Source organism: Aphanothece stagnina RSMan2012, assembly GCF_046764815.1.
In the GTDB taxonomy this organism is placed as follows: domain Bacteria; phylum Cyanobacteriota; class Cyanobacteriia; order PCC-6307; family Cyanobiaceae; genus NIES-981.
Window position 1 is genome coordinate 1 of sequence record NZ_JBKOUC010000020.1, and the last position, 56,046, is coordinate 56,046.

Annotated in this window: 45 protein-coding genes and 1 pseudogene; 20 read left to right on the top strand and 26 right to left on the bottom strand. The window is 61.3% G+C overall.

From position 1 onward, the window contains the following. Positions 1 to 61: 61 nt before the first annotated feature. From ACLNEE_RS12850 to ACLNEE_RS12870, 5 genes are all read right to left on the bottom strand, one after another. Complete coding sequence (locus ACLNEE_RS12850; protein ID WP_411424566.1) at positions 62 to 1,225, bottom strand: IS5 family transposase; 1,164 nt, start codon at positions 1,223 to 1,225, stop codon at positions 62 to 64. A gap of 56 nt (positions 1,226 to 1,281) precedes the next feature. Continuing rightward, a complete protein-coding gene (locus ACLNEE_RS12855) occupies positions 1,282 to 2,355 on the bottom strand; it encodes an IS630 family transposase (RefSeq protein ID WP_411424567.1) in 1,074 nt (357 codons plus the stop codon). A 129-nt stretch (positions 2,356 to 2,484) separates the two neighbouring features. Further along, the gene (locus ACLNEE_RS12860; protein WP_411424568.1) at positions 2,485 to 3,090 is read right to left on the bottom strand and encodes a hypothetical protein; all 606 of its coding nucleotides are present in this window, start codon (positions 3,088 to 3,090) and stop codon (positions 2,485 to 2,487) included. Positions 3,091 to 4,031: 941 nt separating this feature from the next. Continuing rightward, the gene (locus ACLNEE_RS12865; protein WP_411424571.1) at positions 4,032 to 4,352 is read right to left on the bottom strand and encodes a hypothetical protein; all 321 of its coding nucleotides are present in this window, start codon (positions 4,350 to 4,352) and stop codon (positions 4,032 to 4,034) included. Next, positions 4,349 to 4,600 carry a hypothetical protein gene (locus ACLNEE_RS12870; RefSeq protein ID WP_411424572.1) on the bottom strand — a complete coding sequence of 84 codons (252 nt, stop codon included), beginning with the start codon at positions 4,598 to 4,600 and terminating at the stop codon, positions 4,349 to 4,351. Before ACLNEE_RS12870 ends, ACLNEE_RS12865 begins: the two co-directional genes overlap by 4 nt. 399 nt (positions 4,601 to 4,999) lie before the next feature. Between ACLNEE_RS12870 and ACLNEE_RS12875 the strand changes: the two genes are divergently transcribed. From ACLNEE_RS12875 to ACLNEE_RS12910, 8 genes and pseudogenes are all read left to right on the top strand, one after another. Next, complete coding sequence (locus ACLNEE_RS12875) at positions 5,000 to 5,344, top strand: transposase (RefSeq protein ID WP_411424573.1); 345 nt, start codon at positions 5,000 to 5,002, stop codon at positions 5,342 to 5,344. After that, positions 5,304 to 6,221, top strand: a pseudogene (locus ACLNEE_RS12880) (IS3 family transposase); the annotation flags it as partial. The gene ACLNEE_RS12875 and the pseudogene ACLNEE_RS12880, both read left to right, overlap by 41 nt. Positions 6,222 to 6,451: 230 nt before the next feature. Next, the gene (locus ACLNEE_RS12885; RefSeq protein WP_412007201.1) at positions 6,452 to 9,178 is read left to right on the top strand and encodes a DEAD/DEAH box helicase; all 2,727 of its coding nucleotides are present in this window, start codon (positions 6,452 to 6,454) and stop codon (positions 9,176 to 9,178) included. Further along, positions 9,175 to 9,732 carry a DUF1997 domain-containing protein gene (locus ACLNEE_RS12890; protein ID WP_411422000.1) on the top strand — a complete coding sequence of 186 codons (558 nt, stop codon included), beginning with the start codon at positions 9,175 to 9,177 and terminating at the stop codon, positions 9,730 to 9,732. Before ACLNEE_RS12885 ends, ACLNEE_RS12890 begins: the two co-directional genes overlap by 4 nt. Positions 9,733 to 9,773: 41 nt before the next feature. Beyond that, a complete protein-coding gene (locus ACLNEE_RS12895; RefSeq protein ID WP_411421999.1) occupies positions 9,774 to 10,796 on the top strand; it encodes a hypothetical protein in 1,023 nt (340 codons plus the stop codon). Continuing rightward, positions 10,793 to 11,584, top strand: a complete 792-nt coding sequence (locus ACLNEE_RS12900) for an ABC transporter permease (protein ID WP_412007202.1) — start codon at positions 10,793 to 10,795, stop codon at positions 11,582 to 11,584. The genes ACLNEE_RS12895 and ACLNEE_RS12900 overlap by 4 nt, the downstream gene beginning before the upstream one ends. 229 nt (positions 11,585 to 11,813) lie before the next feature. Continuing rightward, entirely contained in the window at positions 11,814 to 13,058 is a 1,245-nt protein-coding gene (locus ACLNEE_RS12905) for a hypothetical protein (protein WP_411421997.1), read from the top strand. A gap of 138 nt (positions 13,059 to 13,196) precedes the next feature. Beyond that, positions 13,197 to 14,729 (top strand): glycosyltransferase, encoded by a 1,533-nt coding sequence (locus tag ACLNEE_RS12910; RefSeq protein WP_412007203.1) that lies wholly within the window; start codon positions 13,197 to 13,199, stop codon positions 14,727 to 14,729. On the opposite strand, the gene ACLNEE_RS12915 is transcribed toward ACLNEE_RS12910, so the two are convergent. Both ACLNEE_RS12915 and ACLNEE_RS12920 read right to left on the bottom strand, forming a co-directional pair. Further along, the gene (locus ACLNEE_RS12915) at positions 14,672 to 15,535 is read right to left on the bottom strand and encodes a glycosyltransferase family A protein (RefSeq protein ID WP_412007204.1); all 864 of its coding nucleotides are present in this window, start codon (positions 15,533 to 15,535) and stop codon (positions 14,672 to 14,674) included. The two genes, ACLNEE_RS12910 and ACLNEE_RS12915, sit on opposite strands and share 58 nt — an antisense overlap. A gap of 68 nt (positions 15,536 to 15,603) precedes the next feature. Further along, positions 15,604 to 17,895, bottom strand: coding sequence for a glycosyltransferase (locus ACLNEE_RS12920; RefSeq protein WP_412007205.1), 2,292 nt, complete (start codon positions 17,893 to 17,895; stop codon positions 15,604 to 15,606). Positions 17,896 to 18,089: 194 nt separating this feature from the next. Between ACLNEE_RS12920 and ACLNEE_RS12925 the strand changes: the two genes are divergently transcribed. Beyond that, positions 18,090 to 19,004 (top strand): glycosyltransferase family protein, encoded by a 915-nt coding sequence (locus tag ACLNEE_RS12925; RefSeq protein ID WP_411421993.1) that lies wholly within the window; start codon positions 18,090 to 18,092, stop codon positions 19,002 to 19,004. A gap of 9 nt (positions 19,005 to 19,013) precedes the next feature. On the opposite strand, the gene ACLNEE_RS12930 is transcribed toward ACLNEE_RS12925, so the two are convergent. Together ACLNEE_RS12930 and ACLNEE_RS12935 are read right to left on the bottom strand one after the other, a co-directional pair. Further along, complete coding sequence (locus ACLNEE_RS12930) at positions 19,014 to 19,388, bottom strand: hypothetical protein (protein WP_411421992.1); 375 nt, start codon at positions 19,386 to 19,388, stop codon at positions 19,014 to 19,016. 848 nt (positions 19,389 to 20,236) lie between these two features. After that, on the bottom strand, positions 20,237 to 20,980 hold the full coding sequence (locus ACLNEE_RS12935) for a heparin lyase I family protein (RefSeq protein WP_411421991.1): 744 nt from the start codon (positions 20,978 to 20,980) through the stop codon (positions 20,237 to 20,239). A gap of 708 nt (positions 20,981 to 21,688) precedes the next feature. Between ACLNEE_RS12935 and ACLNEE_RS12940 the strand changes: the two genes are divergently transcribed. The 3 genes from ACLNEE_RS12940 (at position 21,689) to ACLNEE_RS12950 (ending at position 25,472) form a co-directional block, all read left to right on the top strand. Then, positions 21,689 to 22,513, top strand: a complete 825-nt coding sequence (locus ACLNEE_RS12940) for a hypothetical protein (protein WP_411421990.1) — start codon at positions 21,689 to 21,691, stop codon at positions 22,511 to 22,513. 502 nt (positions 22,514 to 23,015) lie between these two features. Then, positions 23,016 to 23,786, top strand: coding sequence for a hypothetical protein (locus ACLNEE_RS12945; protein ID WP_411421989.1), 771 nt, complete (start codon positions 23,016 to 23,018; stop codon positions 23,784 to 23,786). 1,017 nt (positions 23,787 to 24,803) lie between these two features. After that, positions 24,804 to 25,472 carry a hypothetical protein gene (locus ACLNEE_RS12950; protein ID WP_411421987.1) on the top strand — a complete coding sequence of 223 codons (669 nt, stop codon included), beginning with the start codon at positions 24,804 to 24,806 and terminating at the stop codon, positions 25,470 to 25,472. Positions 25,473 to 25,650: 178 nt separating this feature from the next. Here the strand turns inward: ACLNEE_RS12950 and ACLNEE_RS12955 are convergent, their stop codons facing one another. Continuing rightward, complete coding sequence (locus ACLNEE_RS12955) at positions 25,651 to 26,592, bottom strand: hypothetical protein (protein ID WP_411421986.1); 942 nt, start codon at positions 26,590 to 26,592, stop codon at positions 25,651 to 25,653. A gap of 708 nt (positions 26,593 to 27,300) precedes the next feature. On the opposite strand from ACLNEE_RS12955, the gene ACLNEE_RS12960 reads away from it, so the two are divergent. Then, positions 27,301 to 28,224: a hypothetical protein gene (locus tag ACLNEE_RS12960; protein WP_411421984.1), complete on the top strand. Its 924-nt coding sequence runs from the start codon at positions 27,301 to 27,303 to the stop codon at positions 28,222 to 28,224. On the opposite strand, the gene ACLNEE_RS12965 is transcribed toward ACLNEE_RS12960, so the two are convergent. Further along, positions 28,181 to 29,785, bottom strand: a complete 1,605-nt coding sequence (locus ACLNEE_RS12965) for a glycosyltransferase family 2 protein (protein ID WP_412007206.1) — start codon at positions 29,783 to 29,785, stop codon at positions 28,181 to 28,183. The genes ACLNEE_RS12960 and ACLNEE_RS12965 overlap by 44 nt on opposite strands. Positions 29,786 to 29,881: 96 nt before the next feature. On the opposite strand from ACLNEE_RS12965, the gene rfbF reads away from it, so the two are divergent. From rfbF to ACLNEE_RS12980, 3 genes are read left to right on the top strand one after another with little or no spacing between them, the layout of a single operon-like run. Then, entirely contained in the window at positions 29,882 to 30,655 is a 774-nt protein-coding gene (gene rfbF, locus ACLNEE_RS12970) for a glucose-1-phosphate cytidylyltransferase (protein ID WP_411421982.1), read from the top strand. Next, positions 30,652 to 31,734 carry a CDP-glucose 4,6-dehydratase gene (gene rfbG, locus ACLNEE_RS12975; protein ID WP_411421981.1) on the top strand — a complete coding sequence of 361 codons (1,083 nt, stop codon included), beginning with the start codon at positions 30,652 to 30,654 and terminating at the stop codon, positions 31,732 to 31,734. The genes rfbF and rfbG overlap by 4 nt, the downstream gene beginning before the upstream one ends. 3 nt (positions 31,735 to 31,737) lie before the next feature. Then, a complete protein-coding gene (locus ACLNEE_RS12980; protein WP_411421980.1) occupies positions 31,738 to 32,799 on the top strand; it encodes a hypothetical protein in 1,062 nt (353 codons plus the stop codon). On the opposite strand, the gene ACLNEE_RS12985 is transcribed toward ACLNEE_RS12980, so the two are convergent. Then, entirely contained in the window at positions 32,700 to 33,707 is a 1,008-nt protein-coding gene (locus tag ACLNEE_RS12985) for a hypothetical protein (protein ID WP_412007207.1), read from the bottom strand. The two genes, ACLNEE_RS12980 and ACLNEE_RS12985, sit on opposite strands and share 100 nt — an antisense overlap. Positions 33,708 to 33,784: 77 nt before the next feature. On the opposite strand from ACLNEE_RS12985, the gene ACLNEE_RS12990 reads away from it, so the two are divergent. Both ACLNEE_RS12990 and ACLNEE_RS12995 read left to right on the top strand, forming a co-directional pair. Beyond that, on the top strand, positions 33,785 to 34,324 hold the full coding sequence (locus ACLNEE_RS12990) for a dTDP-4-dehydrorhamnose 3,5-epimerase family protein (RefSeq protein WP_412007208.1): 540 nt from the start codon (positions 33,785 to 33,787) through the stop codon (positions 34,322 to 34,324). A gap of 17 nt (positions 34,325 to 34,341) precedes the next feature. Beyond that, on the top strand, positions 34,342 to 35,580 hold the full coding sequence (locus ACLNEE_RS12995; protein WP_411421977.1) for a methyltransferase domain-containing protein: 1,239 nt from the start codon (positions 34,342 to 34,344) through the stop codon (positions 35,578 to 35,580). 8 nt (positions 35,581 to 35,588) lie between these two features. Here the strand turns inward: ACLNEE_RS12995 and ACLNEE_RS13000 are convergent, their stop codons facing one another. From ACLNEE_RS13000 to ACLNEE_RS13040, 9 genes are all read right to left on the bottom strand, one after another. Continuing rightward, complete coding sequence (locus ACLNEE_RS13000) at positions 35,589 to 36,329, bottom strand: sulfotransferase domain-containing protein (protein ID WP_411421976.1); 741 nt, start codon at positions 36,327 to 36,329, stop codon at positions 35,589 to 35,591. Between the two features lie 67 nt (positions 36,330 to 36,396). Then, positions 36,397 to 37,515, bottom strand: coding sequence for a glycosyltransferase 61 family protein (locus tag ACLNEE_RS13005; RefSeq protein ID WP_411421975.1), 1,119 nt, complete (start codon positions 37,513 to 37,515; stop codon positions 36,397 to 36,399). A 41-nt stretch (positions 37,516 to 37,556) separates the two neighbouring features. Continuing rightward, on the bottom strand, positions 37,557 to 38,444 hold the full coding sequence (locus ACLNEE_RS13010) for a sulfotransferase family protein (RefSeq protein WP_411421974.1): 888 nt from the start codon (positions 38,442 to 38,444) through the stop codon (positions 37,557 to 37,559). A gap of 1 nt (position 38,445) precedes the next feature. Further along, the gene (locus tag ACLNEE_RS13015) at positions 38,446 to 40,758 is read right to left on the bottom strand and encodes an N-acetylneuraminate synthase family protein (RefSeq protein WP_411421973.1); all 2,313 of its coding nucleotides are present in this window, start codon (positions 40,756 to 40,758) and stop codon (positions 38,446 to 38,448) included. Between the two features lie 79 nt (positions 40,759 to 40,837). Further along, complete coding sequence (locus ACLNEE_RS13020) at positions 40,838 to 42,184, bottom strand: DUF6716 putative glycosyltransferase (RefSeq protein WP_411421972.1); 1,347 nt, start codon at positions 42,182 to 42,184, stop codon at positions 40,838 to 40,840. Continuing rightward, complete coding sequence (locus ACLNEE_RS13025) at positions 42,181 to 43,224, bottom strand: DUF6716 putative glycosyltransferase (RefSeq protein ID WP_411421971.1); 1,044 nt, start codon at positions 43,222 to 43,224, stop codon at positions 42,181 to 42,183. The genes ACLNEE_RS13020 and ACLNEE_RS13025 overlap by 4 nt, the downstream gene beginning before the upstream one ends. Beyond that, positions 43,221 to 44,513, bottom strand: a complete 1,293-nt coding sequence (locus ACLNEE_RS13030) for a DUF6716 putative glycosyltransferase (protein ID WP_411421970.1) — start codon at positions 44,511 to 44,513, stop codon at positions 43,221 to 43,223. Before ACLNEE_RS13030 ends, ACLNEE_RS13025 begins: the two co-directional genes overlap by 4 nt. Further along, the gene (locus tag ACLNEE_RS13035; RefSeq protein WP_412007209.1) at positions 44,510 to 45,265 is read right to left on the bottom strand and encodes an acylneuraminate cytidylyltransferase family protein; all 756 of its coding nucleotides are present in this window, start codon (positions 45,263 to 45,265) and stop codon (positions 44,510 to 44,512) included. Before ACLNEE_RS13035 ends, ACLNEE_RS13030 begins: the two co-directional genes overlap by 4 nt. A gap of 65 nt (positions 45,266 to 45,330) precedes the next feature. Next, positions 45,331 to 47,466: a capsular polysaccharide biosynthesis protein gene (locus tag ACLNEE_RS13040; protein ID WP_411421968.1), complete on the bottom strand. Its 2,136-nt coding sequence runs from the start codon at positions 47,464 to 47,466 to the stop codon at positions 45,331 to 45,333. Positions 47,467 to 47,582: 116 nt separating this feature from the next. Between ACLNEE_RS13040 and ACLNEE_RS13045 the strand changes: the two genes are divergently transcribed. Next, entirely contained in the window at positions 47,583 to 49,607 is a 2,025-nt protein-coding gene (locus tag ACLNEE_RS13045; RefSeq protein WP_411421967.1) for a capsular polysaccharide export protein, LipB/KpsS family, read from the top strand. Here ACLNEE_RS13045 and ACLNEE_RS13050 read toward each other — a convergent pair whose 3' ends face one another. From ACLNEE_RS13050 to ACLNEE_RS13060, 3 genes are all read right to left on the bottom strand, one after another. After that, complete coding sequence (locus ACLNEE_RS13050) at positions 49,608 to 50,858, bottom strand: beta-ketoacyl-[acyl-carrier-protein] synthase family protein (RefSeq protein WP_411421966.1); 1,251 nt, start codon at positions 50,856 to 50,858, stop codon at positions 49,608 to 49,610. It lies immediately after the preceding gene. A gap of 233 nt (positions 50,859 to 51,091) precedes the next feature. Then, complete coding sequence (locus tag ACLNEE_RS13055; RefSeq protein ID WP_411421965.1) at positions 51,092 to 51,418, bottom strand: acyl carrier protein; 327 nt, start codon at positions 51,416 to 51,418, stop codon at positions 51,092 to 51,094. Between the two features lie 9 nt (positions 51,419 to 51,427). Next, on the bottom strand, positions 51,428 to 52,435 hold the full coding sequence (locus tag ACLNEE_RS13060; protein ID WP_411421964.1) for a GNAT family N-acetyltransferase: 1,008 nt from the start codon (positions 52,433 to 52,435) through the stop codon (positions 51,428 to 51,430). A gap of 655 nt (positions 52,436 to 53,090) precedes the next feature. Between ACLNEE_RS13060 and ACLNEE_RS13065 the strand changes: the two genes are divergently transcribed. After that, the gene (locus ACLNEE_RS13065; RefSeq protein WP_411421962.1) at positions 53,091 to 54,227 is read left to right on the top strand and encodes a polysaccharide biosynthesis/export family protein; all 1,137 of its coding nucleotides are present in this window, start codon (positions 53,091 to 53,093) and stop codon (positions 54,225 to 54,227) included. A gap of 222 nt (positions 54,228 to 54,449) precedes the next feature. Here ACLNEE_RS13065 and purB read toward each other — a convergent pair whose 3' ends face one another. Next, entirely contained in the window at positions 54,450 to 55,745 is a 1,296-nt protein-coding gene (gene purB, locus ACLNEE_RS13070; RefSeq protein WP_411421961.1) for an adenylosuccinate lyase, read from the bottom strand. Between the two features lie 91 nt (positions 55,746 to 55,836). Continuing rightward, a partial coding sequence (locus tag ACLNEE_RS13075; protein ID WP_412007210.1) for a hypothetical protein occupies positions 55,837 to 56,046 on the bottom strand: 210 nt, incomplete at its 5' end.

A 56,046-nucleotide genomic window follows, 5' to 3' on the forward strand; every position in this document is an offset into this window, starting at 1 on the left:
GTCACAGACCGGCCCACCCATTGCCCCGCAGGGAGTTTGAGGAGAAGACCGCCAGCACCGGCTACGCCGGTGCTGCTCCTCGGGATTTACACCACTTGGCGGGACGCCCCCTAAGCAGATTGCCCAGGCGGATCAGGTTGTAAGCGATCACATGCAGCCCGAATACGGCACTGGCATTGCCCTGACCGCGCAGCTTGAAGTGGCGCAGGCCGCCGAACTGCTTGATCCAACCGAACACCTTCTCGATGCCTCGGCGGGCGTTGATCGATTGGGCGTAGCCCTCATGGCAGGTGGTGCGGCCATCGATGGCGGAGCCACCGGAGCGGCCTGGGTTCTGGGCGACATGAGGAGTGACGCCGATCCGCCGGATCTCAGCTACGAATCCTCTGGTGTCGTAGTTCTTGTCGGCACCGATGGTCTTCTGGTGGCGACCGGGGAGATCGGCTGCCATCTCCTTGGCCGCATCCCGTTCGCCGTAGCCATCAGCCTGCGTCACCCGGCAATCCACCACCAGGGCATGGCGGTTGTCCATCAGGGCATGGCCCCGATAGCTGGGCAGGGCCGGGTGATCATTCGACTTGCGGGCCAGCAGAGCGTCGGGATCCGTGCCAGAGCGGTGGGTCTTGTTGCTGAGCCGGAGTCCGCGGAAGTCGCCCTTGGCCCGCTTCTTTTCACTCTTGGCCTCCCCGAATCCCTCACCAGGACCTGACGGCGGAGGCGGCGAGTCATCCTCTCCGTCGATCCGCTCCAGGGAGGCGTGAGAGGCCCAGGCCTGCAGCAGGGTCCCATCCACGGAGAAGTGCTCGTTGCTGAGCAGCGGTTTCACCTCGGGAGCCGCCATGACCTTCTCCAGGAACTTGCCCATCACCTGCTCGTTGAGCAGTCGCTGACGATTCTTGGTGAATGTGGTGGGATGCCAGATCGGATCATCAGGGCTCAGCCCCACAAACCAGCGAAACAACAGATTGTAGTCGAGTTGTTCAATCAGCATCCGCTCCGAGCGGATCCCGTAGAACGCCTGCAGTAACGAGGCCAGCAGAAGTTGTTCCGGCGGCACCGAGGGCCGGCCTTCTGCGGCGTACAGCTCACAGAAGGTGGGATTCAGTCGATCGAGAGCCTGATCCGCCAGTTTCCGGATCTGCCGCAGCGGATGACTGGCTGGAATCCGCTCCTCAATCGACACGTACGAGAACAGGGAGCCGCTGTGCTCGCGGTGACCTCGCATCTCAGCTGGACAGTTGCCCCATTTTCGCTGGATTGCCCGGGTTTTTCAGCGAACTCCTAGTGTGCCGTCCCGGAGATTTGCGAGCAAAGTCGCTGGAGTTTCTCCAGGATGGAGTCTGCCGATGCCGTCCAGTTGAACGGTGCCTTGGTCTTGTTGTAGGCCGCCACGAACTGCTCGATTTTGGCGATCAGCTCCTTGACGCTCGAGAAGCTGCCGCGCCGGATGGCGCGCTGGGTGATGATCCCAAAAGAGCGCTCCACCTGGTTGAGCCAGGAGGCGTAGGTGGGCGTGTCATGCACGTGGAAGCGGGGCCGTTGAGCCAGCCAGGACCTGACCTTGGCGTGCTTGTGGGTGCAGTAGTTATCGACGATCAGGTGAACCTCCAGGTTCTCGGGGACTGACTTCTCGATCTGGCGGAGGAAACCCAGGAACTCCTGATGCCGGTGACGTGGCCTGCACTGCGTGAACACCTCACCGGTGGCCACATCCAGCGCGGCGAACAGGGTAGTGGTGCCATGGCGGATGTAGTCGTGGGTGACGCCTTCCACGTAGCCCAGGCCCATGGGCAACAGGGGCTGGGTGCGGTCCAGGGCCTGGATCTGGGTCTTCTCGTCGACGCAGAGCACCATCGCCTTGTCCGGCGGGTTCAGGTAGAGGCCGACGATGTCCCTGACCTTCTCTACAAAGAACGGATCGGTGGAGAGCTTGAAGTGCTTCTGCCGGTGGGGCTGCACCGAGAACGTCTGCAGCCAGCGGTGCACGGTGGTTTTGGAGATTCCGGTGGCAGCGGCGAGGGAGCGGGCACTCCACTGGCTGCTTCCATCAGTTGGCTTGGTTTGGAGTGCCCGGTTGATCACCTCGGCCACCGTGTCGTCCTCATAGGTGCGCGGACGGCCAGGCCTGAGCTCATCGTGCAGTCCCTCCAGGCCCAGCTCCCGGTAGCGCTTGCGCCACTTGCCGACGGTCATGCCCGTCAGCCCCATCCGTTTGGCGATGGCTGTGTTGGTCTCACCAGCCCCGCAGGCCAGCACGATCTGGGCACGCTGAACGATGGAGTGAGGCAGTGAACGGGAGCTGGCGAGAGCCTGGAGTTGCTGAACCTCGTCGTCGCTGAGAACCAGCGGCAGCATCGGACGACCAAGCGCCACTGGGCACCTCGGGCAACACTCCTGATTCTAGATGTTATTTCCGGGACGGCACACTAGGTATTCCTCATCGTTGAGCTGATAATTCAGCTCTTGACGACCGCGATGTGATCCTCAGGAAGGGTCTACAAAGAAGTCGGCATACAGGCTTAAGATGTGCGCTGAATCATATTCTGTGGGCTGGATATCGAAGAAGGCAGCTCTGCCAACAATTTCAGTTGGACTTGCGAGCCTTTCGGCTAAGTGATAATGAGGTCTGTCAGCGTAGTCATCGAATACAATCCGTGTTGGTTTTCTTGTGTAGATGCAAGATGCCACGAATGACGCCACTCGAAAGCGCCCGTCGATGAGCACAATGTCTGGATCAACTTGCCTCTCTCGCAACAGCTTCCATGGCCCAAGCGATGCCTGAATCATGCCTTTCCCCCTTTGTTTATTGTATGGCTGAGTGGCGAAGTCTGGCTTGCCCCACTTGGCTGTGGGGCCAATATCGAGAAAAACTGGATAGAATCTTTCAGAGAGTCCTAGGCGGGCGATTTCCATCGCCAATCTGCATAGCCACGCGGGATCGGTCTCGCAAGAGTAGCAAAAATTCTCCGGATTTGCCTGCAGGGCCAATAGGGTGCTGCCCCCGCTGCCGTATTCCAGGACCGTGCATTTTTCCGAATACATCAGGCCTAGTCTTTTCTTTACTTCTTCGGGAAGGCCTACGTTGAACACTTGGTGTTGACGTTGTAGCTATCCGCTGATCATAGCCTGGATTGGGCCGTTCATTTCTGGGATCGTCACGACTATGCCGTGGGGTCGTGGTTCGGGGCCAAGGGGGTTGCGATCCAGCCATTGCCGGCGTACTGACCATCCTTCACGCCCCAGCCGATACTCGGCGCTGCTTTCCGGCTGAGCAGAATCGAGAGGGCGTGGAGATCTGCCTTCAAACGCCTCCCCGGCCTTGCCGTTGTCAAGGAGTTTGTCGCATGTTGAGGCCAGACCAGATCGTAGTGGGGGAGTCCCTATGCTTCGGGGCTGCCGGAACAGCTTAGGCAGGTTGTCTGCCGTCGCAATCAGAGCCCATTCACCATCCAACAACTCCATACCCCGCAATCGGAACCGATTCAGCCTCGGGTGCCCTTGAACTGAGCCAATGCCGGCTCCACGATCGTCTTGCGCAGGGCATGGATCGCCTGGCCGGCCATCGAGCGTCGCTTTCGGTCCATCCCTCCGTCTCGCATGCAGATGCCGGTGAGGAGAGGGGGGCAGCTCATCCGGAGCTGTCCTGAACAGCACGGTCTTGATGAACTCATCCCTGAGCCGGCTGTTCCAGACGCCGTTGTGCGGAGCCCATACGACTCCGTCAAGCCGTTCTCCCACGGCGCTCCCGACTCGAGGTACGCCTTACCGGTGGACCACTGGCCTCGCACCGGCCCCGTAGAGCCTGCGCAATGCATTCAGGGCCGTTGTCTGACCGGTCAAACGCTGGTGGCGAGTACAGATGGGTGAGATGCTCCCCCCTCTGCCAGGACCTCCTTGGCCTTGCAGCGTCTGACCACCCTGATGGTCAGGCAGAGGCGGCTGTGCTAGTCGATCACGTCAGGACGTTGAGTCTGTGCCCATCGCCCATGGCGTCGAACTCAAGGCCCATGGCCCACGCCTGGTGGGGATGCTCAGCCCGTTCGCGCCGGACTGAACCGTCTGCCGGCCGTGCCCGCGTGCGTTTCCTGGGGGTGGGCCGCTGCAGGCCTTCCTCTCGCCAGAGCCGCTGCAGCCGCCTGTGGTTCATCAATCCAGCCCTCATGCCACAGCAGCAACCAGGCCATGCGGCGCCCCCAGCGGATCTGTTCATCGGCGATTTCGCTGCAATGATGCCAGAGCTTGGCCTCCTCCAGGTCGACGACCTTGCCCGCATGGCGCTGGGTGCTCCGGTAGTTGGCCCGCACCCGGCAGACCAGCTGCTCAGAGGCCAGCGAGCGCTCTTGCAGGATCAAGACAGCCCTGCGCCTGAGTCCTTCCTCTTTGCAGAAGCCTGTCGCCAGAGCATGGCCTTCTGCGGATGAGTCAGCCGCCGGGCCTCTTCGGCCTGCGTGCCGCCACACGGCTGTCTCCAGCGGTGATACATCTGCGTCACCTCGATCACGCAACGGAGGCCGGCGACGGTATTGCCCAGGGCGATCAGCTGCTCGGCGGTTTTGAGGTTGCGAATGATCTGCTTGGCTTTCGGCCTGGTGCGTTTCATGGTGGAGTTCCCGGCCCAGTCTGGCTGGCTGAAAACTCTCTTTCACCCTGGACCGGCTTGGGGGGGGCACGTCACTGCCGCTCAGCGCGAATCCGCTCCTTGCTGAGGAGAAATTTTCCATGGGCCGACTCTTTCCTATGTGCGTCTTTCGGATGATATGGCCTCGAGGAGACGATCAGTAGAGCTCCGGCTGCAGCCAGGGGCCGCGGAAATCAATGATGCAACACTCACTAAGTGAGACCGCCCCCTTGATGAAACTGTTCTGTCGCCAGTAAAGCTGAAGATCTAGTGGGGGACATTGATTGGGCTGCCATTTCAGCAGTCTCCAGGTCCCGGGGTTCCCCCGGTTTTCTGGACAAGTCGATAGGGGTCACGCCATGACCATCAGACTGTTCATCGATGACCAACCTCACCAAGACCCGGCGCCGGTTCACGGCGCAGCAGAAGGCGGAGGCCGTGGAGCTCTGCCTGCAGGAGTGTCTCTCCTGCAATGTCGTGGCCCAGAGGCTCGGCCACCCCTCCAGCAGCCTGGCCCGCTGGTTCGTCAGGCCCGCATTGATCGCGGCCAGGCCGGCCCCCGCGACCAGGGCCTGCTCAGCAGCGAGGAGCGCGCTGAGCTCAACCGGCTCCGCAAGGAGAACCGGGAACTCAGGAGGGAGAAGGATTTTTTCAGGCTGGCGGCAGCGCACTTTGCCAAAGAGCAGCTGCCGCCGAGAGGTTTCGCCTGATCGATCAGCTCGCTGATCAGCACTCGGTGGCCTGGCTGTGCCGGCAGCTGGGTGTGGCCCGCAGCGGGTTCTACGCCTGGCGGCAGCGGCAGGAGGCGCCGGGAAAGCGGGCGGCCGAGAACGCCCGGCTCACCGCTGAAATCCAGACGGTGTTCGGCGAGCACCGGGGCTTCTACGGCTCTCCTCGGATCCACCAGGAGCTGCGCGCTGCAGGCCATCCGGTGGGCCGCCACCGTGTCGCCCGACTCATGCAGAGGGCTCGGCTCAAGGCCAGGACCCGCAAGCCGTTCCGGCCCTGCTCCAAGGCCGGCGGCGGGACTGCTGGGGTGGTGGAGAACCTGCTGGAGCAGGACTTCCTGCCCCCGGCTCCCAACCGCTGTTGGGCGGGCGACATCACCTATATCCGCACCACGGCGGGCTGGCGGTATCTGGCCGTCTGGATCGATCTGTTCAGCCGCCGTGTCGTCGGCTGGAAGCTCGATCACCGCATGGATGCTGCCTTGGTGATCGAGGCCCTCAACAGGGCGCTCGGCCACCGTCTGGTGGAGCCGGAGACGTTGCTCCTCCACACAGATCAGGGCAGCCAATACCGGGCCACCGACTACCGAGTCCTGCTCAAAAAGCACGAGATCAGCTGCAGCATGTCCGCCAAGGGCTGCTGCTGGGACAACGCAGTGGTGGAGAGCTTTTTCTCCACCTTGAAGCTGGAACTCGACCTCGATGACAACCGAGAGACGCTGATCTCACCCCAGCAGCTGCAGCGCGATCTGGCCTTCTGGATCGAGGGTTACTACAACCGCGAACGGCGCCATTCAACGATTGGCTACATCAGTCCGATCGACTATGAGCAGCAGTTCATTGCAGCTCGTACACTCAACCCTGTGAACCCATGATCGGTGTCCACGAAATCGGGGGAACCCCATCCTGATACACTAAGTCCCACGGCCAAGAGGAGTCTGTCTGACGAGATTCAAGTTGTCATTGTGCAGTCGCCCCAGTAAGACTCCTGGCCAGGGGGGCTTGACGCTGAGTCATTGCGCTGCAGGTTCCCATGGCTCAATAACCCCTAACAGTGGCTGTTCGGCGCTTTATCATATTTTACTTTTCTTCGCAATCTTTGTATATGCTTGATGCTTCCGCTGTCTTCCCTTTCCCGCTAGACAGCTTTCAAGTAGAGGCTATTGAGGCTCTGGGGCAGGGCAATTCAGTTGTCGTAAGCGCTCCCACTGGATCAGGGAAAACCTTGGTGGGCGAATACGCCATCCACCGTGCCCTGGCCCATGGCCAGAAGGTGCTCTACACCACGCCACTCAAGGCCCTCTCCAATCAGAAGCTGCGGGATTTCCGAGCCCAGTTCGGAGCCGAACGCGTCGGGCTCCTCACCGGTGACCTCAGCCTCAACCGCGAAGCCCAGGTGGTGGTCATGACCACCGAGATCTTCCGCAACATGCTCTATGCGGAGTTCGATCATCCGGATGACGACCCCTTAGCTCATGTGGAGTCCGTGGTGCTGGATGAGTGCCACTACATGAACGACTCCCAGCGCGGCACGGTCTGGGAGGAGTCGATCATCCATTGCCCCCCCGCGATTCAGTTGGTGGCCCTCTCCGCCACCGTGGCCAATGCGGGTCAGCTCACCGACTGGATCGACCGGGTCCATGGCCCCACCCGCCTGGTGTTCAGTGACCACAGGCCGGTCCCTCTGGCGTTCAGCTTCTGCAGCGCCAAGGGTCTGCATCCCCTGCTGAACGAGACCGGCACCGATCTGCACCCCAACTGCAAAGTGTGGCGTGCTCCCATGGGAAACCGCCGCAAGGGACCCAAGACCCCGAAGCCTCCCCAGCCCGAGGCTCCTCCGCTCCCATTCGTCATTGCCCAGCTGGCTGAGCGCGACATGCTCCCGGCCATCTACTTCATCTTCAGCCGGCGCAGTTGCGACAAGGGGGTGCGGGATCTCGGCAAGATCTGTCTGGTCAGTCCCGAGGAGCAAGCCCGTCTGCGGGCGAGGCTCGAAGCTTTCGCCGAGGCCTCCCCTGAGGCTGTTCGCGACGGCCATGCGGAGCCCCTCCTGCGCGGCATCGCCTCCCACCACGCCGGGGTCCTGCCCGCCTGGAAGGAGCTGATCGAGGAGCTCTTCCAGCAGGGCCTGATCAAGGTGGTGTTCGCCACCGAAACCCTGGCCGCCGGCATCAACATGCCGGCCCGCACCACCGTGATCTCGGCCCTCTCGAAGCGCACCGAGCGTGGCCACCGGCCCCTGATGGGCAGCGAGTTCCTGCAGATGGCCGGCCGGGCCGGCCGCCGCGGGCTCGACTCCCAGGGTTACGTCGTCACGGTGCAGAGTCGCTTCGAGGGGGTGCGCGAGGCGGGCCAGCTGGCGCTGGCGCCGGCCGATCCCCTGGTCAGCCAGTTCACCCCCAGCTACGGCATGGTGCTGAACCTCTTGCAGCGCTATGACCTCTCCAAGGCCAAGGAGCTGGTGGAGCGCAGTTTCGGCCGCTATCTCGCCACCCTCGACCTGGCCGAGGATGAGGCCCGCATCCGCGAACTCCGCGCCCAGCTCGCGTCGCTCGAGTCAGGTGGCGGTGAGGTTCCCTGGGACGACTTCGAGGATTACGAGAAGCAACGCGGTTGCCTGCGGGAGGAGCGGCGCCTGCTGCGCACCCTTCAGCACCAGGCGGAGGAAACCCTCGCCCATGAGCTCACCCTCGCCCTGCAGTTCGCCAGTGAGGGCACCCTGGTGAGCCTCAAGGCTCCCCAGTTGCGCAGCCGCGTCACCCCGGCGGTGATCGTGGAAAAGGTGCAGGGCTCCGGCCAGTTTCCCCTGCTGCTCTGTCTCACCGATGAGAACGTCTGGATCCTGGTTCCCTGCAGTGCGGTGGTGAGCCTGCATGCCGAACTCAGTTGCCTCCAGGTGCAGCAGCTGGAGGCTCCCGCTCTTCGCCACGCCGGTGAGCTGCGCCATGGCGATCAGGCCAGCGGCGGCCTGGCCCTGGCTGTGGCCTCCATGGCCCGGCGCCACGACATGGCCACCCCCCAGTACGACCTGGCCGGAGAAGTGCAGGAGCAGGCCCGCAGGGTGCACCAGCTGGAGGAGGCGCTCGAGCTCCATCCGGCCCACCGCTGGGGCGATCGCAAGCAGCTCAAACGCCACCGCCGCCGCATGGATGAGGTGGCGGCCGAACTGGAGGAGCGGCAGAGGGTGTTGCATTTCCGCTCCAACCGGCACTGGGACACCTTTTTGGCCCTGATCGAGGTGCTCCGCCACTTCGGGGCACTCGCCGGTGAGGACGGCCTCCAGCCCACCGAGGTGGGCCGCACCGTGGCTGCCCTGCGCGGTGACAATGAGCTGTGGCTGGGGCTGGCGTTGATGAGTGGCCATCTGGATGCACTGGCTCCGGCTGAACTGGCCGCCGTGCTGGAGGCCATCTCCACCGAGGTCAACCGCCCGGATCTGTGGTGTGCCTGGGCGCCGCCCGCGGCAGTGGAGGAGGCCCTCCATGACCTGCGCAACCTGCGCCGTGAGATCGGGCGAGAACAGGAACGCGCCAAGGTGCTGTTCCCGATCTGGTGGGAGCCTGAACTCACCGGACTGGTGCATGCCTGGGCCTGCGGAGCCAATTGGAGTGATGTGATCGCGAACACCTCGCTGGATGAGGGAGACGTGGTGCGTGTGCTCCGCCGCACCGTCGACCTGCTGGCTCAGGTGCCCTACTGCGAACTGGTCACCCAGCAGCTGCGCGACAAGGCCCGCGCCGCCCTCCGGGCGATCAACCGCTTCCCGGTCTGTGAGCTGGAGGATCTGCTTCCTTCAGGGGGGCCAGAGCCGGTTTCGGCGGATCGGCCATGAGGCTGCAACGGCGGCGCCACTGCCAGGTGGAGCTCGAGCCGCCCGTCAGCCAACAGGAGCTGGAGACTTTCCTCGGGCGGCCCATCCGCCCCCTGCGAGGTCTCCTGGACCCGTCTCGCCTGCAGCAGTGCGGACCTGACCTCTTCGATTACGTTTCAAAGCCCTATGGCGTGGCGGGCCTGACACTCCAGCCCAGGACGCGGCTCAGGGCCTGCTGGGATGGAGCGGAGCTGCTGATCCAGCAGGTGGCCAGCCGCGTTGAGGGCCTGGGTGAGTGGCAGAACCATCTCTCGTTTGGCCTTGAGGCGAGCCTGGCCCCGGCCCTGCAGTCAGGCTCCGCCGTGCTCGTAGCCGAGGCCATGGTCTGGGCGGATCTGCCTGCGGCGGCTCTGGTGGCCAGCCCGGCGCTCCATCTGGGTCTGGACCAATTGCTTGATCGCCTGGAGGGTCGCTGTCAGAAAGGCCTGCGGCGCCGGGCTGAGGGGTGGCTGCGGCGACACCGGGAGCGCAGTCTCGCCAGTGCGCCACAGGGGTCGGCGGGACCAGTGGGGTGAGCTTGGCGATGCCCCCGCCAGCCCATGCCTGGGCCAAGGCCATGGCCGTGGTTCCACGCGACCGGCTTGCGGATCATCAAGCCGGTCGCCCTACCGTGGAACCCATTGCCAGCCCCCGTTACCATGGGGGCCGTTTGTTTGGCTGGCTCGTGTTGACGAAGGCCGTCAAGCCACCAACGGTCACCCCGAAGCTCTTGCCCCATGAACTCCCCGCCGGCATGGTGGTGTTCGACAGGGTCACGAAGCGCGTTTCGACGGGAGGGGGCAGATCCGTTGTGGTGCTCGATGATGTGTCCATCACCATCGAACCCGGTACTCGGCTGGCCGTCTATGCGCCAACACTGGACAACAGCCGTGCGTTTCTGAACTGCCTGGCTGGCCATGAACAGGTCACCAGTGGTGAAATTCTGGTGGGTGGAACCTCCTCTTGGTCGATCGGATCACGCATGCCCCTCACGCCTGTCTTAACAGGAAGGGCGAATGCTGAATTCCTGATCTCCATTTATGGTTCGCTGGATGATGATGGGAAGGAGATGGAATTCATCGAGAAACTCTGCGACCTCGGTGACCTCTTCGATGAGCCCATAGAGGCCTACACATCTGGAATGCGCGATCGCTTCAAGTTGGCTGTCAGTCTTGCCTTCCAGTTTGAGGTGTACCCCGTCCAGCGTTGGGAAGGCTGGAATTGTCGGGCCGCCGTGCCCTTCATGGAGCAGGTCAAGCGACTGGTGGATCGTCGCCTGCTTGGCCGAACCCTGATCGCTGAGGCATCTCATTCCCAGAATTTTGCTGTGGATTACTGTGACGAAGGAATTGTTCTCAAGGATGGTAAAATTGTCTTCAAGGGTGATCTTGCGGAATGCAATAAGATTGCGCTTGAAGAGCGGACTGCTCGCAAAGACCGCTCTCTGAGTCGCTCCATTCGTCAGCATTCCGATCTCCAGGGAGAGATCGAAGAAAGTATGAATGAATTGGTTGATTACCGCCAATATGATAATGGCGGAGACGTTTCTTCTGATGATGGCTTCGGTGATCAAAAGGATGTTCGGGGCTTGATGCGGTGATCATCCAGAAAATCTTGTTGCAAATCAGAATCGTGAACGCTATCGCCCAGCGGGATATGCGACTTCGCTCTTCAAAGGGGCCAATGGGTATTGCCGGAATGTTCGTCGAACCTCTCGTCTTTATCTCAACATTCATGGCTTTTCGCCTCTTTGGTACCCAAGGTGGCTTGCAGCCTGACTACATCAATCCAGTTCTTTGGCTTGCCATTGGTTTCGTTGGCTTCTTCATGTTTTCGGAGGTGGCCATCAAGGCCCTCACGGGGGTTAAGAAGAATGCAAAGTTAACCTATTTCAGCCGAATCAGGCCGATTGACTCTCTGCTTGGTTCGGCTTTACTTGACACGCAGGTCTTTGCGGTCTTGCTCCTTGCATTCGTGTTTGGTTCCTATCTTTATGAATGGAAGCCTGTGGTGCAGGAGCCTGGATTGGCAATATTTTACTTTTTGATGCTATCTCTTCTGGCGTTTGGGGTCGGATTGGTAACTTTGATCGTCGGTCATCGCCTACCATTCGTTGCATCCCTCGCGAGGGTTCTTGTGCGGAGGCTGCTTCTCTTCACATCCTGCATCTTTTTTGGGATCAGCGCAATTCCAAATATTTTCAGAGGCTGGATTCTCTGGAACCCCCTAGCCCATGGAATTGAGCTGTTGCGACATTCCTTCAACTCTGATTACCCAATACCTGGTGTCTCTGCTGCATACCTTATCTGGTCAACCGTTTTTTTGATCGGCATTGGATTTTTTATCTATGACAACAATGAATCCCTTCTGCTTTCAGATGAGGATTGATATTCTGGTCGGCCCTTGCCAGTTGAGTTTTGAATCGCTTTAATGGTGAGCGGGGATTGTTGTTCGTGTTAGGATCCCAAGGATGAAAGCTCACGGCTCTGCTGCGGCGCCCTTGTTGGGTGGCCGTTCTCGACGCTCCTCGAGGCATGACTCTCGTGCTTCCTTCGAGGATCGTTTGGCTCGCCTGGGCCTTGCGGCTGGAGATGCTGGCCGTCGCCTGGCGTCTCGAGTGACGGCCAGTTTCTCCGCTGTTCTTCGTGCCATTGGTGTGGCCGAAGATGAGCTTCCTAATGTGGGGCAGCTTCCGGGCGATCCCGGAAGCGGTGCAGGTCGTAATCCTGGCCTGCTTGGACGTCTTCAGTTACCCAGCCTTTCAAGGGAGCAACTCCGCTGGTTGAAGCCTGGTCCCAAGCGAATTTCGGCCATCGTGCTGCTTGGTGGCATTCTATATTTTGGAATTATTGGTCGTAACCGTTACCAGGTCACGTCTGACTTCATTGTTCGACTGCCCCAGGCTCCCAACAGTGTGACGCCTTCATTGTTAGGCACAGTGCTGGCAGGCCCCACCATGTTGGGATCCCTTGAAGATGGCCGCTTTCTGGCTGTCTATCTCACTTCTCCTGAGGTGATGAAGCGTGTGTTCGTCAAGCTGGAACCTGAGGTCAGCTATGCCAGGGCAGGTTTCGATCCCTTTGCCGGCATGCCAACGCCCGCAAACTTTGACCAAAAGCTTGCTTTCTTCCGTCGCCAAGTGACTGTTGTTCCGCAGGACCTCACTGGCGTCATTCAGATGACGACAACCGGCTTGAAGGCTGATACAGCTTACAAGCTTAACCGTCTTCTCCTCGACGAAGCTGAAAACTTTCTGAATACTTCCAATCAGAATATCAGTCGTAATCAGCAGCGATTTGCTGAGCAGGAACTTGATGTTGCTCGCCAACGTCTGGCCAAGGCCCAACTCGATCTGGCCTCGTTCAACGATGCTCAAGGCGATGTGAATCCTGAGGCCCGTGCTGCTGCCACCAGTAGTTACATCACGGCATTGGAAACACGATTGGTCGATCTTCAGGTGGAAGAGGGTAGGCTGCGTCGTCAATTCCTGGATCCAAGCAGTCCTGAAGTCATCTATGTGACTGACCAGATCATTGAACTCAAGAATCAGATCGAGGAGGAACGTTCCAAGCTGGTTGGGCCTGATGCGATGAACTTTAACCAGTTGCTCAACCAGTCCAGAAACCTCACAACGGAAGTCGCCTTTGCTGAGGCATCTGTGAAGGCTGCCCAGTTGGCCGCCGATAACAGCCGGCTCGAAAGTCAACGCCAGCTCAAGTTTCTTGTCCTGCTCAGCAATCCCGAAGTCCCGGCCATGCAGTCCCTGGATTGGCGCTGGAAGGGTTTCCTCTCCATGGTTGGCCTGATCCTGGTCGGCTGGGGGATGGCGAGTTTCGTTCTGGGCATCACCCGCCGGCAGTAACAGCGCTTGTTTTGGCGCCGTCAACCAAGTCAGGACGACATCGAGCGGTTGCGTTCCCAACGCGATGCCGCTCGTCTCCAGCGTGATCGCTTACGCGAGCGACTTCAGCATCTCAAGGATCAGCTCACGGCAGAGCGATTGCGGCCCCTGGAGCCTCCCTATGGACGGCTCGATCTGGCCTGCTGGCATTCGGATGCACCCGAGCACGAGCCTCACTCCCTGGGTGGCGACGATCTATCGCCCATTGAGCCTCGGCACTGGTTTCCCGAGCGACACCTGGGTCAGTTGGAGGCCAAGAACCCCGGAACGGCTGTGGCCTTCGTCACGGTGGCCAATGCCCGTTTCTATCCGGGCCTGGAAGCGTTGCTGCTCTCGCTTCTCGCCATCTATCCGGATCTCTCCAGCCCGTTTGTCGTCTTTCATGATGGCTCGCTGACTCCTTTTCACCAGCAGCAGCTCGCCACCATCTATGCACGGGTTCGTTTCGATGTCCCGAACCCTGACTGGGCCTCTGATCTGCCGACCGACTCCCCCAATCGCGAGCGCATCGGCCTGCTGGGCTACCTCAACATTTTTGCCTTTTCCCTCCAGAACTTCGAGCGTGTCATTGTTCTGGACTCGGATGTTCTGATCGTCGGCCCCCTCGATCCCCTGTGGGCACCGGGGGAGCCCTTCCGGGCCGTGGTGGACTGCGGCGCAAGGCCCTACGCACTGGTCAGTTCCCACACCAGGCGCCCGATCATCAATTCCGGTGTGCTCTCGCTGCCTGGTTGGGCGCTCGGAGCCACATTTCTGGATCGGATCGCTGCCTTGATTCGCCGTGCCGGCCAGCCAGCTTGTCCCCTGTTGGATGGGTTTGCCGATCAGAAGATCTGGAATCAATTGCTGGCCGATCAACCCCTGGAGCTGCTGCCCATCAACTTCAACTGCAACATCAAGTATCTGGTCCAGTATCTGGAAGGTTGTGTCGAGGGCCTCTCCCTGATCCACTTCGCCGGGCCGAAGCCCTGGTTGCGGCACGAGCAGCCCCGGGCCCGTTCGCGCTCGATCACCGATCACTGGCTGTGGTTGCGTCACTACCGCCAGCTGCTCTTTGCAGAGCGCCTCCGCCAGTACCGTGCCCATGAGCTCGCTTCGCCCGATGTGGGCAGCCCTCTGGGTGCGGCAGCCTGTGATCAGGCTTGGCTTGCTGTTCACCCTGCGTCGCTGCTTGAGATCGACGGCGACCACGCTGAGCTGCATCTGATTCTTCACAGTGCCGAACAGTTCGTTGAGGAAAGGCCTGAGACGCCGCACTGGCCCACCGGCTGGCTGGAGGCGATCCGCCGGCTGGCGCAGAGCCATTCGTTGCACCTCTGGATTCCCTTTGGCTTGCGCCATCGGCTGGCCGTTCTTGGCTGTCCCGAGGGCGTGATCTGTCACCACGTGTTGCTGGAGCTCCCGTTCAGTGCCGAGGGCGGGGTGGCGTGTGACGGTGCCCATCAGCTGGGTTTTGTCCCGTGGCTGGGATCGGCCGAGGCCTCGATGCTCGCGGCTGTGCGGCATCGGCTCGCTGGCCGGACCGTGAGGATCGTGGACGGGGTGCCGGCGCCTTCACCCGGCTCGATGGGGGATCACGTTTCGGTGGGCTGTTCCGTTGACGGTTCAGGTGATGGTTCGACCAGGGGGTAGATGGTGGGATCCACCAGCCGACGCAGTACAGCATCATTGCCTCCACTCTTGTTGATGCTGAGAAACAGGCTGTGAATCGGGCCGCTCGGGCGTGAGGGGCGGATCCGCCGTCCGGAGGCCGTCAGCTCGGGAAATTCCAGCCGGAGCGATGGGTTCAGCAGGGCACTCGGCACCCCGAGCATCAGGGTGTGGTGCTTGAACCAGAGATCGTCGGCATGGCCAGCCAGGGCCAGGGCTCGGCCGGTGTCGCGCACTCCGGCGTGGAGTTGGCTGAGCCTGTAACAGATGCCATCCTTGCCGGTGGGCACCGTGAGGGGGTGCGGTTCCAGCAGGGAGGGATCATGCTTGATCCAGCTGTGGTATGGCGCGATCGTGCCCTGCTCGATCACCATGCGGCGCCCACGAAACCCCACCACGCACTGGAGGCGTTCCTGGGCTTCCAGCAGGCGGATCAGCCAGTCCCGGGGGTAGAGCGTGTCGTCGTCGGCGGTGATCAGGTAGGGATCCAGCGCCTGCTGCTCCTCGGTGAGCATCTCCAGAAGCGGCAGCAGCTTGCGGTAGGGGCCTGTGTTCGCCACGAAGTGGCAGTGCAGCCGCACCGGTGCCCGGCGTGAGCGCCGGATCAGCCGCTCGATGAACGCCGGCGTCTCGGCAAAGCCTTGATCCAGCAGGTAGGGCTGATGCGACAGGAAGAGGTGCAGCTCCACGGGCCGCCCATCCCCTGGTGGGATCTGGCCCAGCAGGCTGGCCAGGGTGCGTTTCAGGGCCCCTTCCCGACCGCGGATGGTCGTCAGACCGATCAGCACCGGAGCACCCGATCGGTCGGCCGAAGCCTCCTGCGTGCCCGATTCCGTCGCCGTTCCATGCCGTGGCATCACGCGAGATAGCCCTCCCGGATCAGGCGGCGCCAGGTCGGCAGGCGCAGGCTGCAGCCGTATTCGAATCCCGATGAAATGGTGGTGGGCGCTCCGCGCATCAGGTACAGCGGTTGCTCCAGCCAGTGCAGGGCAGCTTCGCCATACCGCCGTTGCAGTCGGTTCCGGAACTCCACGTCACCCCTGGAGCGCACCGGATAGAAGCCTCCCAGGGCCACGGCCGTGCTGCGTCGAACCATCAGGGTGGTGATGCCATCCCCCACCACCCTGCTGCCATCACCATCGGCCTGTGGCTTGCCGCTGGTTTCATCGAGCCGGATGTGCTGGGCATAACTGGCCAGGCCTCCGCCCTGAAGTGCCTGCCACTGGCGCTCGAGCCGCAGCGGATGGGAGAGGTCATCATCGTCCTGAATGGCGATCACCTCCGCCGTGGTGGCGTCGATCGCCAGATTGCGACAGGCGTACTGGCCCCTGTTGGCGAGCTGCTGAATCAGCCTGACGGGAAGGTGGTGCTCGTTGCGGTAGCGCTCCACCAGCTGCGCAAGGGCCTCGGCGACTGCCTCAGGCGAGCCGTCATCCACCACCACCACCTCCGCCGGGACGAGGGTCTGCAGACACAGCGACTCCAAGGCCTGCTCCAGCCGCTTCAGATCGGGCTTCAGGGTGGTGATCACCACGGCCACCGAGGCGCTGGCCCTGGCTTTCGCAGCGGGGGGAAAATGGCGCCTCCAGTGATCCAGCACAGCGTCGAAGGCTGCCGCCACCCCACCCTGATCCGGCAGCAGGGGGAGCAACGCGGGAACACCCCGCTCCTGGGCCCAGAGCCTCAGCAGGGACACGGTGTGGTTGCCGAGGCCGGCGCAGGCCGCCTCCAGCAACGGCGCCTCATCGCCGCCCAGCCAGCAGCGCGCGGCACCTCCGGGGGAGAGTTCCTGCACCCGTCGCAACAGCTTGATCCGATCCCTGAGGGCACCGCCCAGGCGCAGCAACAGCAGCAGCTGAAGCCGCATCAGGCCCAGGGTGGGATCCGAGTCCGCCTCGCTGTCGACCCCGGGGGGACTCGGGGGAGGCAGCTGGTGACGGTGAAGCCGAAGCAGGCCCGGCAGCAGGGCCGCGTTGGGGCCGCTCAGCCAACCCAGGTCGAGGCAAAAGCGGCGCAGATCCCGCAGGAGCACCCGCAACAGATCGGCCTGCCACCACACCCGCGGCAACAGCCGCTCGAACAGCATCACCAGGGCTTGCTGACGCTCCTCCGGGAGGTCATCCACGGTGGCCGTATCCAGCAGGACCACGCCTTTGAGCAGTTGCAGGCAGGCCGATGGCTGAAGCCGCTGGGGCAGCTGGCTGCAACTGACGGGATTCAGGTTCAAGGCCACCTGCTGCATCAACTGGAGATTGCCGCCAGCGCCCCGCAGGGCCTCGGCCAGCTGACGCTGCAGGAGTCGTCGCCGCGCCCCATCGCCCCTGGTCGAGGCCTGCTCGATCTGCTCGCCCACGCTGTCGATGGCCTCCGCCAGCCTGGTGAGGGCCGCGGAGCTTTCGGCACAGAGTTCCACATCCAGCAGGCGGATCAGCTGGGTGGCGCGATCCATCGGGGCCTCGAGCGCGAGGGCCAGGCTGACGGCTTGCTGGCGCAGCTTCCGACCCTGTTCGAGCAGGGCCGGATCCCGGGTGTTGAACCCGCCGATCACCGCTGCGACCAGGTTCCAGCGCCAGGCCTGCTGGGGTTCGGCCGCGAGCCAGGCGGGCAGGGCCTCGGCCAGCTGGCCGGCGAAGAACGGCTGTTCGGGCTCGGGCAGTTGATGCAGCAGGGCCGCCAGCTGGTCGGCCTCTTCAGGGCTCCACTCCCTCCCAGCCTCCAGCCACTTCCGGGGCTCGAGAGCGGGCCGCCAGCGTTGGCCAGGCCAGCATCGCGGGTCGATGCGATGCCGCAGACGCCGCTCGCGCTGCAGCCCATCCAGCACGGCGGCGATCTCGGCGTCCTTGGCGGCAGGAGCGAGCAGGGTCTGCCGGTAACGGTCCACCTCCTGCGCCAGGGCGGACGCTGACCGTGGTTCCACCAGGGGTTCCACGGCTGGCAGGTTGGCAGCCGTGTCCCTGCAGGACGACCAGGGAAGCGCCGCCAGACTCAAGGGGCTCGATCCATGCGCCAACCAGTCCGCCGCGGTCCGCAGCGGGCTGTCTTGGGCGAGGCCCCGAGCCCAGCTGAGCGGCAGGAGGCCGATGGCGTCCTCCAGGTCAGGGGCTAATGGACGGGCCTCCGGAGGACGGAGCTCCGGGGAGGTGATCACCACTCCAGGCGACGGATCGGCTGGCCACGAGCCGATGCTGACCAGCAGCATCCGATCCAGCCCGGGGGTGAAGGCATAGCGGCGTACTCCGGGCAGGCTGTAGTGGCGGTGCAGCAGCAGCTCCAGGTTGAGGCGCGTATGGACGTCCAGGGCGGCCAGGCGGGTGAGGATGGAGCCCCATCTTCGCGCCCCGCTTGAGACATCTCGATCTGCTGGTGGCAGCGCCGAGTGATCCGAGCGGTTTGGCGGGATGGGGCGACGTGGCCTTTGCCCAGAGCCTCCAGCGCGCGCTTCGAACCCGGGGGGTGGGCAGCCGGCTGCTGTTCCGGGACACCTACGAGCGCGCCAGCGCGCCACCCCCTGATACAGGCCTGCTCGTGCTACGCGGCAAGTTCCGGCCCAAAGCGGAGTGGCTGGCCCAGGCGTCCTATCGCACCCGGTTGCTCTGGCAGATCAGCTGGCCGCTCGATGTCAGTGGTCGAGAACTGGCGGCCTACGATCGGCTGTTCGTGGCCTCCGCCCAGGATCGCCAGCGGTTGGCCTACCTCAGCGGTAAGCCCACCCACACGCTTCTGCAGGCCACCGATTTCCGCAAGCCAGGCCCGCCGCTGTGGCCTTCCCGGGGGCTGCTGTTCGTGGGTAACACCCGGGGGGTTGACCGTCCCATCGTGCGGGCCTTCGCTCGCAGCGGGCTCCCTCTGACGGTGATCGGCAGCGGCTGGGAGGCCTATGGAATCGAGGTGCAGGATCGCAGCATCAGCAACCATGCCCTGCCAGGCCTCTATGCCGAGAGCCTGGCGGTGCTGAATGATCACCACGGCGCCATGCGCGATTTCGGCTACCTCAACAACCGGGTCTTTGATGTGCTGGCCTGCGGGGTGCCGGTGATCACCGACATGGCCCCCGGCTGCCCCGAGGAACTCCGTGCGGGGGTGCTCGTGCACGGGCCTGAAGACGAGCCCGCAGCGACCCTGGAGCGGGTCCTGGCGTGCCGATCGAGCCCTGGGCTGCTGAGGAGGCTGAGCCGGATCACCGCGCAGAACCACTCGTTCGAAGCGCGGGCGGAGACGCTGCTGGGGCTCTGTGAAACGGACTGCGCGTCGACGTGAACGGCCGGGCTACTTCGCTTTGGGTCGGGGAGCTGGAAGCTGGGGGAAGCCGGCCTTGTTGAGCATCTGCTCGACTTCCTCCACATAGAGCTGGAACCCCTCCAGCTGCAGGGCCTGGGCTCTGAGGTCCTTGGGGAGATCGGCCCAGGGATCCGGTTGGCCAGCCTTCACATCGCGTTTGAGCTTGATGCTGATGGCCTCCTGCATCAGCTCCTGAAACACGGGGAACTCGGGATCCTGCAGCATGGCCCGGCTGAGCTCCCGGGCCGCCACAACGCCCTTGTTGCTGGCCAGCAGCTGTTTGACACGCTCCACGGTGGCCTTGCGCCAGGCCTTCCATTCCTGAGGCGTGCGCTTGGCGGGTTGGTCGAGCAGCTCAGCCAAGCGTTGATGCGGTGAGCGCTTCGGTCTCAGAGTGAGGAATCTGGTGAACCGCCGCAACGGTGCCAACCACCGGTTGGATCGCTTGCCCTTACTGGATTTCTGGGATGGGCCAGTTTTTGACTTTGCCACTGCCAATGCCCTAACTCCATTCACAGGGTTGACTTGATTCGCATATTACATCATGTCGGACCGGGATCGGCGACTTCGAGAGATGGAAGGGAACGACTCAGAATTGCGCCATTGTTTTGATGGCAGGTCCGAAGTGTCTCGGGAGTTTATATTCAGCTGAGGGCTGTGCGCTGTTTGTGCTGCCTTTGCCCATCTTGTGTCGACGCCGGCACATCTGAATGGAGATTGGATTGCTGTTGGATTGCTGCAGCCTGGCCACGAAGTCCGTCGATGTGAACTGCATCCCTGGTCGGAGTGGAAGCTCTGAGGCTTGCGGCCAGTTTCCACGCAATATTCAGAGCCTACAGGCAGAATTCCGTGTCAAGGCTCTTGGAGTGTTTCCAGCTGAGCATATGACTAGAAAAGAGATTAACGATCGTCACCAGGTACAGAAATCCTTTCTGGAGGGAGATGTGGCTAATGTCAATCGCCGAGATCTGACCCACTTCCATGACCAGTCTGAGATCCACCGGGCAGGGGAAGCAAATCCATGCGGCGCATGGGATTGCTCACCCACCTCACACTTGGATCGGATGGATGGTGTGATCAGCGGCGATCTCCTGGATCGTCTTGCGGCCACTGATCGCCTCCCTGGCGACCCTGGCCTTGAACTCGGGGGGGGGGCGGTGAGGCGCTTGTTCAGCTGCTTCTCTACCCCCCCCCTGTTGCCCAGAGAATTCTTAGGAAAGCACAATGTTGTCGAAATCCGCCTGGAATAGGGACTGTTCGCTCTGCTTGTAGATGCCAAACTTTACCCTATAGCTGAACGGGGGCTTTCTTGATCCAATATTTCCACTAAATCGACCAATCTCCTTTCCGTCGACTGCAATATTGAAGAATCCACTATTCAAGGGATCAATGTTGTAGTTGATGCTTACCCGCTGCCATGCCCCTGGTTTCAGAGAGTAATTTGTAATCACATCCGTTATTGACACACCTCTGGGTGCGCCAGGAGCGGTACCCTTTTTGACAAATTGAAGTGTATGCGAAGTTCCCCTTTTGAGCCTTATTCCAGCAACAGGTCCTACACCATTACCCTGCCACCACTGAGCCAAGTAATAAAATCCTTTTGTGGCAGAAGAACTGTTGGGAATGCGAAGGTCAAAGCTGAGATTATAGGACTTGCCAAACTTGTAATATCCGGAGCTCTTGAATCCATAATGAGTGGGAGAATACTCGGAGCGATCGCGATCACTGCCGCGACCATTGGTACTGAAGGACAGATACCTTGACCCGGGGGCACCATTGACAACAGGGACATTTGCGCCTCCTTGTTTTAACAAGAACAGCGCAGCCCCAGAGCCTCTTTCGATATAATTGCCTCCGCGACCGATTGGACCCGCTTTGCTGGGCTTACTAATGAATCCCTCCCCGGTGATGGAGAATGGCTTGACACCTCGACGATTGTATTTATCCTTTCGCATCCAGCGAGGGAGCAGAGATTGGAGTAGGGGAGTCTCCCGCTCTCTTATTTTCTGTGAACGATCTGATTTCAAGGCCCTAGACCTTTCCATGTATGAGTTGACGTGTCAATTCTCGCTATAGTATGGAAGACTCTCGCTTTGTCAAGGGTAGACCTTGGGCCCTTCCCGGCTGGCTCAGGCTGTACGGCAGCGGCAGGCTTGAAGCTTGTAGATAATCATGCCAATTATTTGGTGCAGTAGATCGCAGGAATCTGCACGGGGAAGAGCCAACGACTGATTGGTTCGCTTCTGCTGCCGCGATCGATTGATAAAGCCTGCATGATCAGCCAGCGCCAGTTAGCTGAATAGCATCAAGTCTTTATAGGCAGCATTTCTGATGGCATCACTCGGCTCAACCTGGCTTAATCTCCCGGCATGAATTGCTGAATCGAGACGCAAGTTTCCTCGCATCTCCTTGTCGACTGGAACAATATAGTAGCGCTGCACAGTTGGAAATTAAATGCGACTTAAGATTTAAGACTATGGCCAAGAGCTCATCTCTTTGCTTCTAATGCTCTGAACCACACATCGTCTTATCTTCTTTTGGAGTTTCAGTAGTTTCCTCCCCAGTAAATTGACTCATGGGCATGTCTTCTCCTACACTGACTTCTGCAGGACCCTTGGGCAATTCGACCAAATTGTGGTCCCACCTCTGAGGCGTATTGACCAATGGCGAACGAACCAATCTTTCTCCTTGGAGTTGGTGCACAAAAATGTGGCACTAGCTGGCTCTATAAGCAGCTTGCAGCTCAGAGGGAGGTCATGATGTCGCCAATCAAGGAGCTTCATTATTGGGACCGCCGCTTTCATCCAGGCTTCTTCAGGCCAATAAATAGGGCCGCTCAGCTTGAGAAGCTCCTAAAGCAGCACGGGGAAAAGATGATTAAAAGTGATGCATTTGAGAGAATTGCGATGGAATGTGGAGAGGATTACTATTTGGCCTTCTTTCGTAGGCGGCTTAAGCCCCATCATAAAGTCTTGGGCGAAATAACTCCATCATATTCAATACTGAGCGATGTTGAGCTGCGCCACATAAGAGAGTTTATCCCTTATCGAACTAAGGCTGTGTTTCTCATGCGTGAACCAGTAGAGCGGATGTGGTCGCAATGCAAAATGGAGGCAATGAAAAGTGCGAATCGTGGTGGCAACAAAAGTGCTTACGACCTCTTCCGAAATAGCCTCCATGTCCCTCAGTATTCTGAGCGAGCCAGGTATGATCTCGCAGTCAAGAACTTGTTGGCGGCCTTCCCGCGAGAGGATGTCTTCTTCGGCTTTTATGAGACCCTGTTTGATAGTGCGGAGGTTCAAAGACTCGCTTTATTCCTTGAGATGGAGAAGCTTGACTTTGTATTAGATGCTAACCCTAATAAGAGTGATGAGCTTCCAAGGCCTGAAATAGAGGATTGGCGCAATGTTAGGGCTGGACTGTCACACGTGTATGAATTTGTCTTCGGCGAATTCGTTGGTCTTGTTCCCTCTTCCTGGCATGGTTAGATGTGTTTGATTCATGCGAGAAAGTCGAGGTGGAAATGGTTTGCGTCTTTTCCACACATGGACATTCTCCTTGGTGCGTGAGCCCTTCTGGGAATCTGTAGCGTGTTTTAGACTTCGCTTGCCGATCACAGCACGTTCCTGTGTCAAGTTGCTCGTTTTGAGGGCTCCTAAAACGAGAGGCTCAGTTGATGACGTTCACTTCGACAGGGACTGCCAGTAAGCTTCTTGTAGAGTACCAAGCCATGAGGCCTAAAGCCGCCATGTATTCCTATAGTAAACTCCCCTTGACTTAGGCGGCTTGAGGGCTTGAAGGCCCTCGGCCTCTTGGGACTTCTTTTATTCTCTTTCCGGTGAGTATGTTTTATTGTATTTATGTAGATTCGGCTCTGTCCCTGGCACAAATCCAATGAGACCCCTCATCCTTGCGAGCTTTCCGCGATCCGGCAATCATCTTTGTCGCTTCATCATTGAGTACGTCACGGGATGCGCAACGCAGGGCTGTATGGATAACTCACGTGACGTTCCCTTGGTCAACAACTCGTATGGTCTAGAGGGTTACGGAGATGTTCTTGCTCATGTAGATGCAAGCCGGATCGTTGCTTACAAGGCGCACAGTGCTGACGAGGTACGGTGCCTGTTTGTTGAGCACTTAGTGGATCCAAGAGGCATTTTGTTGTTAACGAGAAACCCTCTTTATTGCATCGCCTCCCATGTCCTCGGCAAGTTGGATAAGGCAAGAAGTCGAACAGGATTGCCTCAGGATGCTGACGAGCTCGCCCTGCTTTGCGAGAAAGCCATTGATCTTCAGTATGAAAAGTGGTTTGAGCTTTTGGGTTTGTATTATAGAACTAAGGCTCAAGGCCGCAATTGCGATCATGTCCTCTATGAGGATATGTGTAGCAGCCAAGAAGTAGATCGGGCGTCATTTCTGGCCAAGTTAGACAGAATTCTTGGTCGCCAGATCAAGGCCAGCCGAATGACTGAGCTTGTACGAGACTGGGATAATATCGTAATGGCTTCTGCGTCTGGGGAGGGTAGGGCATGGCGTGGAGCGATGACTTTTCTCCACGACAAGAATTTCAACCTTACAAAATTTGATTCCATCTACTCGCTTTCCGGGCTCATCACAAGGTTGGTCGTGAAGATTGACAAATCCCTGGATGAGGTTGTTGGTCACTCACGAAAGTTCCCGGCCTATGCTGCCCTGCAATCTGTTTTGGCCCGTTATCGGGATGAGATAGTGTCGTTTGATGTCACCTCGTTTGGAAACTAACCTCGGCAGTGTCTATAAGAAGTGACGCGATTGAGACGCCTTGAAGGCTTGTGGATTGGCCGCCAGCCCGAGCTTGGTCATGCTTGATTCGCCACGATGCCATGGCCAGCTCCATGTGGTCAGCAGTTGAAGCGGGCGGTGCTGGAGGCCGCCTGCATCCTTCACACCGATCTGGCCATTCTGGCCAGGTTGCCCATGCACAGTCACTGTTGACCTTGGTCGTTCAGCAGGAGATGGACATGAGGCACGTGCAGGACCAGCCGAAGCTCCAGCAGCGGGAACAGCCACAGTGGCACCAGCACAGGGCCCTGGCTGAGGCGGCGGCCATGTTGAGCCTCTCCAGGATGATGCAGCCCTGCTGGAGAGAGGAGGGGGGCATCTCGGCGGAGCATTGTCGTCGGGCACTGGCGACCCTGACGCCGGCGTGACGCCCGATGCTTGGGCCTGGCAACTGGCTGGGCGGCTTGAGGCGGGGTTCACCACCTTCAGCAGTGCAAGCCTCCCCGATCTCACTCGGATTCACCGCGGACGGCCAGGATGGCCCATCCGTACCATCGGATCAATCCAACCTGGCTCAAGCCAACCCGTGCTAATTTGGCAATAATGAATCAACGTATGACGCTCCCAGAAGTTATTATCCATATTGGAACTCACAAGACTGGGACTACCTCCATACAGAGATACCTAAGTCAGAATCGAGAGGAGCTTAAGGGGCTGGGTATTTGGTATCCAAGCTATTCAGAGCTCATGCCGGGAGCCCGTAATCATTACGCGCATCTCGACCTTGCCAGATCGATGGACTCGTCGGCTGTGAGGGCAAGATTCGGTGATGCTGAGATATCTGCAATGTGTCAAACAATTGTTCGCGAGCATACTCGGCATGCGTCTACACTTATAAGTGCGGAGCCCTTTTGGCGAGTCGGCTTTGGCGATTCGTCCACGGAGGATAGGTGGGAGCACAAGGCTCGTCTTGTTCAGCGCCTTAGGGATTTATTGAGTGGAGTTCGCGTCAAGATAGTGGCATGCCTGCGTGATCAGGCAGATTTTATTGAAAGCTATTACAGCGACACTATCCTCAAGACCGGTTATGCTGGCAGCGTTGATGATCTAATGCGTCAGCGCTCCCATCTGTTTGATTACCTCAAGCAGCTTGAGCTTTGGGAGTCACTGTTTGATCTTCAAGTCATTGGCTACCAAGACCTCGTCCAAGATCAGGATCTCCCAAGGAGCTTCATTGGTCGAACAACTGGAATTCCTCAAGAGAGCCTCCCAAGCGATCGGGGTCGAAGGTGGAATACAACCCATCCCGTCGAATGCTTGGTCATGAAGCGCTATCTGAACGGAGTCCCTGGAACCGACCGTGAGAATATCCTCAAAATCTATCATCGCTATAAGCGTTTCTATCTGAGGCGTTTTGAGTCTTCAATCCGCAGAAACCTCGAGCTCTCAGAAGCCTTCCTGGGAAGCAGAAAGCACTGGCTGTCTGCTTTGCAAGTCAAGGCCATTCGAGACCGCTATCATCAGGAGAATCTGCACATAGCAGGTAAGTATCAATGTCTTCTCAGCGGTATGCCTGGTGCTACCAAGACTAAAAGGTCTAGGCTGAAGCCTTGGCAGGAGTGTTTTCTAGTCGGTTGGATGTTGACCAACTACCCGCCTGATCGCAGTTGGTTTGTGGCCAATTAGTACTTTTTGTTGCCTGGTTTTGAATGCTGCCGACGGCTTCGTCTTGCCTTCGTCATGCTATACAAGTTGGATCGCATGGTTTCGATTCGTTCCTGAACTGGCCCTGGCTCACCGATTGTGGACCAGATCGAAGAATGGGATGGTCTTTGCTGGCACTTCTTTCACGAGATACTGGTTACTATTCACTTGAGATGGTTTCACCATGCAACTCCACTACATTCTGTTTGATACCGGCCCTGCGGTTCTCGGCAACGATTTCGCCTAGGTATTTTCGGCTCCAGCTGTTCTTGAAATAATAGAGGTTCTGTGGTGCCGTCGCTGCGAGAAGTCCAGAGAACCCTCCTTTGTGTATCGCTACGTGACTCATCCTGGAGCCCAGGCAGATATGTATATCAGGCTCTGCGATGATGAACGCTGACATGGGTAGATATTCGAATATTCGATCCATTGAGTCGTCGAACGACTTGCATATTGTGGCCCTAGCCACTTCTGCATCTTGAGTTACATACTCGCTCTTGCGAAGACCTTTGCTTTTTGCGGATACCCAGTGGTTGTGAAGTCCGGTGATGCAGTAGGTATGGGTGATGCCAAGTCGTTCGATCATATCCCTTAGTCCTGCTAGGTAGCGTCTTTCGACCAGGCCTTGGTCGCCGAGTCGAAAATGAATAAGCAGTGACTTGTCGCCTGTTGTTAGGCTGCCTAGTGCTGAGCCATCAAGGGTCTTGGCTGTATATTGATCAATGGCTTGTTTCAGGCCCTGGAGGCATGGGTGACGAGTGGTTGATAAATCTTCCGAATATAGACGGTAGTAAATACTTGCGATCGTTCCTGGATAGCGTAGCGACTTTTTCGAGTTTATTAATAGCTTTGAGAGGTATTTGCTGTCGCTCTCGGGCCGGTGCCTGAGGTTGAACAGCAGCATATCGCCAAGATTGTAGCAGTCTGAGTAAGCCTGAGCCCGAGAGTCGGTCCTATTGATGAATAGGCTGGAGAGCTGTCTTGCGACTTCGCCTTCCGGGACTGAATCATTTCCTTGGTTTTGGAGGGTGACCAGCTTGTGATCTTTATGGGTCTCTATGTGAAAGCGGAAGCCCCCCTCTTCAGTGGCTGTTGCGTCCATTCTTTTGGCTGAATTCTTGAGACTCTATCATGGGGGCTATCGTTGGCTATTTCGTTGGCTTGGCGCGGAGCTTGTTGCCCTTTCGTGATGTCATGGCTGTTGTCTGGATCTGCGCCTTGTCCATACTTTTCGGTCGTCTTTTCCTGGAGTCAACCCCACGCGGCCCTGTTCAGGGCACCCGGTCTTTGGACTGCCTGTGCACTCTCCCTTGACCTTGTCCGGTGACCTTGTTGAATTCCAGATCCATTGAGAGGCCGATTCTGTCTGGCTGATGCACGGTGTATCTCCTCGTTGGTGTAGCTCCTCGTTGGCCTGTTGGGTGGAATCTCAGTCATGTGGGGGTGTGGCAAGTATTTCTGCTTGGGGCCCTGCGTCATGTCTGCCCTGTGCGCCCTTCTACCCCTTGCCCTCTGCCGCTGTCAGTCCCCGGCTGTTCCCCATGGGTCCTCTGGATGGCAGAGCCCCGCCACCAAGTCTCAGCAGTCTCAGGCCTGCCCAGAGCGGCGCGTCAGGGACTGCCTGCCGATGAGGTCCACTGCCATCGTTTCGTGTCGCTCGAGGGCGGCGGCGCCATGAGCCGCTTTCCCCTACTGTTCAACCTCTCCTGCTTCTCGATGACCTCCCTTGACTAGCGACGTCAGTGCTGTCCAGATCCTCCCCCAGCCCGCCCTGCTCCATGGGCTGGGGGAAGAGTCCGTTCGGCGGACTGTGAGGGCCTTCGAGCTTGCCGATGTCGCTGTGGAGTGGCTCCGTGACCCTGATGATGTTGAGCAGGCCCCCGGACCGCGCCTCTTGCTTTATGCCCCCCCGGACCTCGTTCTTGGCCCGTGGCTTGTGGAGAACAGCCAAAGCCTGGCCAGCAGTTATGAGCAGATCGGTTCCCTTGCCTCCAGGCTCAACCTCCATCAGCCCTCAGTTCCTCTTCGGCTCGTCAACATTTCGCTGTGCTCGATGCCCCGTCTCATCACCTGGGCAGTTCAGGTTCTCACCGCCTCTGCAGAGACAGCATCAGGAGCCTTGGAGACATCTGGAGCGGAGCCCGACCTTTGGTTTCGACCCCAGCCTGCTCCGACCGATGCCCTGATCGCTTTGGAGCTCCTCCGGGAGCAGCCCAGTGTTCTTCCTGCTTATCAGGCACTTGAGCAGCACCCCTTGGCGGCTCGTGCTGATGACCGCAGCCCTGACCTGACCTATCCCATGCGGCTGCAAAACGCTGTGTCCCTGGACAAGTTGCTGCGGATGCGGCAATGCTCGGTTGGTCTTGATGCAGAGCTCCGACAGCTCGGTGTCGATCTCGGTGCCGCCCAGGCTGAACTGATCGATTCCGCTTGGGTGCGTGAACAGCTCGGGGAGCAGATTCATCAGATGCATGACGAGTTGCGCCGCCTGCACGAGAAACTGCACCAGGGCGAGGAGGAAGCCAATGTCCTTCGGGCCACCATCGGCGACCGTCAGGAGGAGCTTCATGAACTGCAGCGACGCCATGCGGAACTGCAGGCCAACCAGCAGGAGATTCAGACCTCACTGGAGCAGGCTGTTCAGTGCTCTCGAACTCAAAGCAAGATGCACGCCGGGCTGGTCACCTTGCTCAGCAACCTTCAGCAGCAGATGGCACTGCTGCGTCAGGCCTGAGGACTGGCTGGGGTGCGTGAAGCCAGCGAGGTCGATCGACTCTGTCAACCGACCGGAAACCAACCAGCCTGAGCCCATCGGGCTCGATCGCTCGCTCGAGTGATCCACTGTCTGGAATGGGCCACCGCGCGATCATCCGGCTGCGATTCGCCTCGATGTACCGATACCGCCCCGGACTGGAACCCTCGGGATGGATCACCTCGCTGGACGGTACGACCGCGCAGCTGCCACCGAACCTTGCCGTCAATCGTAGGCAGAGATCGGTGTCTTCCTGTCCATTGAGGTAGGCCACATCAAAGCCCTTCACGGCCGCGAATTCACAGGCACGCAGCAGCACGCAGGCGGCGGTCACGGCCGGTACCCGGCGTGGATGCATCAGGGCTGAATCGCGAGCTGCTCCAGCATGGAGCGCTATCCCCAGAGGACTGGCGGATCCAAACACGATTCCGAGGCACTGGATCCGACCGCTTGGTGTGATCAGGGCCGGTTGGGCCGCACGGCAGCTCGGGTCTTCCAGGGCTTCGACCAAAGGGGACAAGGCATCACGATTGACCTGGGCATCACTGTTGAGGAAGAGAACGTGCTGCCCTCGAGAAGCGCTGAATCCGAGATTGCAGCCGAGCGCAAAGCCGTAGTTCCTCGGGTTGCGCACCATGCGCACCCGCCGATCCTGGTAGGGGGCCTCAGACAGCACCGCACAGGTGGCCGGGTCGGTATTGCCGTTATCCACCAGGATGATTTCAACTTGTGGCTGGGCTGCGATCTGCCTGAGGCTGCGGAGGCAGCCGGCCAGTTGATCGCCGGCACCCCAGACCGGGATGACGATGGAGACGAGGCCAGCTTCCCTTGGGCGGCTGGCCTCCATCTCCCAGTTCAGTCGTCGGCGTTCCTCGAGCAGCAACTGGTGCGTCAGGGCACGGGCTTGCAGCCAATGCCGCGGCAGTTCTGTCGGCGAAAGCTGATGCTGCACCGATGTCCCGATCCACGACAGCCAGCCCCATGGCCGCCAGGCAAGCAGCCATTCCCGGGCCAGGGTCAGGCGGATGGGCCTTTCGAGGGCCGGAACTCCCTGATCACGGCCATTCAGGTGAACCAGCTGACCGCCCGGCATCAGCACCTGATGCTCATCAGCGGTGAGCATCCCCGGCAGTTGGCAGGCGGCGTACTCATCGAGGCTCAGCTCCACGCTCACTTGGGCATCCCAGATCAGTTGGTAGAGCGCCGCGAGGCGGAAGGCCGGCTCCTCCGCTGTGTTGATGCGTACGGTGTGAGTGGGATGCTCCACCACATGGGCCAGCCACACGTCAGGCTCGTCCCAGGAGCCCTGGGTGATCGCCACCGCTGCTGGCTGCCGGTGCTCCAGCTTGGCCAGCAGCGCATGCTGGGCCATGGAACGGCAGAGGGGCTTCAGCCAGGGTGAGCTATCCGCCAGGACGATCAGGATGCGCAGGGCATCGCACTCCTGACGATGCCTGATCAGACTGGCGGCCTGGATGAGCTCTCGGTTGCCATGCGGCAACCAGTCCAGGTCAGGGGCGTTCGGGAAGGTGAGGGCGCCCATGGAGGCGGATGCTGGAGGTGGTGGGCGTCTGGTGGCCCGGATGGGCGGAACCGCTCTCAAGCAAGGCTTAGGGTGTGCGGCAGTATCTCAGGCTGCATGAAAGCTGTCATCCTCGCAGGCGGTCTCGGCACCCGTCTCTCCGAGGAGACCCAGGTTCGGCCCAAGCCCATGGTTGAGGTGGGTGGGCGCCCAATCCTCTGGCATATCCTTAAGATCTACAGCTCTTTCGGAATCAACGACTTCATTGTTTGTTGCGGCTACAAGGGTTATATGATCAAGGAATACTTCGCGAACTATTTCTTGCATACTAGCGACGTTACCTTTCACATGGATGAGGGTAATCGCATGGAGGTTCACCATCAGAAGACGGAGCCATGGAAGGTCACCCTTGTGGATACCGGTGAGTTGACCCAGACTGGGGGGCGACTGGCTAGGGTCCGCTCCTACCTGGGGGATACACCATTCTGCTTCACCTACGGCGACGGCCTGGCGGATGTGGATGTGGATGCCCTTGTCACCCATCACCATCAGCGAGGTCTCAAGGCAACCCTGACGGCCGTACAGCCTCCCGGTCGCTATGGGGCGCTGCACCTTGAGCAGGATCTGGTACAGCAGTTTCAGGAAAAGCCTGATGGGGATAATGCCTGGATCAATGGGGGGTTCTTTGTTCTGGAACCTTCGGTTTGCGATCTGATTCAAGACGACGACTGTGTTTTCGAGTCCGATGTACTGCCCCAGCTGGCGGCACGCGGTGAGCTGACAGCTTTTCGCCATGGAGGGTTCTGGCAACCGATGGACACCCTGCGCGAGCGCAACCGCCTGGAGGCGCTCTGGGAGAGTGGCCAGGCTCCCTGGAAGCGCTGGTCATGACGTGGGACCCAGCCTTCTGGAATGGACGTTCGGTGCTGATCACCGGACACACCGGCTTCAAGGGAGCCTGGTTGGCGCTCTGGTTGCTGCAACTCGGGGCCCAGGTCCATGGCCTTGCCCTGGCCGCCGAAGGGGAGCGGAATCTCTACGCAGACTTGGCCCTGGAGACCGCTTACCCAGGGCAGTTCATCGCGCGGATCGTTGATCTTCGCGATCCCCTGGCCGCTGCCAGCGCGGTGCAAGATGCCGCACCGTCAGTCGTGATTCACCTGGCCGCCCAGGCTCTGGTGCGACGGAGTTATGCCGACCCGATCGGGACCTGGTCGACGAACCTCATGGGCAGCCTCCATCTCCTGGAAGCGCTCAAGCCGCTGCAGCAGCACTGTGCCGTGGTGATGGTCACCACCGACAAGGTCTACGCCAACCAGGAGTGGATCCATGGCTACCGCGAACTGGATCCCCTTGGAGGTCATGACCCCTACAGCGCCAGCAAGGCCGGGGCAGAGATCGCCATCGCGTCCTGGCGTGACAGTTTCTGTGGCCAGGCTCCCCATCAGGTCAGCCACCTCGCGATCGCCACAGCCCGAGCCGGCAACGTGATCGGCGGCGGCGACTGGGCCGAGGACCGGATTGTCCCCGATGCCATCCGCGCCTGCGCTAAGGGCGAGCCCATCGCGCTCCGGCGTCCCCAGGCGACTCGACCCTGGCAGCATGTGCTTGAACCTCTCGGTGCTTATCTGCTCCTGGCCGAAGCGCTCAGTCGCGATCCTCTGGCCCATGCGGAAGCCTGGAACTTCGGGCCCGCGCTGGAGTCCAGCCGCTCGGTCCATCAGCTCATCGAGACTCTGCATGGTCACTGGCACGGCAGCTGGTTCGATGCCAGTGATCCAGCGGATCCGCATGAGGCTGGCCTGTTGCACCTCGCGATCGACAAGGCCTGGCACCAGCTGGCCTGGCGACCCAGGTGGTGTTTCGAGACCGCCGTCGCCCGCACGGCCCGGTGGTACCGGCAGGTGGAGGAAGGCGCATCCCCGCTGGCCTGTTGCCAGTCCGATCTGGCGGCCTACCTGGAGGCCTGAGCTGTGGATGAGCGTCTGCAGGCGATCTTTGCTGCGCGTTATGGCATCAGCCTGGATCATCTGAATGGGAAGCATGTCTCCACTGCGAGGGGCTACCAAAGCCGCAATGATCCCTATGGCGTTCACCTAGGAGCCAAGGCGATGCCTGAGGCCTTTGATGGTCGGGTTGACGCCCTGAGGATTCACCGTCTGGAGCGGTTTTCCAACAGCCTGGCCCAGCTTTGCCATGCCTCCCATCTGGCTCGAAGACTTGGAGTCAAGATTGTGGAGATTCCCGATGCCTGGTATGTCCGTCCAGGAAAGACAACTTTGGCGGACGGACTCATGCTCGTCAATGGTACAGGTCATTTCTCCAGGCTTCATACCCGATTGGAGGGGCGCTTCTTTTATTGCCGTACCTTGCAATCGCTGGCTGCTCCTCAACCAGGTTTCCGCTCGCTTCTGTCACAGTTGCAGCCAGCCATCAGGGTCTCTTCGCCCGACAGTGCCTTGCCTGATGACCATTTGGTGGTTCATCTGCGCTCTGGAGATGTCTTCGAGGCTGATCCTCACCCGGCCTATTATCAGCCCCCGCTTGCATTTTACCTGAAAGTGCTAAAGCGACGAGACTGGTCTCACGTCCATTTGGTTTTTGAAGACTTTGCCAATCCGGTCGTCCTGGCGTTGACGCAATACTGCCAGGGCAGAGGGATCGGGGTCTCGCTTCATAGTTGGGGTCTGGACCATGACATTGCCTTTCTTCTGCGCGGTCGACACTTTGCGGCCGGCCGAGGCACCTTCATGCAGGGGGTGATTGCCCTGGCTCCCTTTGCATCCACCGTCTATAGTTTCTGGCCGTTTGATCCAGATAATGTCTGGGGACTCGAGGGGGTTGAAAATATCTTAATAGCGGACCGTAAGGGGCGTTATCTCAAGAGGATTAGGCCTTGGCACAATACGGTTCGGCAGCGTTCCTTGATGTTGTCTTATCCGCTGAAGTTTCTGCGCGAGTCCAAGCCCGGGGCTTTTCGAAGCAGGGCTTCGGCGAGGCTCTCCAAGCCCTCCAGCGATACCTGCTCCCGCTGATGCAGGGTCTTCTGGGGCCACTCCGCACCCCAGGCTTTCCGGGCCAGTCTCTGCTGGGCGATGGCGATGCTTTCCGGAAGTTCGACCTGCTCGATCACCAGGGGGGCCCAGGGGTGATTGATCATGTTTGTACAGGTTTGTTCCCGTTCGATGCTCTTTTTGATCAGCCCAACCAGTTGTTGCCTCCGAGCGCCTTTGGGTGGCTTCCCCAGCCCCTGAACGACCAAGCGGCTGAGATGGAACTGGCGCAGGCTGGCCTGAGAGGAGGTCTGGTGCTGGGGGAGCCAGTGCAGTGGTTGGACGGGATGGCCGGTTCGCAGCACGTCCAGCAAGGTTTCGAAGGAAGGTTCGGGATCTCTGGCGGTCTGGGAGGTATGCAGGACAAAGCGAACCCCCAGGGCCCCGCACCGCTCCAGCAGGGGCATGAACAGGCGGTCCACGTGGTAGCGGAGTGGATGGTGTTGCAACCGCTTCGCCACGAAGTCCCCAAAGGTTCCACCCCAGCGCAGGGCCATCACGGCCCGGGCGTAGTCACGTGCCATCAGCTCCTCGCCATCCAGCAGGTGCACCATGATCACGAGCCGGAACCCTCGCTCCTCAAGCTGAGGGCGTAACCGTTGAAGCCTGCGCTCCTGGAGCAGGGGGCTCAGCATGGACTGATCGGAGACCCAGACAGCCTTCTTCCGGTGCCATGGGTTCCAGCGTCGTCGCTGTTCCTGGCGTTGCCAGAGCTTCCAGTTGTTGCGAAGAATGGCAGGAAGAAGGCTTTCGGGGGGGCGACAATCGATCCCCCAGTGCTTCAGCAGGTGGCGGTTGGTCTCCACCTGCCGGCTCAGGTCGGCGATCAGGTTGGACGACTGGCCGGTGTGGATCACCAGATCCCGGGGGCTGATGGAGGGCTGCGCCAATGTCATCTGCGGGGGACCCGCAGCCTACGGGTGGTGTGGTCTGCCAGGCTGGTTCGCGACTCCCTCCCCACCCTGCGGTGCATCCCCAGGCTCAGCCCACGCCGATCCAGGGTCTGGTCGAGCTCTGCTCGCGTGCCCACAGCGATGTCCGGGGCAGTTTCCTGAACGCGTACCGCCGGGAGGACTTCGCTCCGTGGTGGGGCGAGCGGCCGGTCCATCAGGTCAATGTGAGTCGCACGGAGCGGGTCGGAGCCATCCGGGGGTTGCACGGGCAGCAGGGGGAAGCGCCCGAGGCCAAGCTCGTGCGCTGTCTGCGGGGCCGGGTGTTTGACGTCGCGGTGGATCTGCGACCGGCCTCGCCCACCCTGGGCCAGTGGCAGGCGATCGAGCTCAGCCCGGCGGCAGGCAATGCCTGGTTGATTCCAGAAGGGTGTCTGCATGGTTTCCAGGTGTTGGAGCCGGGCAGTGAGCTGCTGTATGTGCATTCCTCCCCCTACCGGCCGGAAGACCAGGTCGGTGTGGTGTGGAATGATCCCGATCTGGCCATCGCCTGGCCCCTCCCCCCGGTGGACCTGAGCCCGCGGGATCTGCAGCTCCCCAGGTTCGGCTCCCTCTGATCCCTGCTCCCCTGGTCTTGACCCATCACCATTGCCGGCACTGTTGCGCACCGCTCGAGCGGGAGGTGATCGATCTGGGGCATCAGCCTCCGAGCAATGCCTACCTCAGCGCCGATCAGCTGAGCCAGCCGGAACTCACCTACCCCCTCAAGGTGTACGTGTGCACGCAGTGTTGGCTGGTGCAACTCCCCGCCCATGCCGCGGCGGAGACGTTGTTCACGGCGGACTACGCCTACTTCTCCAGCACCTCCACCAGCTGGTGTGCCCACGCCGCACACTTCGTGGATCACGCCTGTCGGCGTCTGGACCTGAATGCCGAGAGTCTGGTGGTGGAGCTGGCCAGCAATGATGGCTACCTGTTGCAGTACGTGCAGCAGCGCCTGATTCCCTGCCTGGGTATCGAGCCCACGGCGGCCACCGCGGCCGTGGCGCGGCAGCGGGGCATCGAGTCGATCGAGCGCTTCTTCGGTGTGGCGCTGGCCGAGGAGCTGGTCGAGGCGGGGCGTCGGGCCGACCTGATCGTGGCCAACAACGTGCTGGCCCACGTGCCTGACATCAATGATTTTCTGGCGGGCATGACCCGGTTGCTGCAGCCGCAGGGCCAGGTGTCGATCGAGTTTCCCCATCTTCTGGAGCTGCTCGAGGGCAACCAGTTCGACACGATCTACCACGAGCACTACAGCTACATCAGCCTGGGCTCGTTGCAGCGGATGGCCAGTGCCGCAGGGCTCCGCGTGATCGATGTGGAGCGTCTGCCCACCCATGGCGGCAGCCTCAGGGTGTGGTTGGCCCGGGCGGACGGGGCCCTGCAGCCGGATGGGGCTGCCCTGCAGCGTCTCCAGGCCGTTCGGAACGCTGAGCGGCAGGGGGGCCTGGAGAGGCTGCAGGCCTATGAAGGCTTTCAGCAGCGGGCGGAATCCGCCAAGCACGCCCTGCTCCGCTTCCTGCTCAGCCAGCGGGAACGGGGTCAGCACGTGCTGGGGTATGGAGCAGCTGCGAAAGGCAACACACTGCTGAACTACGCCGGCGTGCGTGCCGATCTGCTGGCCGCCGTGGCCGACAAGGCGGCCAGCAAGATCGGGACATTCCTGCCGGGGAGTCACATCCCGGTGGTTTCGCCCGAGCAGTGGCTGGCCATGGAGCCCCAGCAGGTGCTGGTGCTCCCCTGGAACCTTGCCGCCGAGGTCAGGAGCTCCTTTGCAGACCACCCCGAGCTGGTGTTCCACAAGGCGATACCCAGCCTGCAAGTGATCTGAGGGCCCCCTCAGCCCGGTTGCGGTATAGGGTACATGGATTTGCGGAAACTGAGCGGATAGCCCTTCTGGCGCAGCCAGCGGCGTCCGGCATGCTCGGCGGCGATCGCTTCCGCCACCGAGAGAGTGTCCTTCCAGGCCCCCGCGCGTCCATCGGTGATGTGGTTGGTTGTGATGAACGTTTCACGTTGCAATGAGCGGTTCCCTTCGCTCACCCTTTGCGAGCGTTCCCGTTGTTTCTCGGGGGAGGCATCCTCCACGAGGGCGGCTTTCCTTTCGGAACTGATCGAGATCTCCAGGAATCGGCCCAATGCATCGACGAGGGCCGGCAGGTCGTGGACGATCTGCTCATAACGACCGATCCAGCAATTCCGGCGTGCCTCGAAGACTGCACCGATCTCGGTTTCCTCCTTGACGAATTGTGCAGCGATCTCCGGTCCCCGATCGCTGCTTCCGAGGATGAAACGATTCTTGCGCCAGGCTGAAGCCAGGGCATCGCGCACGTCCCGGTAGGTGTAGAGATAACGCACGCCCTGATCCGGCAGGGCGCGCCGCAGGTCGCGGCGAGGGATGTGGACCTTGCTCAACCAGATCTGCTCGGGGTCGTTGGCGCGCTCTTGCATCTCGGCGACAGAGTCACCCAGGCCGTTGGTGCTGATGCGGGGTTCACAGGTCTCGCTCAACAAGCCTCGGGTGAGTTGTGCGACCAAGGTGGAGCCTGACCGGTGCATTCCGCAGACAACAACGAGCATCGGTAACAAATCCAGGTGGCAGGACAGTTGATGAGAAGGGTGGATCAGAATCTTGAAGCACGCAGGTTCATCCCTGCGCAGAAAGCCGCCTTACGGTGTTGACCACGGTTTGCACGTCGAAACTGTTGCTCCGTTGAAAGCCATCGTCGGTGTTGTGCTGGCCAGCATCCTGCTGGGGGTGACAGTCGACATAGAGATCGTCGAATCCACAGGCGGCATCAATGTTCACCCAGTTGGTGCTCAGGGTTTTGGGACCAGCCAGGAACATGACCTGACGGGCCGGCGTGTTGCCCGGCGTGCTGGGGACAAAAGCCTTCAGATTCATGCAAGCCTGGGGGAAACCGATGATCCAATCGTAGCTTCGGTAAAGGGCGAGCTTCTCTTCAAAGCTCAGCTCTTCGGGACAGATGATGTCAACATTGGGGAGGCCACTGATTTGATTCACAACATCCAGTTCGCCGAGGAACTTGGTTGTGCCGGTGATCAGTTTGTGTCTTGAGAGGTAGGCGATCTTCTGCTTGCGGTGGGTAGCCTCAAGGTTTGCACGAAGTTCCGGCCGCAAGGCCGTGAGGCAGGCATCGTGGAAGTCGCGGGTCACAAAGCAGCGATCCCGATAGAGAACGCTGCTCGAAACGAGCGTCTTGGCTCGGATCGGCCGGCGGACGAGGCGGGTGCGCTCATGAATGCCCAGGCAGGTTAACCATGCCACGATCAACTCGCGGTTGGCAATGGTTCCGCCCTTGCGAAGACGATGGTAGTGAAACCAGATTGGACAGTCAAGATCGCGAAACAATCTCAGCAGTTGGTAAGTTCGGGTCAGGTCCAGCAGGAGGTGGCCGAAGTGGTCGAAGAGAGTGCCGCCATAGAGAACGAAATCCTTGCTGATCTCTTCAGTGCTGTCCACGCTCCGATTGCGGAGCGCTGCGAGTCGTTCCGTAGGGGGATAAAAGAAATGTCGGTCGCCCCGTTTGTCATTGAGCGCTTCGATGAGCTGTCCATGGCGGTCCACAACACCGTGATTCAGCTCAATCCACCAGCGCCGATGTGTTTCATGCACCCGGTTGATGTCGAGAACCAGTGCGTCTGATTCCACAATGATGCTGGAGGGTTCTGTAACGGAGGCTTTCCCCCACCAGGAAGGATGGCGGCGGTTGGCTTCGCGGATCAGCTTCAGGTCTGGCTCCATGGTTCAGAGTGCCTGGTCCAACCGGTGGAAATGGCCTCCCATCATATTTTCCAGTAGTCCCTGGGTTTGCCGATGTGATGCAGAAATTTCTGGCTGTCAGGTCTGACCAGGCGGCTGACACGCCACTTCAGCAGCCATGGCCAGCGCGGTTTTTCGACATAGCCGCGCCCCTGCTGGCCAGCTTCATTGACCAGCGGCAGACTGGTGCCGCCGTTGAGCAGGGGCTCCACGGGCCCATCCACACCGAGGAAGCCCAGAACCCTCTCCAGGCTGGGTTTGGGCGCACCGAGAAAGTCCTCGAAGGTCAGGCAGAGAATCTGATCATCTGGGAATTGCTCACGAAACTTGCTCAGCCTTTCGTAGTACATCGAGCAGCCGATCAACAGGTGCTTGAGTCTGGAGGTCTTCCAGAGTTGCTGAAATTCGCTGGTGCTGGGATGTTTGCCTTTGATGTGGCGCCACTGGGATACGATCCGATCCAATGGATGCCTGACCATGTAGATGATCTTGGTCTGTGGCAGATAGGTCTTGATCAGAGCTGCCGTGTGTTCAAAACCAGGCAGGGTGCTGGAGTACATGGTGCTGCCTTCGCCGCGCAAGCGAGCATCGCGCCCAGCCTGGAAGTGGCTTGCATACCAATCCCAACCCTTGTCGTAGTGCCTGCCGAAGAATTTGGGCTCCTTTGGCTTGCACATGAAGATGTCTGGATGGCGGCCCAGTACCCGGGTAAGGGTTGTGGTGGCTGACTTCGCGGCTCCAATCACAATGAAGTCGGGCAGACTTCGTGGGTCCACTTGATTCTTGCTCTCCAGATCTGCACCTTTCAGCCCCCGTTCGATGGCATGGAGGAGCTCACTTGTGGTCTCGTCCGCTGGAGATGGTGTGGTTGATCTTTCCAAAGGTGGAGCTTCTTTCGCCGAACGTCTCATCTCAGAAGCCAGAACGGACCATCTCCGTGATCGGCGTCACTGGCAAACCGCTATCCCCATGGCAGGCCTGGTCATGCTGCTCGAGGCGTTCCAGGGCCAACCAGGCACCTTCTCCCTGATTCTTGTGGCCTTGCCAGATTTCAGGAATGAACGACGCTTCAGGAGCAAGCGTTCTGAGCATCTGGAAGAGCATCGGCCAGTCGATGTCCCCCTCATCGATCTGAAGACCTTCCCCATCGACTCCACGAGCATCGGCTAGGTGAAGATGGGCTGTGAACGGCAGAACACGTTCCAGAAAACCATGAAAGGATTGGCCCAGGTGGTTGCAGGCCAGCTTGGAATGGGAGGCATCGAGGCATACCCTGTAGCCCTGCTGACTGCAGAATCCAACAATGAACTCAGGGTCCACGAAGAGGTTGTGAAACCGCTGTCCCCCAAAATGCCATGGGAAGGGTGGCATGGTCTGGGGAATGATTTCAACGCCGTCCGTTGACAGGCACGCCAGGCTCCTGATCAGGGCCTCGACCATGGGAGCGCCCTCGCCCGTATGAAGATGCCGGTGGGCTGAGAATCCGCCCACATTGGTGACCAGCAATACGTCGTGGGGACAGTCGAACCGTTCCTTGAGTCTGCGGGAAATGTCGATGACCCTCTGTAACTCACGGATCGAGTGCTGACGGTAATCCTGATCAAGTGTGCATAGATCGAGTGTATGATCTGATGCAAACAATTCAGGGGCATGTATGACCAGTCCCAGGGGTATGCACTCGGGAACGGCCTGCTCGATGGGAATCTCGAGATCTTTGTAGCTGAGGTGGATCTCGACGAGGTTCAGATTGCTGGAGCGCGTGAATAAGCCAAGATCGTGGTACCGAACTGGTACTCCGAAGGGGTTGAAAAACGCATAGCTCCGGGCCTTGATGGATCCCTCGCCCAGGTCGGACTCAAAGAAGAAGTCGCCCGCGTTCTTGTCGGTAGGGAGATGGCGACCGATCAGATCGGCGAGTCGGTAAGGCTGCAACCCCTGGCCTGGACTCTGGATCCTGACCATGGAGGGTTCCACCGGCGTGCCTTTCGGAATGGCGCAGGCGGCGACCAGGCTCTTGGCCAGCACTTCGCGGTTCATCAGCTCTCCCTGGCTGATGGAGCGCTCTGCATCACTCCCCATGGAGTCCTCCACCGCCCGGATGGCCGCCACCATCCTGCTGAATTCATCAGGGACCAGGCTGACCTTGTGGTCATTGCCCTCCATGGAAGGATCCAGGGTGATGTGCTTTTCCACGATCGTTGCACCGAGCGCCACAGCGGCAATCGGTACCTCGTAGCCCCTTTCATGGCCGGAATAGCCCACTGGTGCTCCGGAGAGCTCGCGCAGCCGGGTCAGATAGCGGAGGTTGACGTCCTTGTAGGGCGTCGGGTACGTGGAGTTGCAGTGCAGCAGGGCAAACGGAGCGCCCAGCTCGCGCAGGTGGCGGATGCCGCTGCTGATCTCCAGCTCCGTCGCCATCCCCGTGGAACAGATCAGCGGTTTGCCGGTGGCTGCGATGGCGCTCAGCAGTTCATGGTTCGTGAAGTCGGCTGAAGCCACCTTGAAGGCCTCCATGCCCCAACGGTCCAGCTTGGCCAGGCTGCTGGTGTCCCAGGGTGTGCAAAGGGGAATCATCCCCTTGCGGGCGGTGTAGTCAAAGCAGCGAAAGAGCTCCTCGTCTGTGAGCTGAAAACGCTCCAGCAGATCAAGTGTGTATTGGGTGCCAAGGTCGGAGGACATATCATTGCTGTCGCCAGCATTCACATAGAGATTCTTCATCTCCCGCATCTGAAACTTGGCGCAGTCAACCCCTGCATCTGCGGCAGCATCGATCAACTGAAGGGCCAGGTCCAGACTTCCATTGTGGTTGTTGCCGATTTCAGCGATCAGAAAACTCGGATAGCCTTCGCCGATGTTGCGCTCGCCGATCCGAAGTTCGTGGGCCCCTGCCATCGCCACGGCGGCGATGCGGCCGTGGCTGTCGAGCAGCGGGATCAGCTGAATCTGGGGACTGAACAGAGGAGCCAGTTCCGCCGGTGCCATCCCGACAAGACCCGTGCGACAGCGCGGGTTCATGGCCTGCGTCACTGGAGCGTTGAGGTCGATGTCGCTGCATTCAGCAACCCATCGCCGGAAATCGCCGTCACTGAGCACGCCCTGCAGGATGCCGCTTTCAGAGACGACAAAAATCAGCCTGCTTTTGTTGGCCGTGATCTTTGAGAGTGCGGTGAGAACCGTGTCTTCTGAAAAGACGACAAACTGCGTGAAATTGCGCTCAATCTGCATGCTCTACTCGTCGATCAACGCGATTTGGCTGACGCTTAACGGACAATCTCTGCTCTGACGCGCCCCGGGCCGGGCCAGCTTACAGCTTGAACCTGGGTGTCGCCAGGAGAAGTAGCCGTCGCACCAGTCGGTTCCCAGCCCTCACCGCGACCAGTCTGCGGCGGATGTTGGCATTGTCCGGTCGCTGCAGCGCCGCCATCTCCAGGAGCTTGGCGGCTTCGCCGTAATCCCGCTCGTCGATGGCCTGTTCGGCCCCGACACGCAGCTGGTTCGTGGAGAGCTCCCCGGAGTTGACCACATAGCCGCGTTGCTGCAGCCGCGGTGGCTGATCCCTGGGCTGAAGCGATGGCGACGTCCCATCGGAGCCCGCCCGCCCGGCACCGTGACGTCGGAGGATCACGAACAGTTCTGCCGGGGTGTACGTACTCCCATACCCCACCCACTCCAGCCAGTCCGGATTGACCCTGAGCCCAAGCAGAGCCTCGAGATCCTGGATCTGGCCGAGTTCGACGAGCATCCCTGAACCCCCGAAAAACACGGTGCCGAGGTCGGCACGCACCCCGAAGTCGCCCATCACGAGGGGAATGCAGCCATGGTCCAGGGCATCGAAGAAGGCTGTGGAGGAGAGGGTGGCGAACAGACGACTCTCGGCCAGCAGGGCGGGGAGAGCTTCGTAGGACACGGTCAGATTGGGCGGCCGCCGTGGACAGAGCCGCTCCAGGGTCGTGCTGATGTGTTCGCCGATCTCATGGAACGTGGCTTCATGGGGGGCGACCCTGGGTTTGAGCACGATCTGCCAGTCCGGGCAGCGGCGAGCCAGCGCCACCAGGTGCCGCACCATCTCCTGGCGCTCCTGCGGCAGCGCCGGCAGGGCCACCTGCTCGGCGAACACCAGTCGGCGGGGGCGGCTGGAGAGCGGTTTGGTCTGGGCCACGTGGGAACGTCCCAGGCCGGTGAGGAGGGTGCGTTGGCTCTGGAATGGCGTATGGCGGAGAAAACGTTCAAACCGCACCTGGTCACGGGGCCCATTGAGGCAGATCAGGTCGTACCCCAGCCGCCAGGTGATGGCCTCTTCGAACCGTTCCAGCACCACACCGTTGAAGCCGCAGAACAGCAGGGCGCGGGGTGGTGCCTGCTGGTGCCGGGACTGGTGATAGGCGCTGCGGAACTCGGCGAGTTTGCTGCCGGTGAGGAAGACGCCGATGCCGGCATAGCGGTTCAGCTGGCTGTCACGCAGGAGGGCAGCCATGCTGCGCTCCTGCACGGTGCCCAGTCGGCGCATGCGTTGAATGACCGCTTTGGGTGTGCCGTCCCTGGGGATCAGATTGATGGTGAGCTCGATGCCTGTGGCCGCCTTGGTACGGGCCAGGGCCTCGCAGTAGAGAAGCTGGCTGTCTGAATCGGCAATCAGCAGAACCGCGGTCATCGGCGGCGATGCTCCCCCACCCAGTTCCGCAACCGACGGGCCCCATCGCCGATCTCCCAGCCGCTCTCCCGCAACCAGCCGGGGTTGGGCTGGGGCAGATCGAGCAGTTCATCGAGATGTTCACACGACGTGAGCCGACCCATCAGCCCTGATCCGAACAGCAGGGCCCCGTCCATGTCGGTGCGGATGCCGTAGTCCCCCAGCAGCAGCAGCGGCACACCCTGGGCCAGGGCATGCCAGAGCAGGGGGCTGCTGATCGTGGCGCAGACCCCGGCCCGGGCCAGCTCCAGCAGTGGGGCGTCCCCATCTCCCTGCTGCAGGTTGGGTGCTGTCGACGTCCTCCCCAGCAGCATCTGGGTCAGGCTCTCTGCCGGCACCGTCGCGGGTTCCCGCTCGGGTTGCTGGGGCCGTGTCGGTTCCGCCGCCGGACCGGGAGCCTGGGCTGGTTGGATCACCACCTCCCAGCCAGGAGAGCTGACGCAGAGGCGTTCGAGCACCTCCAGCAGGCGCAACCTGGCCCCCGGGGCGGGGGGGAGGTCCGCCTGTTCGAGGAACAGCAGACGCCGGGGCCGCGCGGAGGGCTGAAGCTCCGGAACAGGGCGCCAAGGCGCAGCCAGGCCCCAAGGCCCCACCAGCAGGGCTGGCGGTGCTGGGGTTCCACAGGTTCGTGCCAGGTCGCCCAGTTCCTCCACTTGCCGCGGGCCATGCAGGCAGAGCAGGTCAGCACCGAGGCGGGGCAGCAGATCGGCCACCAGGGCATCGCCCACCAGAGGAAGGAGGGGTCCCGTGAACACGGGAATCGGGCTGCGCTCCCGCAGCCTGCAGGCCTGCCGGAACCGATGGAGAAAGGCAGGCACCTGCTGGGCGTGGATGAACAGCCCCACGGCATCCATACCCATGGGCAGATCGCTGCTGCTGAGCATCTCGGCGGAGAGGTTCAGATCGTCGAAGACCTCGATGCCCTCAGCCTCCAGCGCCGAGGCCAGGACGGCTGTGCAGGTGCGCGAGGCCGGACTGTCGCTGATCAGCAGGATCCTCATCGACCCCGAACGAAATCCTCCACCCAGCGCAGACCGAGGACCAGATCGCGCAGGTACCGGACAGCGTTCTTGCCCCTCTGGGTTGTTTTCAGGCGCGAGCGGTTCCCTGCACTCGTGAGCATGCGCCGCCCCCCATGCCGCAGGGCATAGCGCTGCCAGGACTCGGCCCCCCAGCCCGCAGGTCCTGGCGTCCCGGAGGTCTCGGGTCTGCTGCGCCCCTGTGCGATCCGATCGGCCAGGGCCATCACGAACTGATCGCTGCCATGGGGACAGCGACCATGGCGGTCCAGCCAGGTCTCGTCGTGGATCGGGGTGAAGGGGTCCTCGATGATCGCGGCGAAGTCCCGGACGCTGTTCGATCCCATGAAGTAGTGGTTGCCCAGGGTTTCATTCACCCCGAGGTCCCCCACGATTCTGGTGCTGATACCCATGGCCATCGATTCCATGGCGGCGGTGGATGAGACCGTGATGGCACAGCCGCAATGGCGCAGCAGTGCAAGGCTGGGTTTGTAGTTGATCTGAAGATTCGGAGATTTCCGCATCAATTTCTCGATCCGGCTTGCCATCTCCCCATGGCGGCGGTGCAGGGTGCGCTCCACACCGGAGGTTCTGGGCTTGAAGATCACGGTGTGGTCGGGCCACCGCTGGGCCAGGTCGTTCAGGCGGTTGCAGAGGTAGTGACGCTGCAGTGGATTGCCTGGAACCGAGGGCTGCTCGAAGAAGACGATCGTGGGCCGCTCCACGGAGGTGCGGCGTCTGGGATGGAGGTCCCAGAGGATGGGGAGGCCCGTGACGACAGCATTGTCAGAGGGCAGGCCCAGGGCCCGGCAGGCCTGTTGGTAAAGATCGAGATCGACCGGAGAATTCAGACACAGCAGATCGGCGCCCGAGCGATCCATCATCCCCTCGATCTGATGGCGGAAGAGGATCCCCGGGTAGGCGCTGACCGTCAGAGGCCAGTGGCCGTCGGGTGCATCAGCCCGCAGCAGCAATTGGAGCTCACGGGTGCGCTGGCCGTCGAGGCCCAGGATCAGAGCATCCAGTCCGAGCAGGGTGGGCCTGATCGCGCGCAACTGCTGCCATTCCTGGTGGATGATCGTGACCCTGCCGTCGATCCGCTGGATTTCGAGCAGCTGCCGCCGGGAGAGCCGCCGGCCCTGGATTTCCAGCAGGTACAGGGTTGTTCCGGCACCCTCCTTCCGGCACACCGACAGCATCGCCATCGCCGTCTTGCCGAAGGAGTCGAAGCAGGCGATGGCCGCCATCTCTCTGCCCTGAAGACGGTTCATCCGGCCTGGTCTCCTCCAGGGGGATGGTCGAGCACGCTCCCCCTGACCCCTGGCCCATCCAGCAGGGGGGCCAGCTGACGGCACAGCGCGAGATCGGCGGGGCTGTCGATCTCCGGAGCCGGCGCTTCGATGACCACGGGTCGAAGGGGAGGGACGAAGCGGTTTCCCATGGCCAGGAAGGCCGCCGTCCTCAGGGCGTAGATCGCACCGGTCTCCAGATAGGTGGGCGTGAGATCCTGGCGGCGCTGGCGGGGGAGGCTGGCGTCATGGTTCACCCCCCGGCCCCAGCCGTGATCATCGAGGTTCCAGAGAAAGCCGTGCCACGGCGTGACCGCGAAGGCCAGGTTGGCTTCGGAGGCCAGCAGCTCTCCCAGCACCCGGTCGATCTGGCTGCCGGTGGTGAAGGGGGAGGTGCACTGGAGAAAGACGAAGGCGGGCGGGAGAGGAGTCGCCTCGGCCAGCTTGGTCAGGGTGTGGATCAGGGCCGACTCCGAGGAAGCCGTGTCCCCGGCCAGGGCCGGTGGGCGTTCCACCACCGAGGCCCCGGCTTCGCAGGCCTCGTGGGCGATGGTGTTGTCATCGGTGCTCACCACGACGCCGCCGAGCCGGCTGCTGTCCTGGGCCGCGCGGATCGTGCGCGCGAGCAGCGAGGTACCGCCGATGCGCTGCAGATTCTTGGAGGGGATGCCCTTCGAGCCCCCGCGGGCTGGGATCAGGGCAATCGGAGCCTTGCTCGGATCGATCGCGGGCATCGGGCACTCACGAGGCTGGATGACCGCTTCCATCCCCAGGGCCCCGGGGCCAGACTGCGCTGAACCTAGCAGCGCTGCAGGGGGCTCCAGGCCTGCAGACGGGCCAGGAACTGGGCCACTCCATGGCGGAGCTGGCCAGGGGGCTCAACCCCGAGGGCATCCAGCCAGCGCTGCAGCGGTGCCCGGAAGGAGCGGGGATCGGCACGAAGGAGGCGCAGCTCCTCCACAGCCCGCTCCGGGGTGGTGTAGGCACCCGAACGCAGACTCAGGTAGATGGGGTAGTGGATCAGCGCGGCGTAGACCAGATCCTCCAGCAGGAGGTCGCGTCCCCGCCGCGCACACGTCAGCCGGTCCCGGGTGAGTCCCCAGCCGGCATAGAAGGGCAGGCCCCAGGTTTCCACGGGGACACCGCGCATCAGGGCCTCGAACCCTGTGATCGAGGTGCGCACATGCACCCCATCCACCGCCTCGAGCAGCTGTTCCATCGGTGCCTGGAGCAGCACCAGGTCGCAGTGCCGATGGGCTTCGGTTTCCCCCGGCCCGGGGCGCTGACGCCGGGAGATCACATCCGGGTGGGGTTTGTAGATCAGGAAGGCCTCGGGGTGCGCGCGCCGCACGGCCTGGAGCAGTTCCAGGTTGCTGCGCACGGTGGCTTCGGGAGGAACCCCGAAGCGGATCGAGAGATCCACCTCCACCTGGCCGGGGACGAGCAGCACGGGCCTGTCCCCCACCTGGGGGGGGCGCTGCCAGCCAGGGGAGCTCAGGTTGTACTTGGTCAACCCCGCCTCCACGATCAGGGCGCGCAGCCTGGCGGCCCGGTCCCGTTCGGCCGCCGAGAAGGCATGGGTGGCGAGGAAGGTCTCCAGGTCGCAGGGGGCCGAGGAGTCGTAGTAGATGCCGGTCTGGTCGATCACCCAGGAGATCGGTGGCACCCAGCGCAGCCACCATCCCTGACCGACCGAACGCAGAAAGCCGTCTTCGGCATGGATCAGGGGAGGGCTGGCCCGATGGAGCCCCCGTCCCACCCGGTTCCCCCAGACCAGACACCGGCTTCGGCCCTGGCGCCCAGGAGCGGCATGGAAGGGCCGGAAGCGCAGCCTGGCGGGCGCCAGGCCACGCTGAAAGCGACGCACCGCATTGCGCTTCCAGCCCGCGATTCCGAACACTTCCAGGTTCCGAGGCACGGCGGCCCGTTGCTGGCGCTGGAAGCCCAGATGCTCGATCAGGCGTTCCGGGGTGGTGATCCGGCCCGTTTCCGGATCGAGATAGCGGGCATAGGAGACCAGACAGGCATGGACCAGATCGTCCAGGCTGACGCCCGGCTGCCGCGCTCCATGGCGCGGTGGGGGCAGCCGGTCGTGGGTGAGACCCCAGCCGGCGTAGAAGGGCATGCCGAAGCAGTGCACCGCTTGGCCCCAGATCAGGGCTTCGAAGCCCATCTGGGAGGTGACCACGTACACGGCGCTGGCCCCCTCGAGCAGGGCGGCGGGATGGCCCCCATCGGTGCAGAGTTCCACCCGGGGATGGGCCAGGTGTTCGGCCGTGAAATGGCCCCGGCGCCGCCCCGAGACCACATCGGGATGGGTCTTGACGAGGATCCTGTGGTCGGGGAAATCGATCAGAGCCTGCTCCAGCATGGCCAGAAAGCTCCGGGCGTCGGCCTCGCCGTGTCGGATCGCGGCATCGTTGGCCACCTGATCCACCACCAGCACGAAGTCTGCGTCGGGGGTGGGGGACTCGATGGCCGCATTGATCTTGCTGACCCGCTGAGTCCGCCAGGCGGTTCTCAGGGACTGGGCGCGGAGAGTCTGCTGCGGCGTCAGGCCGCCCGCGATGAGGGCATCGAGCCGGCTGGGGGTGGAGGCGTCGTAGTGGATGCCCCGGTCATCCAGCAGGATCCCCAGGGGGGGCGCTCCGGGGCCGGGATCCACCGATCGCAGAAAGGCATCCTCCACGCGCCAGAGCGGCAGCGAGCGCTGCAGAGCTTCCCTCAGGCCCCAACGGCCGCTGGGCCGACGGCCCCAGACCAGCAGGGCATCGACGGGTTCCCTGCGACAGGCCCCTCGTCCGACCACCAGACGGGATGGCGCCAGCAGCGCGGGCAGGGTCGTGTGGGCCAGCACCAGGGGGTCCGGGAGGCCGATCACCCAGCCCGGGGGGCTGGCGGATGGTTGGGATGACACCGGGATGTCCCCCGTCATCCGTCACCCTCCACACTGGTGCCGGATCCTAGAGCCCGTGTCCTGAGAGCCTGGCCGCCCACGGTCACGGGGGGTCCAGCAGGCCATGCGAAGATCGTCGCGCCCCGGCGGTGAGGGTGGCTTTGGGCAGCGTGCAGGTGCAGATCGAAGGCCCCGTGCTGCTGCTGATGGGGCCCATCGGCCTGTTCTTTTCCAGGCTCTGGCACTATCTGAACGATTCGGGAGTTCCTGTTTACAAGATCTCCTATCCATTGCATGAGTTTGGCTTTCCCCGCCGGGCCCGCATCCCCTTCAGCGGCTCCATGGAGGAGTGGCCTGACTTTCTCCGCAATGTGATCCGCTCCAAGGGGATTCGCCACCTGTTCATGTATGGCGACTTCATCGATCCCCATCGCCTTGCCATTCAGGTGGCCCATGAGCTGGGGGTTGATGCGTTTGTCTTTGAATTGGGCTACGTCAGGCCCAATTATGTGACCCTGGAGCCGGATCGAGTCAATTGTCGCTCGAATCTCAACCTGCCGGTTGAGTTCTATGAAGCCCTGCCACCCGTCTCCAGGCTTCCTCAAGCTCGATTGGATCCGGGTTGGCGCTTTCGGAAAATCTGGAAAGCCCCCACATTCATTCAGCATGCCTTCACCCGTTACAGGATCATCGAGGGTGAGCACAAGCTTCAGCCATCGCCTGAATTCCTCTGGTGCCAGCTTCGGGGTTCGATCCGGTATTGGCTCTATCGCCTCGAAGAAAGGCAGCTCAAGAGGGTTCTTGTAGAAAACCTTTCTTATTTCCTGGCCATCCTCCAGGTTTCCAGCGATTCCCAGATCACGATGGGGTCAGGATTCCGTGGTATGCATGATTTCATAGAGACGGTCATCGTCTCCTTTGCGGCCCATGCCCATCCTTCCGACCATCTGGCGTTCAAGCACCACCCGCGGGACCGTGGCTACAACAATTACAAGGCCCTGATTCGCTTTCTGGCCGAGCGCGAGGGGATCGCCGGTCGGGTGCACTACTTCCATGATGGCCCCCTCAGCGCCTTCATTCGCACCTGTCGCGGTCTGGTCACGGTGAACAGCACGGTGGGGCTTCAGGCGCTCTTTCATGCGGCCCCAACCAAAGTGCTCGGGCAGACCTTCTACAACCTGCCCGGCCTCACCGATCAGCAGTCCCTGGATGACTTCTGGGCTTCACCCCAGACAAGCAGCCGCCCACTCTTCTACAGGTTCTACAACTATCTGGTGACGACGACCCAGATCAACGGAAATTTCGATGGAGATTTCCCTTTCCGGGAGACCCTTCCCATCTCCCTGTCGGCCCGGTCCCGCCAGGGCAGGGTCAGGGGCCTTGGGGATACCGGACGCCAGCCCTGGAAGGTCCCGTTCCGGGTCATCTACAGACTCCTGTGCTTCCTGGTCATGTATGTGGCCTACGGACTGCAACTGCTGGCCCTGGCCTTCAGGCTTCGCCGGCAGGCAACAGCGCTGCTCACCGTGGTCGCCCGCTTCGGATTGCGGGCTGTGGGCATCGAGGTGATTGTCGATGACAGCCTGCTGGCTGCTGAGGATGGTCGCCGCCGTATCCACATCTGGAACCACAACAGTCCCTTTGATGTGTTCGCGATTCAGGCCTATCTCCAGCTGCCTGCTGTCACCACTTCAGGTCTCCATCTGAACCGGTTGCTTCCCCTGTTCGACCGCTCCGCCACCAACGCCGGCCACGTTCTGCTGGACCATCGCCAGCCCGACCAACGCCGCAGCAGTCTCTGGCGCTCCTCCCAGGTGCTCCAACGCCACGGCCAGTTGATGATTGCCCCGAATGGCTCCCTGAAGACCTCCATCCTTCAGCGTGCTTCGGCCAGCGCCTTTCTGTTGTCCCGCCGTCATGACGCCATCGTGGTCCCCTGGTGGTTCGAGTACCGCGGTCTCGAGGGCATCGATGCGGACAGCCTTTACCACCCCCTCCGCCTCCTGGTTCAGAGGCTCTGTGCGCCGAGGGCTGTGCTGCACTGCCGCCAGGGCCGGCCGGAAGATCTGCGGCTCAGCCCGGAGGACAGCCACCGCGAGGGATTCTCACGCCGGGTGATTGCTTACTACGCCCAGGAACCCGGCGGTTTGCTTGATGCGGTCCATGGCCAGGCGTCCTGATCAGGCGGCCTGGATCATCACCGACACATTGTGGCCACCGAAGCCGAAGGCGTTCTTCAGGGCCGTCCGGCGGTGCAACGGCTGGGTGATCTGCAGGGGACTCCCCTGAACCAGGTTCAGCTGGATCTCCGGGTCGATCGGGGCGGCATTGACACTCACGGGAATCGTGCCGGCCTGGAGCGAGCAGATGGCCATGATCGTCTCCACAGCGCCGGCCCCCCCCAGCATGTGGCCGAACTGCCCTTTGGGAGCGGTGACGGGGATCTGGCCGTGGGTCGAACCGAGCAGCGTCTCGATGGCCCGGGCCTCCGCCAGATCACCCACCGGCGTTCCGGTGGCATGGGCCTGAATGAAGCAGAGATCATCGAGCTCCACCCCGCTGCGTGCGAGGGCCTGGTGCATGGCCGCACAGGCCTGGGCGCCCGTGGGTTGGGGCGTGACGATGTGGTGGGCATCGTTGGAGCTGCCCACGTCCAGGAGGTAGGCCTCGCAGGCGGCGTCCCTTGCCCGGGCATCGGACTCCCGCTCCAGAATGAGAATTCCCGCACCTTCCGCAATCACGAACCCATCGCGCTCGCGTCCATAGGGGCTCGAGGCCAAGGCCGGCGTGGCGTTCCGGGTGGACAGGGCCCGCATCGCACTGAAGCCCACCAGCCCAAGCTCGTTCACCGGAGCTTCGGAGCCACCGGCAATCACCACATCGGCGCGGTCATCGCGCAGCAGCATCAGCCCCCAGAGCAGGGCTTCCGCCGAGGAGGCGCAGGCGGAGACGGGTGTATGGGCCCCTGCCTGAGCACCGATGGCAATGCTGATCTGCCCGGCGGCTGCATTGGGGATCAGCATCGGCACCGTCAGCGGATTCACCCGGGACGCTCCCCGCTCCAGCAGGATGCGGTACTGCTGCCCCATGGTCTCCAGGCCGCCGATTCCGCAGCCCACGACCACCGCGGTGCGCCGAGCCCTCGCCGCTTGATCCCTTGGGAGTCCAGAGTGCTGCCAGGCTTCCTGAGCGGCGATCAGGGCGAGCTGGGAGCACCGATCCAGCCGTCGCCTCTGGAGGGGTTCCAGGTCGGCGGTGGGATCACCGGGGATCACGCCGGCGATTCGGGACGGCAGGGAGGCTGCCCAGGCATGCGGGAGCAGCTGGATCCCTGAGGCCCCAGCCCGATAGTGCTGCCAGCAGGACTCCACCCCGATGCCCAGGGGTGACACGGCACCCATGCCCGTGATGGCGATCCTCTCGTGGGGCACGGGTATCTGCCGGCTCTTTGTTGTGGTGGATGACCTTAGCCGAGCCTGCAACCTTCTAATCGTGCCGGAGCGCCGGGGGCAGGGAGGCGAGGCTGCTGGAAGTGGTCAGGCGCTCTCTGTTGAATCTTTCCGCTCTCCGTTGAATCGCTGGAGGGATGACGAGAGTATTTCGGTGAGTCTGGGTGGGAAGAATCTGCCGCCGGGGATTTCCAAAGAGAGCATCAAGGAGGTCATTAGGGCTGGGCGTGTTCCCTGGCTTCGATATAGCTTACGATGTCTCCCACGGTTTTGAAGGTGAGCAGATCTTTTTCTTCAATCTTGATGCCCATGGTTTCATCGGCTTCGATCAAAATCTCGTAGAAGCCAAGGGAGTCAACGCCCACATCTTCGATGATCAAGGCATCGATTGTGATGGTATCAGGATCGGCACCAGCAATCCTGGCCAGAATGTCCCTCAGCCCTTGGAGGATGTCGGCTCTGGACATTGAGCTGGCAGCTGTTGGGGTGCCTTCAGCAGGCCGCAGGCCGTCGTTCGGAGCGAGAGGGGCTGGATCTGCCAAGGGAGCCGTTTATCGCGAGCTGGACTGGGGAGAAGGATGTTCCATTTCAACTTTATCACCGCTGGCCGCCCTGGTCCCAATCGGCAAGGGCCTGTTCTGTCCGCGGAACCAGGGGAACTTTCGGTAGACCTCGGCATGGGGGAAGCCCACGAAGTGCTGCAAGCGTCTGGGAGCTACCTGGGTGAGGTCCGCAGTCATCAGGATTTCGGTGATCTGATTGAAATCCTTTGCGAGGGAGATGTCGTGGGTTTTGGCTCCCATCAGATTGATGTACTGGCGCAGGAGTACGGGAAGTCTGAACTCGGAATGATGCTTCTGTGCCTCGGTTTCCAGTTGCTGGATCGTCTGGCAACGGCCGTCTGCGTGCTCTTCGTCGCCTCGGAAGCCGCGGGGGTAACGGGCCGGAGGCAGGTCCGTGACGTTGCTGCGGAAGGGCGGGAGCATCAAGGAACGCAGGAAGAAGTCGTTGACAACTCCGGGATACTGAAAGTGGTTGTAGGAAACGAGCCCGTAGACCGAGGTGTATCCAGACGCGATGGCGGCCTGCAGGCCACCCCGAAACAAGGTCATCAGGGACGCTGGTTGACGCTGAAAAGCGGGAGAAATGGCAACCCGTCCGATTTCCAGGTGGCTGCCTTTAGCCATCAGAGAATTTTTAATTCCAGGGTAGACATGTTCGAGGTAAGAAGTTGTCGATCCATGCGGAAATCCAGTCGACGCAGGCTCCCCTGAGGAGTTCTGGTCGGGCACAAATTGCAGGCGGGCGGTGCCTGCAAGGGCAAATGTGTTGTCGTCGACCAGTACAAAATGGTCGTAATAGGGATCCCTGCGATCAAGGTCCTTGTTTTTGCCGGATCCTGAAAGCTTCTGGCGGTATGTGAGCTCACGCAAAAGGCCAACTTCGTCGGCAAAATTATCGAACGTATTGCCCGGTATCAGATATAGCGTAAGGCCGTAGTTCGAGAAAAAGAAAAATGGCTTGATGTCATCGATAAGTACTCGGCTCAGGGGAATCATCGGCTGTCGGGTCTGAGCGAGTGCAAAGGGTTGAAAGAGTCTGGCCTGACTGTCAGGCGTAGTGTTTCATAACGAATCGTAGTATGGAACTCCGGCGCCCACGGTCCCAGGGCGTTGGCCTTTCCAGGGCCGCCAGGCCGGATGCAGCTAGCCAGGAGGTGGCTTCGCCGGTGGTGGCACGTTCCTGGCCTGGCCTGTCGGCGGCGCGTGTAGCCCCCCTGCTGTGCCGTGATCCCGGGCTCCAGAAGGCCCCCTCCACCCCCGATCTGAAGCTCCAGCGGGGCTTTGGCGTGCCGCTCTGGCATCCACGTGCCGCTGAGGAGAGCCAGTTGGTCAGGCTGGCGGCTGGCTCTCTGGATTGTTGCTGCCTGGGGGTCAGCCCCTGCCCTGCTTCCGGTTCATGGACTGCCACCTGGCTTTGCCCATGGGCTCCCCTTACAGTGAGCGCCACTTTGAGGCCTGTTCCTGCAGGACCTCTCGGGCCCTCGTTCCGTCTCTGTTGCCCATGACCCGCAAGCTCCCGTTCCGTCGATCGGCTCCAGGAGGCCCAACGCTGAGGATCGGAGCTTGCGCCCTGATCCTGAGTCAGGGCCTGGCGACAGGCTGGCTTCACCCGGTCCAGGCCCAGCAGAGCCGTCAGCCGCAGGCCTTCCCGATGACCGAAGAGGGCAGCGAGCCCTCCGGATCGACCTCTTCACCTGCGCTGATGCCCTCCCCACGGCCAGCCGCAACGGTTCGGCCAGCCGCCGCGGTGAGGCCAGCCTCCGAAAGTTTGGCGCGGCGGTATTCGAGCGATCCGCGCAACAGCGGGTTCCGCTACCGCCTCGGTCCAGGGGATCGCGTCAGGGTATCGGTCTTCAAGGTTGAAGGGTACGAGGCCGAGACGGAGGTTCTCAGTGATGGGACCATCAATCTGCCCCGCATCGGGTCGGTCAAGGTGTGGGGGCTGACGTTGGATGAGGCGAACCAGCGCATCACCAAGCTCTACGCGAGTATTCTGCGTCGCCCACTGGTCTACATCGACCTCATCGCGCCCCGACCGGTGCGTATCTCCTTGGTGGGTCAGGTCGAGCGCCCGGGTTTTTACACCCTCACCCAGCAACCGACCACCGCTACGGTGCGAGCCTCCGGCCCCGGATCAGTCGGTACAACCGTCAACACATCGGGGTGGCCCACCATGGTGGATGCCATCCAGCAGGCTGGGGGCATTACAGCCTTGGGCGATCTCTCCAAGCTCGTGTTGGTGCGACCGAGCGACGTTCCAGGTGGACCGCCGCAGGAGTATCGATTTGATTACCTTAGGGTATTGATGGGTGCGGGTTCCGCGGTAAATCCATTAATTTATGATGGGGATATGATTAGCGTCTCAAAAGTTGAGGGTGTTCAGACCAGCGAGGCTTTGATCGCATCGGCTTCCTCGAATTTCGCTCCCGATGCCATCTCTGTGAACGTGGTTGGAGAAGTGGTCAATCCTGGTGTCAAGCAGGTGAAGTCCAACAGTGCTCTCGCCAATGCCGTTCTGGCCGCTGGTGGGCTTGATCCGCAGCGAGCCAAGGAGTCGAATATCAGGCTGCTCCGGCTTGAGGCTGACGGGACGATGATGTCCCGTCAGGTTCCTTTTGATCCTGCAGCCCCCCTGGGATCTGAAACCAACCCACCCCTGCGCAACGGGGACGTGGTGGTTGTCTATCGCAACAACTGGACCCGCTTCAACGATACGTTGAGCCAGGCCGTTGCCCCCCTTGGACCGCTGTTGAATGCAGCATCCCTCTACAACATCCTGACGCGTTGAGATATCTTTGATCAGGCCATCTGACCAGATGCCCTGACAATGTTGGGGCACAAGACCGGGTTGAGGATCGACCCTGTCTTGGCTTGGTCGATGCCTCCCCCGAGTCACTTGGATCTGTCCATCTGGTCCAGCGCCAACAGCGCTGGGCCCCACAGATTCGTACCCGGCCCAACGGATCCTCGGGCGGGCTCACCACCACGTGTGAACCCGCCCGTGCGGCAATCAAAGCCCGAGTCGGGTCCAGATCACATCCAGATTGGCCCGATGCAGGTCGGTTGAGAAACATGCCGCCAGTTGTTCGGCGCTCAGTCGGCTGGTCACCTCGGCATCCGCTTCCAGGTTGTGTCGGAAGTTGCCCCCATCGTTGTTCCAGGCGGCATGGGCGTTGCGTTGCACCACGCTGTACGCCGCCTCACGGCTGAGGCCCGCCTCGACGAGTGCCAGCAGGACGCGCTGACTGAAGACCACACCTCCATAGATGTTGAGGTTGCGCACCATGTTCTCGGGGTAGACCCCCAGGCCACGAACGACCTCGGCCATCTCCCGCAGCATGAAGTGCAGGGTGGCGGAGCAATCCGGAAGCATCATGCGCTCCACGGAGCTGTGGCTGATGTCGCGTTCGTGCCAGAGGGCACAATTTTCCAGGGCGGCCACGACATAGCTCCGCAGCACCCTCGCCAGCCCGCTGATGCGCTCGCTGCGGATCGGATTGCGCTTGTGGGGCATGGCGGAGCTGCCCTTCTGCCCCTTGGCGAAATTCTCCTCCACCTCCAGCACATCGGTGCGCTGCAGGTTCCGGATTTCCGTGGCGAAGCGCTCCAGCCCGGCGCCCACCAGGGCGAGCGTCTGGATGTACTCCGCGTGCCGGTCGCGGGCAATCACCTGGGTACTGGCCGTGTCCGGCACCAGGCCGAGCCTGGCGCAGGCCATCGCCTCCACCCGGGGATCGGTGTTGGCGTACGTCCCCATGGCCCCACTGATCTGTCCCACAGCCACCACCTGCTCGAGCCTTTCCAGACGCTCCTGATTGCGGAGGGCTTCGGCCAACCAGCCGGCCACCTTGAAGCCAAAGGTGATCGGCTCGCCGTGGATGGCATGGGAGCGGCCGATCATCACGGTGTCTTTGTGGGCCTTGGCGAGCGTTTTCAAGGCCTCAACGAGGTGGTCGAGTTCGCCCCGCAGCAGCTGCACCGAGGCCTTCATCTGCAGGGCCAGACCGGTGTCCAGCACGTCGGAGCTGGTCATGCCCACGTGGATGTACCGTCCGGCATCGCCGACGTGTTCGTTCACGTTGGTCAGAAAGGCGATCACGTCGTGACGCACCTCGGCCTCGATCTCGAGAATCCGCTCCACCTCGAAGTGGGCCTTCTCCTTGATGGTGGCGAGGGCCTCCTGGGGCACCTGGCCCAGCTCGCAGTTGGCTTCGGTGGCGGCGATCTCCACATCCAGCCAGCTCTGGAACTTGGCCTCTTCGCTCCAGATGGCGCCCATCTCGGGCAGTGTGTAACGCTCGATCAAGGGCCGGTGGGCGGCAACGACGTTCCCAATGTATGGGTCGGATGTATGGGTGGGTCTGCAGGGCAGCGCTGGGGCTGGGCTGAGGGTGCGTTCAGGCCGCTGCGGTCAGCTGTCGGTGGGCCACCTCCCAGTGGACCTGGGCCCCCCAGGCCTGCTGGCGGACCCAGCAGCGCCCTCCCTTGCACTGAATCAGCTGAAACGGGGGAAGATCGGCCGGCTGGTTGCGCAGTTTGACGAAGCTGCCCGGTTGCAGCAGTTCCACCAGGTTGTCCGTCCTGTGGGCTGCGGTGACCCCGCTGGC

Bases quoted from the DNA above. Each gene is read 5' to 3' on its own strand.
- ACLNEE_RS12850 (WP_411424566.1), bottom strand. From the start codon at position 1,225: ATGCGAGGTCACCGCGAGCACAGCGGCTCCCTGTTCTCGTACGTGTCG.
- ACLNEE_RS12855 (WP_411424567.1), bottom strand. From the start codon at position 2,355: ATGCTGCCGCTGGTTCTCAGCGACGACGAGGTTCAGCAACTCCAGGCT.
- ACLNEE_RS12870 (WP_411424572.1), bottom strand. From the start codon at position 4,600: ATGAAACGCACCAGGCCGAAAGCCAAGCAGATCATTCGCAACCTCAAA.
- ACLNEE_RS12875 (WP_411424573.1), top strand. From the start codon at position 5,000: ATGACCAACCTCACCAAGACCCGGCGCCGGTTCACGGCGCAGCAGAAG.
- ACLNEE_RS12885 (WP_412007201.1), top strand. From the start codon at position 6,452: ATGCTTGATGCTTCCGCTGTCTTCCCTTTCCCGCTAGACAGCTTTCAA.
- ACLNEE_RS12890 (WP_411422000.1), top strand. From the start codon at position 9,175: ATGAGGCTGCAACGGCGGCGCCACTGCCAGGTGGAGCTCGAGCCGCCC.
- ACLNEE_RS12895 (WP_411421999.1), top strand. From the start codon at position 9,774: ATGGCCGTGGTTCCACGCGACCGGCTTGCGGATCATCAAGCCGGTCGC.
- ACLNEE_RS12935 (WP_411421991.1), bottom strand. From the start codon at position 20,980: ATGCGAAAGGATAAATACAATCGTCGAGGTGTCAAGCCATTCTCCATC.
- ACLNEE_RS12940 (WP_411421990.1), top strand. From the start codon at position 21,689: ATGGCGAACGAACCAATCTTTCTCCTTGGAGTTGGTGCACAAAAATGT.
- ACLNEE_RS12945 (WP_411421989.1), top strand. From the start codon at position 23,016: ATGGATAACTCACGTGACGTTCCCTTGGTCAACAACTCGTATGGTCTA.
- ACLNEE_RS12955 (WP_411421986.1), bottom strand. From the start codon at position 26,592: ATGGACGCAACAGCCACTGAAGAGGGGGGCTTCCGCTTTCACATAGAG.
- ACLNEE_RS12965 (WP_412007206.1), bottom strand. From the start codon at position 29,785: ATGGGCGCCCTCACCTTCCCGAACGCCCCTGACCTGGACTGGTTGCCG.
- rfbF (WP_411421982.1), top strand. From the start codon at position 29,882: ATGAAAGCTGTCATCCTCGCAGGCGGTCTCGGCACCCGTCTCTCCGAG.
- rfbG (WP_411421981.1), top strand. From the start codon at position 30,652: ATGACGTGGGACCCAGCCTTCTGGAATGGACGTTCGGTGCTGATCACC.
- ACLNEE_RS13000 (WP_411421976.1), bottom strand. From the start codon at position 36,329: ATGCTCGTTGTTGTCTGCGGAATGCACCGGTCAGGCTCCACCTTGGTC.
- ACLNEE_RS13005 (WP_411421975.1), bottom strand. From the start codon at position 37,515: ATGGAGCCAGACCTGAAGCTGATCCGCGAAGCCAACCGCCGCCATCCT.
- ACLNEE_RS13010 (WP_411421974.1), bottom strand. From the start codon at position 38,444: ATGAGACGTTCGGCGAAAGAAGCTCCACCTTTGGAAAGATCAACCACA.
- ACLNEE_RS13015 (WP_411421973.1), bottom strand. From the start codon at position 40,758: ATGCAGATTGAGCGCAATTTCACGCAGTTTGTCGTCTTTTCAGAAGAC.
- ACLNEE_RS13020 (WP_411421972.1), bottom strand. From the start codon at position 42,184: ATGACCGCGGTTCTGCTGATTGCCGATTCAGACAGCCAGCTTCTCTAC.
- ACLNEE_RS13025 (WP_411421971.1), bottom strand. From the start codon at position 43,224: ATGAGGATCCTGCTGATCAGCGACAGTCCGGCCTCGCGCACCTGCACA.
- ACLNEE_RS13030 (WP_411421970.1), bottom strand. From the start codon at position 44,513: ATGAACCGTCTTCAGGGCAGAGAGATGGCGGCCATCGCCTGCTTCGAC.
- ACLNEE_RS13035 (WP_412007209.1), bottom strand. From the start codon at position 45,265: ATGCCCGCGATCGATCCGAGCAAGGCTCCGATTGCCCTGATCCCAGCC.
- ACLNEE_RS13040 (WP_411421968.1), bottom strand. From the start codon at position 47,466: ATGACGGGGGACATCCCGGTGTCATCCCAACCATCCGCCAGCCCCCCG.
- ACLNEE_RS13060 (WP_411421964.1), bottom strand. From the start codon at position 52,435: ATGATTCCCCTGAGCCGAGTACTTATCGATGACATCAAGCCATTTTTC.
- ACLNEE_RS13065 (WP_411421962.1), top strand. From the start codon at position 53,091: ATGACCGAAGAGGGCAGCGAGCCCTCCGGATCGACCTCTTCACCTGCG.